The following is a 57,671-nucleotide window of genomic DNA, read 5'->3' as shown; positions in this document are numbered from 1 at the left end:
CAACGGCGTACACATAGCGGTGCTGTCGGACAAGTCCTTCCTGACGAAATCCTTCCGCTATGATGCCGGTACGGAGACGGTGATCCCCGCTGACGAGAGCATCGTCATCTCTGACGAACAGCTGGAGGCCTACCGGCTGTATGTGGACAATAAGTTCCAGATGTCCAGCAACATCGTCAACAGTGACTACTACGCCCATGTTTTTGGCAAGGCGTCCAGCGGCGGCACGCTGGAGGATACGGTGGTGTTTACGGACATCACGGGCATTTTCAACCAGGCCAGCGTCCTCTATATGTACCGCAACGGGTATATCGACCCGGCGACGCCGGATACCTTCGGCGGGAAGGCCACGGCGAAGGTGGGCGAATTCGTGGATGTGCTGTACCGCATCTCCCAAAGGCCGGAGACGGACAACACCGCCCTGCCGCCTGATTATGAAACCGAGGAATTCAACGGTTCCGCCTGCCCCTACTACGACGCCGTGTGCTGGGCGTATCAAACGGGGCTGCTCCGTCAGGAAGACCTGCATACGGCCTATGACGACGATATGGATTATCAGACGGCCTGTCTGCTGATCTATCGCTACGCCGCCATGTCCGGCATTGACACCCGTGTAGATCAGGAGCTGGCGCAGCAGACCATGCGGGAAAATCCCCGGCTCAGCGGTGAGGTCGTCAAGGCTATGCTGTGGTGCGACCAGACGGACATCACCACCCGCGACAGCGAGATGGGTGAGCTGCTGGCAGCCTATGACACCCGCATCAACCGGTATCAGATGACCTCGTTCCTGTTCTATCTGTGTACCTATGAGCTGAATTCGCGAAGCGAAGCATAATATAATGCAAGAGGTGCATGAAGGGCATTTCCCTTCACGCACCTCTTTTCGTATATTCGGTGCGCCTGAAAGGTGCATCAGAATTGCGCACTTTTACCTCACCCCACGCGGCGTCGAAGCTGATGGCGCACACCTTCTGGTTCCGCTCCACCGAGTAGATAGGCAGCTGGCGGGAGCTGGCCGCCGTGCTGACGGAGGCAGGGTAATTCACCACGTAGAAGATGACCGCCGCCATAGCCAGCGCGGCGCCGCCTACCATGTACCACCGCCGCAGCAGGAAGATCCGCACCCGTTTCTCTTTCATACGATCCCCATCCTTTCTGGTGTCCAGCCTATGCGTATCCAAAGGGAAAAATGCCCGACAGCGAACCGCTGCTTCTCCGATCCTGTAAATAGAAAGAGGGACGCCGGATCATCCGGTGTCCCTCTTTCTATGATTAAGCAAAAGAAAACATAAAGTTACAGCAGGAAGTCAGCGCTTTTTCGGCATGGAATTTGCAAGCGAAGGTATTGAATACATGGAGGAAAGGGCTTTATGCACACTCATGTGCGCGGCATACAGCCCGTTATACTCCGCCGCACATGCCCAATCCACCGGGAATGTGCCGGATATATCTGCACTGCTCTCCGTTTTTTCAGGAACGATGCCGCATGCCCGCTGCGCCAGCCATAGAAACGGTGCGGTTCATGATATGGTGCAGCCACCACTCCAGAGCCCCGCCGTACATCCCCATGGGACCGCCAGCCAGATAGAGACCCGGGATCACATGAGGATTGACCACAAGGCTGCCAGTGGGATCGTCAATAATCTTATCAGATACCAGAAAGCAGGTATCGGTGGTTCCCATGACGCTGATCAACACGTTTGCTGTTGTACCGCCGGCTCCCAAAATACCGCAGGACCCATCCACACTGCCTACAGCTACAGGGCAGGGGGCGTCCAGACCGAGTGTACGGCAAAGCTCGGGTGTCAATTCGCCCAACCGCTCCCACGGATCCATCAGGCGAGGCAGACGTGCATCGTCCAGACACATACGCTGCAGGCAATCGCTGCTCCAGCAGCGCTTTTCCACATCATAGAGCAAAGAGTAACTGGCTGTGGTGTGGTCAATGGCGGAGATCCCGGTCAGCTTGCAATTGACAAAGTCCTTGAGAGACAGGAACGCCTTGATTTTTCCGTAAAGCTCCGGCTCTTCCCGCTGTAACCGGCAGATCTTGAAGGCCAACTGTTCCGGGGCCACCCTGCGCCGCCATTCTGAGCCTGCTGCTGCCGATCGTTTCTGCGACCCGTAAGAGCCGCAAGCCCGTTGCCGCGAATGTTGAGCCTGAGGACTCCTCTGTTGAATAATCTGACAGTTCCTTCTTCAATAAGCTCGGACATGTTCCCAAGGGGGTGTCTGTGCTGCAGATCAGAAAGTTCTACTACCCCTACTATCTGGAGGCCGCTGAAGCGAAGCTTCTGCGGGCGGCGGGCCTGCCCACCCGCAGGGTGGTCTATACGGTGGCCATGGAGGGCGGCTTCGGCACCGTGCAGCAGATGAAGGGGCGTCCGGCGACCTCTTATGAGGAGGTGGATCCCTCCGCAGTGGTCGTGTGCAAGATCGACAAGGCGGGCGCCGATGCCAACGTAGCGAAATTCATCAAACAAGGACGCCGCGAATGACCGGATCGATCCGGCCCTCTTTTTCCCCGAGAATTCTCCGGCGGCAGATGAGCTGTAAGGCTGCAAAACCGGCCGATGCCGATCGGCCGGAGCGTGCGCCCATTTTCCGTAATGGGATAAAAAGAGAACAGAAGACAAAGAAAGCTGCAAAATCACCGGCAAGGTGATTTTGCAGCTTTTTTCTGATGTGCGTTCCATGAAGATAAGCGTATCTCGCAGGCCTTTATCGCCCCGTCCCGTTCTCGGCCGCGGCACCCGTGCTGCGCTCTTTTTCGTAATTCAGAGCTGTACGGCCTCACACGCGGATGTCTCCATCGGCGCCCTGCGCCTGACGCAGCAGCGGCGCACAGGCATCCAGAAACTGCCGCACCTGCTGGGGGCAGCGTCCGATGTAGCGCTGCGGCTCCATCAGCTGCTCCAGCTCCCCACGGCTCAGGCCGAAGGCAGGGTCCCCCGCCAGACGGTCCAGCAGATCGCAGGGCAGGCCCTCCTTCATGCGGGCCGTGGCAGCCATGGAGTGCCGCCGGATGATCTCGTGCAGCTGCTGGCGGTCGCCGCCGCGCTTTACAGCCTCCATCATCAGGTCCTCCGTGGCCAGAAACGGCAGGTACTCCCGCAGGGTGCGGTCCACGATGGCCTCGTTGACGTGCAGACCCGCCGTTACGTTCTGGCACAGGCGCAGTACCGCGTCGGCGCACAGGAAGCCCTCCGGCAGCGCGATACGGCGGTTGGCGGAATCGTCCAGCGTCCGCTCCATCCACTGCACGCTGGCGGTCATGGGCGCGTTCATGGCATCGGCCATCAGATAGCGGCTCAGGGAACATATGCGCTCACAGCGCATGGGATTGCGCTTATACGCCATGGCCGACGAGCCGATCTGGTCCGCTTCAAAGGGCTCCTCCAGCTGGCGGTCGTGCTGCAGCAGGCGGATGTCATTGGCCATGCGGTAGGCGCTCTGGGCGATACCGCTGAGACAGGAGAGGATGCGGCTGTCTACCTTGCGGGGATAGGTCTGGCCGCACACCGGAAAGCACTCTTTGAAGCCGAAGCTGGCGGCCAGACGGCGGTTCATCTCATCGATCTTGGCCTCGCCGCCGTCAAACAGGTCCATAAAGCTGGCCTCGGTGCCCGTGGTGCCGCGGCAGCCCAGGAATTTCAGCGTAGACAGCACGTGGTCCAGCTCCTCCACGTCCGCCAGCAGGTCCTGCATCCACAGCGTGGCCCGCTTGCCCACGGTGACGGGCTGCGCCGGCTGATAGTGGGTGTAGCCCAATGTCGGCGTGGCGGCGTATTTTTCCGCGAAGGCCGCCAGATTCGCCAGCACCGCCAGCAGATGTCTCCGCAGATAGACCAGTCCGTCCCGGTACAGGATCAGATCGGCGTTATCCGTGACGTAGCAGCTGGTGGCGCCCAGATGGATGATGCCCGCCGCCGATGGGGCCGCCTTGCCGTAGGCGTACACGTGGGCCATCACGTCGTGGCGCACCTCCCGCTCCCGCTGGGCGGCGATATCGTAGTCGATGTCGGTGATGTGGGCCTCCAGCTCCGCGGCCTGCGCCTCTGTGATGGGGAGCCCCAGCTCGTGCTGCACGCGGGCCAGCGCCGCCCACAGCCGCCGCCAGGTCTGGTAGCGGCTGTCGTCCGAGAACAGCCGCAGCATATAGTCCGAGGCGTAGCGGGACGCCAGAGGGGACTGGTAGGTGTCATGGGCCATGGTATCCCTCCTTATTTTATCTGACGATCAGGCTCTCCCGCTCGGCGCCCACGGAGACGTAGCCGATATGGCAGCCGATGGCCTGCTCCACATATTCCACATAGTCCCGGGCCGCCGCAGGCATGTCCTCCCAGGTCCGCACACCGGAGATGTCGCAGCACCAGCCGGGGCGGTACTCCATCACGGGCTTGGCCTTCGCCAGCACAGAGGGGAAGGGGAACTCGCGGGTGATCTCCCCGTCGATCTCATAGGCGGCGCAGACGGGGATCTCCTTCATATAGCTGAGGATGTCCAGCTTGGTCAGAGCGATGTTGGTGGCGCCCTGTACCTCCACGCCGTAGCGGGTGGCTACCAAATCGATGGGGCCCACGCGGCGGGGGCGTCCGGTCTTGGCACCGAACTCCGCGCCGGCCTGACGCAGCTCATCTGCCTCGGGGCCGAACCACTCGCAGGTGAACGGGCCCTCGCCCACGCAGGAGGAGTAGGCTTTCACCACGCCTACCACCTCATCGATTTTGGCGGTAGGCAGCCCCGCGCCAATGGGGCCGTAAGCGGCGATGGTGTTGGAGGACGTGGTATAGGGGTAGATGCCGTAGTCCAGGTCACGCAGCGCACCCAGCTGGCCCTCAAACAGGATGGACTTGCCCTCCGCCTGGGCCTGCCGCAGATAGCGGCCTGTGTCCGTTACATAGGGACGCACCTGCTGGGCGTAGGTGTCCAGCCAGGCGGTCATCTCCTCCATGGTATAGCCCTTGGCGCCGTAGACCTTCTGCAGGATCAGGTTCTTCCATTCCAGCAGATCCTGAAGGTGGGCCTTCAGGTGCTCCGGATACAGCAACTCACCGGCCTGAATGGTCTTTTTCTGGTATTTATCAGAGTAGAACGGGGCGATACCCTGCTTGGTGGAGCCGTATTGCTTGTCCTTCAGCCGCGCCTCCTCCAGCGCGTCCAGCTCCCGATGCCACGGCAGCAGCAGCGACGCACGGTGGCTGACCAGCAGGTTTTCCGGCGAGATGCCGACGCCCGCCGCGCGGATGGATTCCATCTCCGACACCAGATTCTCGCAGTCCAGCGCCACGCCGTTGCCCAGAATGTTCATCACACCGGCGCGGAAGATGCCGGAGGGCAGCAGGTGCAGGGCAAATTTGCCCATATCGTTGATGACGGTGTGTCCGGCGTTGCCGCCTCCCTGATACCGCACCACCACATCGTACTGTCCCGTCAGGTAGTCCACCATCCGGCCTTTTCCTTCGTCACCCCAGTTGATGCCTACGATCGCACAATTTGCCATGTCTGTATACCCTCCTGTTCTGCGTGTTTTCGTGTGTTTTTCGATACGTTTTTTCAAACGACAGTCCATTATACACGCCGCGGCAGGGTAAGGGAAGTATGGATTTTATATGTGATGCATAAGCGCAGGTGATGAAAGCCGCTGCCTGCCCCTGCTCCTGAAAAGCGGCGGGGCGGGGAATGTGCAGGCATGCCAGATATTTTCCACGGATATATATGCAATTTGTGCACAGTTACAAAAGCATTAAAATAGCGGATTTGCTCTTTACAAATTTGAAGAAGGGTGTATAATCATCCACATAAATTTGAATATAAAGAATATTTATTCTCCAAGTATACAAAGGCGGTGAGCGGGTATGGGAGAGAATATCATCGAGATCGCGGGCCTGCGCAAGAGCTTTGACCACGTGGAGGTGGTCAAGGGCGTGGACATGCAGGTTCATCAGGGGGAGTTCCTGACGCTGCTGGGGCCCTCCGGCTGCGGTAAGACCACCACGCTGCGGATGATCGCGGGGTTTGAGGAGGCAGACAGCGGACATATCACCATCGACGGACAGGAGGTCACCGCGCTGCCGCCCTACAAGCGGGCAGTCAACACAGTGTTTCAGAGCTACGCGCTGTTCCCGCTGATGAATGTCTATGACAACGTGGCCTACGGACTGACAGTGAAGCGGCTGCCCAAGGCGGAGATACGGGAAAAGGTGACGCAGGCGCTGCGCACCGTGCAGCTGGAGGGCTTCGAAAAGCGGCGGGTCAGCCAGATGTCGGGCGGCCAGTGCCAGCGCGTGGCCATTGCCCGAGCGCTGGTGAACGGACCGAAGGTGCTGCTGCTGGACGAGCCGCTGGGGGCGCTGGATCTGAAGCTGCGCAAGCAGATGCAGCTGGAGCTGAAGCGGCTGCAGAAGCAGCTGGGCATCACCTTTATTTATGTGACCCACGATCAGGAGGAGGCCATGACCATGTCCGACCGCATCGCCGTCATGTGCGCCGGCGAGATCCAGCAGATCGGCACGCCCTCCGAGATCTACAACGCACCGGCCACCCGCTTCGTGGCGGATTTCATCGGCGAATCCAACATCCTGCCGGCCACCGCCGCGGCGGTCCGGGGCGATACCTGCGTCTACACCACGCCTATGGGGCAGGTGCTGGGCGCGGCGGCTCACGTGTCGGAGGGGGAGACGGTGTACCTCTGCGTCCGGCCGGAGGCTGTCTGTGTGTCTGCGGAGCCGGTATCCGACTTCGGCATACAGATCACGGTGACGGACAACATCTGCACCGGCAATCTCATCAAGTCCATCGGCGTGGATGCGGACGGCCATGAGCTGCGCTTCTCCCGCCTGGCGGGCGCGGACGGCTTCTCCTGCGGAGAGACGCTGTACCCCTACTGGGACAGCGCCGCCTGCACGGTCATGCGGAAGTAGGCGGCGTCATGAAGAAAAAAGAAAAGAGACTGGCCGTGCTGGCCAGCGTAGGGCCCTACGCCGCAGAGACGCTGCTTCTGGTGGTGCTTCCGCTGCTGTATGTGTGCCTGATGAGCATCATGACGCGGCCGTCCTATGGCGGCGTGGAGTTCACGGTATCCTTCAACGGATACAGGGCCCTGTTTGAAAAGGCGTATCTGGTGGCTATCTGGAACAGTGTGCGGATGTCGCTGGTGTCCACGGTCATTATCCTGCTGGTGTCCTACCCCATGGCCTACATGCTGTCGCGGTGCAGCCGCCGCGTGGCGTCCAACCTCATCATCCTGATGATGATCCCGTACTTTACCAACAGCCTGATCCGGCTGTACAGCTACATCACTCTGTTCAACACGAAGGGCATCCTCACCGGTATTCTGGCCAGACTGGGGATGACGTGGAGCGCCGATTTTCTATACAGCGAAAGCGCCGTGGTGCTGGGGCTGGTGTACGTCTGCATCCCCTATGCGGTGCTGCCCATGTACTCGTCCATCGAGCGGCTGGACAAGGCGCTGCTGGAGGCGTCCTATGATCTGGGGGCGGGGCGTGTCAAAACGTTTTTCAGGATCACGCTGCCCATGACCATGCCCGGTGTGTACGCCGCGGCCATCATCTCCTTTGTGCCGTCCATCGGCAACTACTTCGTGGCGGACGTGCTGGGCGGCAGCAAGACGCTGCTGATCGGAAACCTCATCAAGGATCAGTTCATGTCCTCCCGCAACTGGCCGCTGGGCAGCGCACTGTCGGTGTTCCTGATCGCGGGCACCATGATCCTGGTATATCTGTACGCCCGCGTCAGCAGGGCCGACGTGATGGAGGGGGGCCTATGAACCGCGTGAAAAAGAAAAGCATCGGCGATAAGCTGGGCGTGATATACGCGGTGCTGCTGTTCGCCTTTATCTACATCCCCACCGTGATCATGGTGGTGTATTCCTTCAACCAGCAGCCCAGCAACAAGTGGTGGACGGGCTTTACCACCGAGTGGTACGGCAAGCTGTTCCGGGACGCGCAGCTGTGGCAGTCCTTCAGCCTTTCGCTGAAGATCTCGCTGCTGTCCACGCTGATCGTGGTGATCATCGGCACGCTGGGCGCCATGGGCCTGACGCGCTACCGGTTCTTCGGACGGAACGCCCTGACCTATTCGGTGTACCTGCCCATGATCGTCCCGGGTGTGGTGTTCGCGGTGCCTCTGATGGCGCTGCTGGTGCTCATGGGCCTGAAAAAGGGCTTCTGGGCCGTGGTGCTGGGAAACGTGATTTTGATGCTGCCCTATATGATCCTGACGGTGCGGACCCGCTTTCTGGGACTGGACCGCTCGGTGGAGGAGGCCAGCATGGATCTGGGCGCCAGCGGAGTAGAGACGTTCTTCCGCATCACGCTGCCGTCTATCGCCCCGGGCATCTTCACCGGCGCACTGCTGAGCTTTGCGCTGACGCTGGATGACGTGGTCATGGCGGACTTCCTGGCCGGACCCAACTGCCTCACGTTCCCCATGAAGATCTACAACTCCATCCGCAAGGGCGTTTCACCGGAGATCAACGCTCTGGAGACGATCATATCCGGCCTGATTTTTCTGGGAGTTGCCGTCTATCTGCTGCTGAAGGGCAGGCAGGACCGCGCTGCCGCAAAAATAGAACCATTCCATCAAACACAAACAGAGAATTAGGAGAAAGGAGCTCACAAACATGAAGAAGAAGCTTTTGGCCGCGCTGCTGGCCCTGGGAGTGCTGGCATCCCTCACCGCCTGCGGCGGGAAGCAGAAGACCCAGCAGGATGCCGCCGCCGACGGCGACACCGGCTACGCCGATTCCATCAACATTCTGGTCTACCCCGACTATGTGTCCGAGGATGTGCTGGCCGCCTTTGAACAGGAGTACGGCATTCAGGTGAACATCACCTACCTGTCCTATGAGGAGGACAACATCACCCGCGTGGAGACCGGCGACGACTTCGACATCATCAATCCCTGCCAGGAAACGGTACACCAGATGCTGCAGGAAAACCTGCTGCAGAAGATCGACAAGAGCAAGATCCCCAATCTGGCCAACCTGTACGATGAATTCAACACCTATGACTACCCCGGCGAGGAGGATTACAGCGTTCCCTACATGTGCGGCTCCATGTCCATCATCGTGAACAAGGATACCTGCCCCATCGAGATCACCAAGTGGTCTGATCTGGCGGACCCCGCCCTGAAGGGGCAGATCGTCTCCACAGACATCGACCGCCGGTTCGTGGCCACCACTCTGGCGGAGAATGGCTTTGACCCCAACAGCGAGAACCAGGCGGATCTGGACGCCGTGTTCGATTGGCTGTGCCAGTTCAACAGCAACGTGAAGGTCTATGACAACGGCGCGCCCCGTACCTCTCTGGAAAACGGCGACTGCAGCGTGGCCTTCACCTATACCACCGACTATGTGCTGGTCAAGCAGGAGGACCCCGATGGCAATTATGAGCTGATCACCCTGCCCGATGGCTGGTATTCCAGAGGCGAGTGGATGCTGGCCATTCCGGCCTCCAGCACCAAGGCCGAGGAGGCTGAGCTGCTCATCAACTATATCCACGACGCCAAGAACTACGCCGACAATGTCATGAAGTACCCCGGCGTGCCGGTGAACGAGGCCTGCATCGACTACCTGACCGACGAGTACAAGGAGCTGTTCAAGGCGTTTGACATCCCCGAGAGCGCGAATTTCTTCACACTGTCCTCTCTGTCCTCCGAGAGCCTGGAGATGTACGACCTGTTCATCTCCAACGTGATGGCCAGCTCCAACGGCTGATAGGAGTGCTGCATCATGAAAAAGATCAGGATCACCGTCATGCGCATGGCGTCCTATCCGGACCTGTCCGCCGCGTATGAAAACCCGCTGGAGCATGCCTGCGATATGCAGCTGGGGCAGGTGTTCATCGCGGACGGCTGGCGCCAGCCGGAGGGGATGTGCGACAGCGCCTGGTCCAGCATCTCACCCTTCGTGATGACGCTGGCCTACGGCGGGAGCGATATCTATAAGGGGTGGATGAAGAACAAGAAAAGCGCCATGGTGTCCTGCAACGACGGGTTCCGTCCCGTGAGCTTCTACATCGAGGCGCTGGAGGAAGAAGCCTCCGACTGGTTCTGACGCGGGACGTCTCCACCTGCAAAACAAAAAAGATCCCCCTGCTTTCCCTGTCAGCGAAAGCAGGGGGACCATTGCGCTGTCATCACCCCATACGGCCCGCCTGCATCGCACAGAGCCGGCGGCGGGAGGGGAGAAATTTTTGTGTAGATGGGAAAAGTGCGGATGTCCTCTTGACGGGGAGAAAAAAATAGCATACAATTCACCTATATTTCAGCAGGAGGTGTGCTGCCATGGCTCGCTGCGCGATGCGTTCCGGTAATGCCGTGGTGAAGTGCGCCCATTCTGCCCCTGCACAGACTGATTTCGGCTTTACGTGCAGCGTGCCCTTTGGCGCGCTGCACTTTTTTGGCTTTTTCGCCTTTACCGGCAAGGAAACGCCTCTGGGAGCCTGTGTCTGAACGTGCGGTAGAAAACCGGCATATTCGCGTCTTGAACGGCCTTCCAGACAGGAGGACCGATTTTTTTGTGCTAGGAAAGGTTGTACAACAATGAGTGAGCTGGATCAGATCAGAGAGAATATCAACAGCATTGACGAGCAAATGGCGCAGCTGTTCCAGAAGCGCATGGAGATGAGCGCCCGGGTGGCGGATTTCAAGAAGGAGCGGGGACTGTCCATTCGGGACGCCGAACGGGAGCGGGAGCTGATCGACCGCAGCCGCAGGAGCATCCGGGATCCGGCGGTGGCCGCGTACTACGTGCAGTTCCTGCGGGGCATTTTGGACCTGTCCTGCGCCTACCAGAGCAAGCTGCTCAACGGTATGAAGGTGGCGTACAGCGGCGTGAAGGGGGCCTACGGCTATCTGGCGGCGCGGCGTATGTTTCCGGAGGCGCAGCTCATCGCCTACCCCGACTTTGCCGCGGCCCACAGGGCGGTGGAGCTGGGAGAGGCGGACAGCGTGGTGCTGCCGCTGGAGAACAGCTGCGCCGGCGAGGTAGGCGCCGTGATGGACCTGCTGTTCTCCGGCGAGCTGTATATCAACCAGGTGCTGGACATGGAGATCGACCACAGCCTGCTGGGCGTGGAGGGGGCTGCGGCGGACACGGTCAGGACCGTGGTCAGCCATCCCCAGGCGCTGCGGCAGTGCGATGACTACATTCGGAGCCACGGCTATGCGGCGGAGCCCTACTCCAACACAGCGGCGGCCGCGGAATATGTGCGCCGGGCCAATGACCCCGCACTGGCGGCCATCGCCTCCGAGGACGCGGCGGAGGTGTTCGGCCTGCGGGTGCTGGAGCGGGGCATCAACACCATGCGGACCAATACCACCCGCTTTGCCGCGCTGTCCCGTACCCAGAACCAGCCGGAGACCACCAAAAAGCGGGAGGACGAGAACTTTGTGCTGGTGTTCACCGTGCAGAACGACGCCGGCTCGCTGGCGCAGACGCTGAACATCATCGGCGCCCACGGCTACAATATGCGTACCCTGCGGAGCCGCCCCATGAAGGGGCTTTCGTGGAAGTACTTCTTCTACGTGGAGGCCGAGGGCTGCATCAACAACACCAATGGCCGCGAGATGCTGCAGGAGCTGTCCGCCACCTGCGCCAAGCTCCGGCTGGTGGGCGCGTACTACGCCAACAACATCTGAGGAGAGAAGCCATGGTCATTTCCGTTTCACTGGGAGCGCAGAGCTATCCCATCCTGCTGGAGGCAGGCGCACTGGCCCGGGCGGGGCAGCACTTGTCTCTGGCGCGGCGGGTGCTGGTGGTGACTGACAGCGGCGTGCCGCAGGAGTACGCCCGGACGGTGGCGGGCGCGTGCCGTCAGGCCCGCATCTGCACGCTCCCCGCCGGAGAGAACAGCAAAAATATGGACAATTACCAGCGCCTCCTGCGGGAGATGCTGGCCCTGGGCATGGATCGCGGTGACTGCGTGGCCGCCGTGGGCGGCGGCATGGCGGGGGATCTGGCGGGCTTCGCCGCCGCCACCTACATGCGGGGCGTGGATTTCTACAACCTGCCCACCACACTGCTGGCCCAGGTGGACTCCTCCGTCGGCGGTAAGACCGCCATCGACATGGACGGCGTGAAGAACATCGTGGGCGCGTTCCACCAGCCCCGTGCCGTGCTGATCGACACGGACACCCTCCGTTCGCTGCCGCCGCGGCAGATGGCCGCGGGACTGGCCGAGAGTGTGAAGATGGCCGTGACCTGCGATGCGGCGCTGCTGGCGCTGATCGAGAACAGCGCCGACCTGACGGCGGACCTGCCGGAGATCATCGCACGCTCTCTGGCCATCAAGGCGCGGGTGGTGGAGCAGGACCCCACGGAGCAGGGGCTGCGCCGCGTGCTGAATTTCGGGCACACCATCGGCCACGCCATTGAAAGCTGTGCGGGAGGGGAGCTCCTCCATGGCGAGTGCGTGGCGCTGGGTATGCTGCCCATGTGCGCGCCGGCGCTGCGGCATCGGCTGGCGGGCATCCTGCGGAAGTGCGGCCTGCCCACGACCTGCGGCTTTACGGCCCGGCAGCTGCTGCCATACCTGCGACACGACAAAAAGGCCGCCTCCGGCGAGATCCGCATCGTGCTGGCGGACGAGGCGGGCGCATTCCGCATGGAAAAAGAGACGCCGGAGGAGATACTCCGGCGCTGGGAGGGAGCAGAGACATGAAAAATACCTTTGGACAGGCGGTGACGCTGACCATTTTCGGGGAGAGTCACGGCCCTGCCGTGGGCGTGGTGCTGGACGGTCTGGCCCCGGGACTGCCGGTAGACGAGGAGTGCATCCGCCGCCAGCTGGCCCGCCGCCGTCCCGCCACGGCGCTGGACACCCCGCGGCAGGAGCCGGATCGCTATCAGATCCTCAGCGGCGTGTTTCAGGGGCGCACCACCGGAACGCCGGTGGCCATCATCATCCCCAACGAGAACGTGCGCAGCGGGGACTATGCCTATGGGCTGGCGCGGCCCTCCCACGCGGACTATGCCGCCTACTGCAAATACCACGGCTATGAGGACTGGCGGGGCGGCGGCCATTTTTCCGGCCGCGTCACCGCGCCGCTGGCGGCGGCAGGTGCCATCCTGCTGTCCGCGCTGGCAGGCGTGGGCGTCACCGTGGGTACTCACATCCTGCGCTGCGGCGACGTGTGGGACCGGCCCTTCGCGGCGGAGGCTGCATCGGACGTGGCGGCTCTGCAGGAGGCGCCGTTTCCCACCCTGACCCATGAGGCGGCGCAGGCCGTGGGGGAGAGGATATTACAGGCCAGAGAACGGCAGGACAGCGTGGGCGGCATCACCCAGACCGCCGTGTGCGGCCTGCCCGCCGGCGTGGGCGAGCCGTGGTTCGACAGCGTGGAGAGCCTTCTGAGCCACGCGGTGTTCTCCATCGGCGGCGTTAAGGGCATTGAGTTCGGCGGCGGCTTTTCCATGGCCTGCGGCAGCGGTTCGGAGGTCAACGACCCGTTCCGCATGCGGGACGGGCGGGTGGTGACGGCCACCAACCACAACGGCGGCATCAACGGCGGCATCACCAACGGTATGGATGTGGTGTTCCAGTGTGCCGTGAAGCCCACGCCGTCCATCGGACAGCCCCAGCAGACCGTGGACTTTCTCCGCATGCGGGACGCGGAGCTGACCATCCATGGCCGCCACGATCCGGCCATCATCCGCCGTATCTGCCCCGTGCTGGACAGCGTGACGGCGCTGGTGCTGTGCGACCTGCTGGCCCAGCGCTTCGGCACGGACTATTTTATAAAGGAGGCAGGGCGATGAGATGCGGACTGATCGGCCGGCGGCTGGGGCACAGCTACTCCTGCCAGATCCACCATGCGCTGGCGGATTACAGCTATGAACTCTGGGAACTGGAGCCGGAGGAACTGGCCGGCTTTCTGGAAAAACGGGATTTCGCGGGCATCAATGTGACCATCCCCTATAAGGAGCAGGTCATTCCTTATCTGGACGAGCTCAGCAAGACGGCGCGGGCCATCGGCGCGGTGAACACCGTGGTGAACCGGAACGGCAGGCTGGTGGGCGACAACACGGACCTGCCGGGAATGCTGGCGCTCATCCGCCGCATGAGACTGACGCTTGTCGGCAAGAAGGTGCTCATCCTGGGCACCGGCGGCACCTCCAAGACCGCACAGGCCGCCGCGGCGCAGCTGCATGCCGCGGAGATATACCGCGTGTCCCGCTGCGGCAAGGGCGACGCCATCACCTATCAGCAGGCGGCGGCGGAACACGGCGACGCGGCCTTTATCATCAACACGACGCCCTGCGGCATGTACCCCGATGTGGACGCCTGCCCCGTGGATCTGGAGGATTTCCCCCGGCTGGAGGGCGTGGTGGACGCGGTGTATAACCCCCTGCGCACCGATCTGGTGCTGAACGCCCGGCGGCGGGGCATCGCCGCAGAGGGCGGCCTCTACATGCTGGCGGCGCAGGCCGCCTATGCCGGCGCCCTGTTTCGGGGCTGCACGGCATCGCAGGCGGAGATCGACCTGGCCTATCAGACGGTGCGGCGGCAGATGGAGAACATCGTGCTCATCGGCATGCCCACCTCCGGCAAGACCACGGTGGGGCAGCTGCTGTCGCAGCGCACCGGCAAGACCTTCATGGACACGGACGCCATGGTGGAGCAGGCGGTGGGCATGACCATCCCTGCCTATTTCGCGGCGGAGGGCGAGAGCGCTTTCCGGCAGCGGGAGCAGGAGGCGGTGGCGGCTGCGGCCGGCGCAGGCGGCAGGGTCATTGCCACCGGCGGCGGCGTCATCCTGCGGGAGGAGAACCTCCGCGCGCTGCGCCGCAGCGGGCGGCTCGTCTTTCTGGACCGCTCGCTGGACAAGCTGACTGCGGCGGCGGACCGGCCCCTTTCCGCCGATACCGACGCGCTGCGCTGCCGGTACGCCGAGCGGTACGACCTCTACTGCGCGGCGGCGGACCTCTGTGTGGATGGGGACGGCACACCGGAGGAGACCGCAGCGCAGATCGAAAAGGAGTGGACGACATGAAGATACTGGTTATCAACGGACCGAACCTGAACCTGCTGGGCGTGCGGGAGCCGGCCATCTACGGCAGCGGCACCTATCAGGAGCTGCTGGCGCTGATCCGTGCCCACGCGGAGAAAAACGGCGCAGAGGTGTCCTTTTTCCAGTCCAATCACGAGGGGGCGCTGGTGGATGCCATCCAGCAGGCGTATTTCGATGGCGTGGAGGGCATCATCCTCAACCCCGCGGCGTACACCCACACCAGCGTGGCGCTGCTGGATGCGCTGAAGGCCGTGGCCATCCCCACGGTGGAGGTACACATTTCCGATGTTTCCCGGCGGGAGGACTTCCGCCGGCGCAGCTATGTCCGTCCGGCCTGCGTGGCCACGGTGATGGGCAGGGGCTTCGCGGGGTATCTGGACGCCATGGACATCCTGCTGAAGGGGGCGCGACGCCCGTGACCGTGACCATATACCCGGGCAGGGCGGCGGGCACAGCAGCCGCGCCGCCGTCCAAAAGCTGCGGGCACCGGATGCTCCTGTGCGCCGCTCTGGCCGCAGGAGAGAGCCGGATCGACGGCATCGCCCGGAGCCAGGACATGCTGGCCACCATGGACTGCATCCGCGCCATGGGCGGGGCCTGCCGCCTGGAGGGGGAGACGGCCGGTGTCACCGGCACCGGCGGCGCTGTTCGGCCCAATGGGACGTATCCCTGCCGTGAGAGCGGCAGCACCCTGCGCTTCTGCATCCCCGCAGCGCTGCTGTCCGGCGGACGCGCCGTGTTCACCGGCGCGCCGCGGCTGATGGAGCGGGGCGTGGGCATCTACGAGGAGCTGCTGGGCCAGAGGGGCATCACGGTGGAGAAAACGCCGGAGTCCGTCACGTTTTCGGGGCGGCTGACGGCGGGGAGCTACACGCTGCGGGGCGATGTCAGCAGCCAGTTCGTCACCGGCTCGCTGCTGGCGCTGCCGCTGCTGCCGGAGGACAGTACGCTCCGCGTTCTGCCGCCGGTGGAGAGCCGGCCCTACATCGACATCACGCTGGACATCATGGCGTCCTTCGGTGTCACCGTGATGGAGCGGGAACGAAATTTCTTTTATATCCCCGGCGGGCAGCGGTACGGGAGCCGCTGCGCGGCGGTGGAGGGCGACTGGTCCAATGCCGCCTTCCTGCTGGCGTTGGGCGGCGGCGTCCGCGTCAGCGGTCTGCGTCCGGACAGCCTGCAGGGCGACCGCGTGTGCCGGGAGATGCTGCGCCGTCTGGAACACCCGGGCGCGGTGCTGGATCTGTCCGCCTGCCCCGATCTGGGGCCGGTGCTGTTTGCCGCTGCGGCCCAGCGCTGCGGGGCCGTGTTCACCGGCACACGCCGCCTGCGCATCAAGGAGAGCGACCGCGCGGCGGACATGGCGCAGGAGCTTGCCAAATTCGGCGCGCAGGTGACAGTGGAGGAGGACCGCGTGACGGTGCTGCCGCGCCCGCTCCACGCGCCCAATGAGGAGCTGGAGGGCCACAACGACCACCGCATCGTGATGGCGATGGCGGTGCTGTGCGCGTCGCTGGGCGGCACGATCCGCGGCGCGGAGGCCGTGAATAAGAGCTATCCGGATTTTTTCCGCACACTGCGGGCACTGGGGCTGCGCATGGACGTGCGGCCCTGAGACCCTTGAAAGGAAGGGTACATGCCCATGAACATGGAATTCAAGCGTAAGCTGCCTGCGCCCCGGACCGTGAAGGATATGTATCCGGGACGGAGGAGATGGCGCAGAACAAGCGGGAAAACGACCGGCAGATACAGGCTGTCATCACCGGCGGGGACCCGCGGCTGATGCTGCTCATCGGCCCCTGCTCCGCTGACAGGGAGGACGCCGTGCTGGAATATGCCGCCCGCCTGCGGTGGACGGGCGGACCGCTTTTGTCCGCGCTCTCCGCAGAACGCCTAAATTCTACTGACAGGAAACCTCTGCTTTTTGCACATTTTCCGTCTGGCGCACGGCCCCAACGCCGTGTATAATAAGGGGTAAAATAAGTCCGCGCCCGATGCGCGGCAGGAAGGAGCAATTTGGCCATGCAGACCACGCAGCTGAAAAAGGTACTGGTTGCCAACCGCGGTGAGATCGCGGTCCGCATTTTCCGTGCCTGTTACGATCTGGGCCTCCACACGGTGGCCATTTATTCCAACGAGGACACCTATTCTCTGTTCCGCACCAAAGCGGACGAGGCGTATCTGGTGGGGGAGAAGAAGTCCCCGCTGGGTGCCTATCTGGACATCCCGGGCATTATCGGTCTGGCCCGCCGCCGCGGCGTCACTGCCATCCACCCGGGCTACGGCTTCCTGTCCGAGAACGCCGACTTTGCCCGCGCCTGCGAGGAAAACGGTATCCTGTTCGTGGGACCGTCCTCCGATGTGCTGGCAAAGATGGGCGATAAGCTCAGTGCCAAGGAGATCGCCATCCAGTGCGGCGTGCCCATCATACCGGGCTGCACCGAGCCCTTGAAGGACGGCGACGACGCGCTGGAGAAGGCCCTGAGCTTCGGCTTCCCCGTCATCCTGAAGGCAGCCGCCGGCGGCGGCGGCCGCGGCATGCGCCGCTGTGACAGACCCGAGGAGGTCAAGACCGCCTATGAGCTGGTACACAGTGAGGCGGAGAAGTCCTTCGGCTGCGGCGACATCTTCATGGAGAAGTATCTGGTGGAGCCAAAGCACATCGAGGTGCAGATCCTGGCCGACCGGTACGGCAACGTCTATCATCTGGGCGAGCGCGACTGCTCCCTCCAGCGCCGCTATCAGAAGGTGGTGGAGTTCGCCCCCGCCTGGTCCGTGCCCCAGGAGACGGTGGAGGCCCTGCGCCGCGACGCGGTGAAGATCGCCAAGTCCGTGGGCTATGTCAGCGCCGGTACCGTGGAGTTCCTGGTGGACAAGTCCGGCAACTACTATTTCATTGAGATGAACCCCCGCATTCAGGTGGAGCACACCGTTACTGAGATGGTCACCGGCGTGGACATCGTGCGGGCCCAGCTGCTGGTGGCCGCAGGCTATCCCCTGAGCTGCCCGGAGATCGGCCTGACCAGACAGGAGGACGTACACTTTGACGGCTACGCCGTCCAGTGCCGCGTTACCACGGAGGATCCCTCCAACAACTTCGCCCCCGACAACGGCAAGATCACGGCGTATCACTCCCCCGGCGGCTTCGGCGTCCGTCTGGACGGCGGCAACGTGGGCGTGGGTACCGTCATCTCTCCGTACTACGACTCGCTGCTGGTGAAGGTCACCAGCTGGGATCGCACGTTCCCTGCCGTGTGCCGCAAGGCCGCCCGCGCCATCAACGAGGTCCGTGTCCGCGGCGTCAAGACCAACATCCCCTTTGTCACCAATATCCTGGCCCATCCCACGTTCATCAGCGGTCAGTGCCACACCAAGTTCATCGACGAGACGCCGGAGCTGTTTGAGATCGTGGACTCCCGCGACCGCGCCACCCGCGTCCTGCGCTATATCTCCGAGATCCAGGTGGCCAATCCCAACGCCGAGCGCAAGCAGTACGACATCCCCCGCTTCCCGCAGGCAAAGGAGCCGCTGGGCCCGGGCCTGAAGCAGCTGCTGGACGCCGAGGGCCCCGAGGCCGTGAAGCGGTGGGTGCTGGACCAGAAGAAGCTGCTGCTCACCGACACCACCATGCGGGACGCCCACCAGAGCCTGCTGTCCACCCGTATGCGCACCCGCGACATGGTCAAGGGCGCCGATGGCGTGGCCGACATCCTGCGGGACTGCTTCTCGCTGGAGATGTGGGGCGGCGCCACCTTCGACGTGGCCTACCGCTTCCTCCACGAGTCCCCGTGGGAGCGCCTGCGTCTGCTGCGGGAGAAGATCCCCAACATCCCGTTCCAGATGCTGCTGCGCGGCTCCAATCTGGTGGGCTACGCCAACTATCCCGACAATCTGGTGCGGGCCTTCGTGGAGGAGGCCGCCCAGCGGGGCATCGATGTGTTCCGCGTCTTTGACTCCCTGAACTGGATCCCGGGCATGGAGGTGGCCATGGAGGAGGTCCTCCGCCAGAACAAGCTGCTGGAGGCCACCATGTGCTACACCGGCGATATTCTGGACGAGACCAAGGACAAGTACACCCTGAAATATTATGTCAACCTCGCCAAGGAGCTGGAGAAGCGGGGCGCCCATATGCTGGCCATCAAAGACATGTCCGGTCTGCTGAAGCCCTACGCCGCCAAGAAGCTGGTGTCCACCCTGAAGCAGGAGGTGGGCCTGCCCATCCACCTGCACACCCACGACACCACCGGCAACCAGGTGGCAGCCCTGCTGATGGCCGCCGAGGCCGGGGTGGACGTGGTGGACGTGGCCTGCGCCCCGCTGGCGGGCCTCACCAGTCAGCCCTCGTTGGACGCGGTAGTGGCCGCGCTCCACGGTACGGAGCGCGACACCGGCCTGGACCTGCGCCGTGTGCAGGAGCTCAGCAACTACTGGGCCGACGTGCGCCTGCGCTACGAGAATTTCGACCACGGCCTGAAGACCAATACCACCGATATTTACCGCTATGAGATCCCCGGCGGTCAGTACACCAATCTCCGCCCCCAGGTGGAGTCTCTGGGCCTTGGCGACCGGTTCGAGGAAGTCAAGGAGATGTACAAGACCGTCAACGACATGCTGGGCGACCCCGTGAAGGTCACGCCGTCGTCCAAGGTGGTGGGCGATCTGGCCATCTTCATGGTGCAGAACGACCTGACGCCGGAGAACATTGTCCGCCGCGGCGAGGCACTGGCCTTCCCTGACTCCGTGGTGTCCTACTTCAAGGGCATGATGGGCCAGCCCGCCTGGGGCTTCCCCAAGGACCTGCAGAAGGTGGTCCTCAAGGGCGAGGAGCCGATCACCTGCCGCCCGGGTATGCTGCTGCCGCCGGTGAACTTCGACCAGCTGCGCCGGGAGGTGGAGCAGTTCCACGAGGGCCCGGAGAAGAAGGATCTGATCTCCTACGCCATGTATCCCAAGGTATACGAGGACTTCTGCCGCCACCGCAAGGAGTACGGCTACATCACCCGCATGGGCAGCCACGTGTTCTTCAACGGAATGGCCCTGGGCGAGACCAACAAGATCAACATCGAGGACGGCAAGACGCTGGTCATCAAGTACCTGGGTCTGGGCGACCACAACAGCGACGGCACCATCAACGTCCAGTTCGAGCTCAACGGTATGCGCCGCGAGGTGACGGTCCGTGACCCCAACGCCTCGGAGCAGACGCGGCAGGCCACGCTGGCCGACGAGTCCGACCCCATGCAGGTGGGCTCCTCCATCCCCGGCATGGTGTCCAAGGTCTGCGTCAAGCAGGGCGACCATGTGGAGAAGGATCAGGTGCTGGCCATTATCGAGGCCATGAAGATGGAGACCGCCATCACCGCCCGTACTGCCGGTACGGTGCAGGCCATCCGCATCAAGGAGGGTCAGCCCGTCAAGGCCAGAGAGCTGCTGATGACGCTGGCATAAATATGCGATAGTACGCAATACCCCGCAGCGGTTGCCGCTGCGGGGTATTTGTTTCTCGTTCCATTGTGCGCAAATTTCAGACAAAACCGCCGAAATGTGTAGTTTTTTCCGCAGGGTACTCTGTATAATGAATACTGCGGTTTTTCGCGCAAGAAACATACACCGGCGCAGCTTCATACCGCGCCGCTGTGGGAGGACATATGCGTAATATCTGGACGATCTTCAAAACGGACATCCGCACGCTGAGCAGGTGCTTTTTCGCCTGCGTGGTGGTGCTGGCCATCGCCCTGCTGCCCAGCCTGTACGCCTGGCTGAACATCTACTCCAACTGGGACCCCTACGGCAGCACCGGCGGCATCTCCATTGCGGTGGCTTCGCTGGATCGGGGCTATACGGACGGCGGTGAATACGTCAACAAGGGCCGCGACGTGCTGGAGGATCTCAAGACCGCCACCTCCATCAACTGGGTCATTGTGAACACGGAGAAGGAGGCCACCGACGGCGTCTGCGCCGGTGATTACTACGCCGCCGTGGTCATCGATGAGGACTTCTCCCGCAAGATGTACCGCATGTTCACGGACTGGAACGGCCGGCCCGCCATCACTTACTACGAAAACGCCAAGAAGAACGCTGTGGCCACCAAGATCACCGACACGGCGGTGGAGACGCTGAAGCGCTCCATCAGCGAGAACTATCTGGAGGTGCTGATCGGCGGCGTCATGGAGCAGAGCAACCTGCTGGCCGCCGACCTGACGGAGACGGACCCCGAGACCGCCGTAAAGGGCCTTCTGTATCAGGCGCAGGACATGCTCACCGGCTGCCGCGGTATGATGGACGCCTTCCGCGCCGCAGGGGGCAGCGGCATCTCCTCCGCCGATGCGGAGGCCCTGGCCGCCGCCATTGCCGACATCAATAAAAACCTGCCCTCCGGCTCGGAGCTGGAGGCCACCGCCGCGGAGCTGCAGCACGCGCTGTATACCGCGCTGGCCAAGGTGGAGCGGGCGCTGGACCGCCTGGACGGGATACAGGACAGCGCGGAGCTGCCCGACGTGCAGCAGCAGCTGACAGCCGCCGCAGCGGAGATGGGGCGGCTCAGCGGCCGCCTGACCTCGCTGGCCGACAGGCTGGAGGATTCCGCCCTGTCCGGCGGGCATCTTGTCTCCGCCCAGATCGCCCGGCTCCGGACGCTGGCGGGGAAGTGCAGCCAGCTGCAAAGCGACCTGAACGCTCTGGCCGCTGCCAGCGATGTCAGCGGTCTGCTGGATGACTGCGGTGCCCTGACGGACGCCATCCGCGGCCTCACCGGCGGTCTGCCCGTCACGGACAGCGACCTGCGCCGCCAGCTGGACACCGTGGTGTCCGATGTGTCCGACACCCTCTCCGGCGTCAGGACCCTGTCCGCCGATGCCAGGGCGCTGCAGGCCGCTCTGTCCGACACCACGGCGGCGCTGAACACCACCGTGGACCTGCTGCGTCCCGCAGCGGAGCGCATGGTGAGCGCCCTGTCCGACACCATCGACAAGCTGGAGGGCCTGTCCGCCGACGAGTATATGGATATGCTGCTGGAGATACTGGGCGGCGACCCCATCGCGTACAGCCAGTATTTCCCCCAGATGGTGCAGACCACCGTTCATAAGGTCTATCCCATCGAGAACTACGGCTCCGCCATGGCGCCGTTCTATACCACGCTGGCCATTTGGGTGGGCTGCGTCATCCTGTCCACCCTCATCAAGGTCCACGCCCGCACCGACGGGCTTATCGACCCCACACCGGCGGAGCTGTACTTTGGCCGCTATCTGTTCTTCTTCCTGCTCAGCCAGATACAGGCGGCCGTCATTGTCACCGGCGACCTGTACCTGCTGGGTATCCAGTGCGAGCAGCCAGGCCTGTTGTACCTGACGGCGTCCCTGACTGCCTTCACCTTCAGCCTGCTGATCTACTCGCTGGCCCTGTCCTTCGGCGACGTGGGCAAGGCGCTGGTGGTGGTCGTCATGGTCATGCAGATCGCCGGCTCCTCCGGCACGTTCCCCATCGAGCTGCTGCCGGAGATCTACCAGAAGATTTACCGTTTCTTCCCATTCCCCTATGCCATCGACGCCATGCGCGAGTGCATCTGCGGCCTGTACGGCGACTACTACATCCGGCAGCTTGCCTTTCTGCTGCTGTTTGTCGCGGCGGCACTGCTCATCGGCCTGCTGGTTCGCCGCCCCTTCATGGGCCTGAACCGGTTCATGGAGGAGAAGCTGGAGGAGACGGAGCTGCTGTAAAGGAGGCGCACGACCCATGTCAACAGAACGCGACTACCAGAAATTGTACGACCGCCTGCTGGAGGAGGTTGGCGCGCTGCACCGCGCCAACCAGCACCGTATTCGCAGCGGCCTGCGGGCCCTGCTGGCCGTTACCGTGGGGCTGATGCTCCTGATGTTCCTGGCCGACGGCAATAAAGTGTTTACCCTGATGCTGTGGATATTGTCCATGTTCGCCGTGGCGGCGTACCTCATCGCCGTGGAGTATATGGACTACGAGCTGCAAAAGAAGCTGCGGGACATCGCCCAGCTGCAGGAGGACGTTTTCGACGGGCTCATAGAGCTGCCGGAGCTGCCCGCCGCGCCGCGTCTGCCCCATACGCGGCTGCGCCGCCGGGGCAAGCGGGAGGCCCTGCCGGAGACCGCCGTTCCCGCGACGGCTCCCGCTGCGCCGGAGACTATTGACGGACCGGCGGAGCCTGTCCCTGTGACGGAGCCTGCCCCCGCGGCACAGCCTGTCCCCGCGGAGCAGGCCGCCGCACCGGCGGAGCCTGCCAGGCCCGCCGGCCCCTGCGTCACCCTGCCCTCCGGCTGGGAGCACGTGCTGGAGGACCCCAACAGGCTGGCGGACGATCTGGCGCTGCTGACCCGCGCGCTGCAGACTCTGTCCGACGACCTGCGCCGCCCGACGGCTGACCGTGAAAAGGAGGGGGAGCGGTGAAACAGATCTGGAACATTTTCCGCGCCGACTGGAAGCGCCTGACCGCCAGCGTAGTGGCCGTGGTGGTCATGCTGGGACTGTGCCTGGTGCCCTGCCTGTATGCGTGGTTCAACATCCTGTCCAACTGGGACCCCTACGGCACCGCCTCCACCAGCCGCATCAAGGTGGCCGTGGCCAGCGAGGACGACGGCTGCGATGTGCTGGGCCTTCATGTCAACATCGGCGAGCTGGTGCTCCGTGGGCTGGAGAGCAACGACCAGATGGGCTGGGTCTTTGTGGATGGTGCCCAGACGGCGCTGGACGGCGTGAACGCCGGCGACTACTACGCCGCGCTGATCCTGCCGCCGGAATTCACCGGCGACTTCGTCAGTATTCTGGAGGGAGACCTGCGCCACCCCCAGATACAGTATTACGAAAACGAGAAAAAGAACGCCATCGCGCCCAAGATCACCAGCAAGGCCAAGACCGCCGTGCAGGAGCAGATCAACACCACCATTCTGGAGAAGGTGGCCGATGCTCTGACCACCGCCGGTTCCGTATTCAAGGCCATGGGTCTGGACGGCCGCGACATTGCCGACGGCCTGCTGGAGAAGCTGTCCGCCGCCCAGCGGGACATGGATGAGCTGGCGCAGGTGCTCCGCTCGCTGCAGGATGTGATGGACGGGGCTGACAGCCTGCTGGCCGCCTCTGCCATCACCATCACCGACGCACGCAGTACCCTGGGGGACGCCTCCGAGACCGTGGGCAGCACCGTCCGCCTCATCGGCTCCGGCCTTGACGCGGCGGATGACGCCTCCGCCGACCTGCTGCGGGTGCTGGACGCCGCCGACGATACCCTGTCCGATCTGGAGGACATGCTGGGCGCAGTGGACATGGGCCCCGCGGATGACGCCGCGCACGAGAAGGTCAACGCCCGCATCGACAAGATGATCGCCGCGCTGGAGACGGCCAGAGACCTGACCTCCGACGAGGACGTGCAGGCCCAGCTGGACGCCGCCATCTCCGGTCTGGAGGAGCTGCGCACCGCCGTGGACGGCTCCGGTATCTCTCAGGTGCAGGATGAGCTGCTGGCCACGGTGGCAAAGGTCCGTCAGACCCTGCGTACCGCCGCCGTCAGCACCAACCGGCAGGTCAGCGACTACATCCACGATGCCGGTGAGCGGGCGCAGTCCTCTCTCCGCGCCGTGCAGGACCTGTTGACCGCCTCCTCCGGTACGCTGGGCAGCGTCTCCGACACGCTGCGCTCCTATTCCGGCGCTGTGGCCTCAGCGCAGCCCACGCTTGCCGCCGGCGCTGCGCTGGCGCAGAGTGTCTCCGGTTATCTGGCCGATATGGAGGCGGACGTCCGCCGCGTGACGGACAGCACCGCCTTTCAGCGGTTCGTGGAGCTGATGGAGAGCGACTCCGACAGCATGGCGGAGTATCTGGCCTCCCCCGTGCAGATGAACACGCAGATCATCTATGAGATCAGGGACTACGGCTCCGCCATGGCGCCGTATTACGTGATGCTGGCGCTGTTTGTAGGCAGCCTGCTGACCGCGGTGATGGTGAAGGTCCCTGTGACGCAGCCGGAGTTCCGGCAGTGCCGCGGCGTCCAACGCTACTTCGGACGCTTTCTGACCTATTTCTGCATGGCCATGGCTCAGGCACTGGTGACGGCCTTCGGCTGCCTGCACTTCGTGGGCATGGAGACGGCGGAGCCCGCTCTGTTCGTGCTGGGCTGCTGCGTGTGTGCCCTGAACTTCGCCGCCATGAACTATGCGCTGGTCTACTCTCTGGACAACGTGGGCCTGGCCGCCTCCGTCATCATCATGGTGCTGCAGGTGGCCGGTTCCGGCGGCTCCTATCCCATCGATGTGCTGCCTCAGCTGTTCCGGCGTCTGTATCCCTTCATGCCCTTCCACTACGGCATGGATATGCTCCGCGAGACCATCGGCGGCATGTACGGCCGCACATACCTCCGCTGCGTCCTGATCCTGCTGGGCATGTGTGTGCTGTTCACGCTATTCGGCCTGCTGGTGTACTACCCTGCCCGCAAGCTGAACGCGGCCATCGCCGCCAGCAAGGAAAGATCCGGCATTATGTGACGCTTGCAGCAAAAAAACCGCCGTCCCGTTCGGGACGGCGGTTCGTGCCTGTTTTGTGCGGCCTGTGCCGGCTTTATACAGGGGTTCCGTTTTTTTACTTTTCGCCGCTGCATCGGTCATACTCCACCTGCATCACGGAGGAGATGGTATGGCGGCCGTAGTCGTCCAGCTTGGCGTACTGGGTCAGCAGGCGCTCGGTATCGTCTGTCAGATACAGGGCGGCATCGTCCGACATGGCCTTGATGCCCAGGATCTTGCAGATGCGCATCACCGTGTCGAAGGAGGACCCGCCGACGCCGTTATGCAGGGCACTGTTGATGGTGGAGAGGGGAATGTCCACAGAGAAAGCGAACTGCCGCACGCTGCGGTACTGCCGCGAGATCTCATCGCGGACCAGCTTCGTAAGATTGTCCATATATCGGTCCTCACTTTTTGTAAAGAATTTCCACTTAAAGCTGTCGTAGTATACCACGGATTTTTATGTACGCCAATAGGAAAAACGAAAAGTTTATAAAAATGTCATAAAAAAGAAAGACTGTAAAACCCCTGCGGCAGAGGGGATAGCGGCCCCGCTGCCGAGATTTCCCTTTTATTTTGTGCCGCCCTGTGATACAATGAACCCACGGAGGGTCTCTGCTTATGAAAACATCGAAACTCTATGCGCCCAGGACCGGCTTCGGCCGTCTGGCGGGCGACATGATCCGCCGCTACTATGTCCACGATGTGGCCCGTGACAGCGCGGCCCTGACGTACTACCTGCTGTTCGCCATTTTCCCGCTGCTGATCTTCGTCAGCACCCTGCTGGGTGTGCTGGAGCTGGACATCGCCAGCATCACGGCGGTGCTGGCACCCATTCTCCCGTCGGATGTGGTGGACATCATCCGCACGTATCTGGAGTATGTGGCCGCCAACCAGAGCCGCCAGCTGCTGTGGTTCAGCCTGGTTTTCTCCATCTGGTTTCCCATGCGCTCCACCGGCTGCCTGATGCACTCGCTGCGCAAGGCATTCGGCCGCAGCGCGCCGGAGAATATCCTGCTGGGTCAGCTGCGCACACTGCTGTTCACGATCTGGATGATCTTCGTCATCGGACTGACGCTGGCGCTGGTGGTGGTAGGCCGCCGCGCACTGTACTTCCTGTCCGGCTTTCTCCCGCTGTCGGAGACGTTCATCAGCGTCTGGGGCTACCTGCGATTTATCATTCTGGGTCTTGTCATGGCCATCTCACTGGGCATCCTGTACCAGTTGGCGCTGGGGCAGCGCCGCCCCCTGCGGGAGGTACTGCCCGGCGTAGGCAGCTCTCTGGCGGCATGGCTGCTGCTGAGCATGGCCTTTTCCTATTATGTGGAAAATATGGCCCGGTATGCGCAGCTGTACGGCTCCATCGCCACCATCGTGGTGGTACTGCTGTGGCTGTATATGTCGGGGCAGGTCCTGATACTGGGCGCGGAGCTGTCCGCGTCCCTGATCCATCGAAAGAAACATGCCGCGCCCTCATCGGGCGGGGAGGAGGAAGCATGAAGATCATCATTGTGGGCTGCGGCAAGGTGGGCTACGCCATCGCCGGCCAGCTGACCCAGGAGAAGCACGACATCGTCATGGTGGACAACGAGATCGCCCACCTGTCCCGCGCCGACAGTACGATGGATGTTATGTGCGTCCACGGCAGCGGCGCGTCCATCAGCGTCCTGATGGACGCCGGCGTCCGCTCGGCGGATCTGGTCATCGCCGTCACCGGCGTGGATGACACCAACATGGTCTGCTGCCTCATCGCCAAGAGTCTGGGCGCACGTCATACCGTGGCCCGCGTCCGCAACACCGAGTACCGGCAGGATGCGGACATCCTGAAGCGGGAGATCGGACTGGACATGGTTATCAACCCCGATCTGGCTGCGGCGCAGGAGATAGCCCGCATCCTCAGCTTTCCCGCCGCCATCTCCGTGGAGCCCTTTGCCGGCGGCCGCATCGATATGATCGGCCTGCAGGCCCTGCCGGAGGACACGCTGGTGGGCCACAGCCTCAGCAGCTTCCACGGCGAGCGCAGGGCGGACGTGCTGATCTGCGCCGCCCAGCGGGGCGACGAGTGCATCATTCCCAACGGCTCCTTCGTGCCCCAAGCCGACGACCGGCTGTATCTGGTGGGAACCAAGGGTGAGCTCCAGAAGATGCTGAAGGTCATGGGACGGCCCCTCCATCGGGTGAAGAACGTGGCCCTGCTGGGCGGCAGCCGCATCAGCATGTACCTGACGTGGGAGCTGGCCCGCACCAATACCCATGTCCGCATCGTAGAGCAGGATCACGACAAGTGCCTGTTCCTGTCCCAGCACCTGCCGGGGACCATGATCATCGAGGGCGATGGCACGGACAACGACCTCATTCAGGCGGAGAATATCTTCGGCGCCGACGGCTTCGTGTCTCTGACCGGCCGCGACGAGGAAAACCTGCTGATGGCCATGTCGGCCCGCCGCGCCGGAGTCCGCAAGGTGCTGGCCAAGATGACCCGCCCCAACTACATCGAGCTGGTGCAGGACACTGGCCTTGGCAGCATCATCAGCCCCAAGGACATTATCGCCAACCAGATCACCCGCTACGTCCGCGCCCTGGCCAATTCCGAGGGCATGGCCGTGGAGTCGCTGTACAAGCTGCTGGGCGGCCAGGTGGAGGCTCTGGAGTTTCTGGCCAGAGGCACCTCCAACCGCCTGCTGCACGTGCCCCTGAAGGATCTGCAGCTGCGCAGCGGCGTGCTGCTGGCAGCCATTGTCCGCGGCGGCGTCACCATGATCCCCAGCGGCATGACCACCATTGAGGAGGGCGACCATGTGCTGGTCATCGCCCGGTCCATGGGGCTGAAGGACCTGACGGACATCCTGGCCTGAGTGACGGTGTACGGTTGGCAGGTGTACCTGCCTGTCATAAAAAAATCACCCTGCGTAATGATACGCAGGGTGATTTTTCTGGCGTTTTATACGGCTTGTTGTCAAAATTGGGGGGAGATTTCATTTGCGCAACCACAGACGCGAAACATCCCCACCCCCTATACAAAACCCCCACCATCGGGTATAATATCCTTAAAGTGCCAAAACACAGAAAGGAACTGCCTATGAACACAAACTGGAACGACCCCAACTTTCAGGGCTTTGCCCGCCAGCCCCGCCCCAAAAGGGAGCACAAGCCCGTGGGCACACCTCTGGGCCGCACGCTGCTGAATCTGGCGGTGACGCTGGTATTCGCCGCCATCTACTACTATGTGGTGCTGCCGCCCATCAACCTCAAAAGCGAGGAATTCTACATCTTCATGCTGCTGTGCTGCGCGGTGTACGGCGTCTGCGCCGTCCTGACCTCCGGCTTTCAGGGCGCCGGCGCCAAGGGCTACTTCGACTTCCTGAAGAAGCAGTGTACCGTCCCCCTCATCGTCGCCGCAGCGCTGGCGGCCACCGCGCTGGTAGGCGCGGTGCTGGGCTGGCAGCTGTTCCGCGCCAAGGACTACCGCGATCTGCTGACCGTTCAGGACGGCGACTTTGCCGCCGAGGTGGAGGAGATCAGCTATGACCAGATCCCCATGCTGGACGCCGAGTCCGCCATGAAGCTGGGCAACCGCAAGCTGGGCGAGCTGGCGGACATGGTGTCCCAGTTCGAGGTGGCCGACGACTACACGCAGATCAACTATCAGGGCCGCCCCGTCCGCGTGACGCCCCTGCGCTACGGCGACCTCATCAAGTGGCTGAACAACCGTTCCCAGGGCCTGCCCGCCTATCTCATCATCGACATGGTCACCCAGAACGTGGAGGTGGTGCGTCTGGACGAGGGGATCCGCTACACCACCGCCGAGCACTTCGGCCGCAACCTGAACCGCCACCTGCGGCTCCGCTATCCCACCTTCATGTTCGACGATCCCGCCTTTGAGATCGACGAAAACGGCGATCCCTGGTGGGTCTGCCCCCGTGTCAGCCACACCATCGGCCTGTTCGGCGGCCGCGACATTATCGGCGCGGTGCTGGTGAACGCCGTCACCGGCGAGAGCGCCTACTATGAGACGGGCAGCGTCCCCAACTGGGTGGACCACGTCTACACCGCCGACCTCATCATGCAGCAGTATGACTACCACGGCGCGTATATCAACGGCTTTATCAATTCCCTGTTCGGTCAGCGCGATGTCACCGTCACCACCGAGGGCTATAACTACATCGCCATCGGCGACGATGTGTATATGTATACCGGCGTCACCTCTGTGGTGTCCGACGAGTCCAACATCGGCTTCATCCTGTCCAACCAGCGCACCAAGGACACCCGCTTCTATCTGGTGGCCGGCGCCAAGGAGTATTCCGCCATGGACAGCGCCCAGGGCCAGGTCCAGCAGATGAAGTACACCGCTACGTTCCCGCTGCTGCTGAACATCTCCGACCAGCCCACGTACTTCATGGCCCTGAAGGACGCGGCCCAGCTGGTGAAGATGTACGCCATGGTCAACGTCAGCCAGTACCAGATCGTGGCCACCGGCGATACCGTGGCGGAGTGCGAGGCCAATTACCGCCGCATTCTGGCGGAGAAGGGCCTTGTCTCCGACGATGATGCCCAGCTGCCCGTCACGGGGCAGGGCGAGATCACCGGCGTTATTGAAGATATTCGCTCCGCCGTGGTGGACGGCAACACCCTGTATTACCTGCGCCTGAACACCGGCGATGCCTACTATGTCATCTCTGCCGCCGCGGCGCCGGAGACCGTCATCTACAACGTGGGCGACAGCGTCACCGTCCGCTACGCCGAGGGCGAGGGCGTCATCCTCACCGCCGACAGCGTCACCCGCACCGGTGCGGCCGCGCCGGCTGCGCCCGATGCCGCCCTGCCGCAGGCAGGGGAGGAGGACGCCGCGGAGCCTCAGGACCCCGCCGCCTGACAAGACAACAAAGCAGCAGCGTGACCGTCGGTCACGCTGCTGCTTTGCTGCTGCCCTTACACCACCTGAAACAGGAAGAATTTCAGGTAGTTCGTCTCGTCCACGCCCCACAGAATGGGGTGGTCGGCGCACTGCTGCCGCGCCTCGATCTGCCGCAGCTGCACTCCCGCGTCCCGGGCGGCGCTGTGCAGCATCCTGACGAACAGCTCCTCCGTGGCGAAGTGGCTGCACGAGCAGGTGGCCAGATATCCGCCCCGGGGCAGCAGCTTCATGGCGCGGTAGTTGATCTCCTTATAGCCGGACATGGCGCTGTGTACCGTCTTGCGGCTCTTGGTGAAGGCCGGCGGGTCCAGAATGATGAAGTCGTATTTCCGCGGCTCCTTCTCCAGCTGAGGCAGCAGGTCAAACACATTGGCCGCCGCGCAGTCCATCACGCCGTCCAGCCCGTTGCGCCGCGCATTCTCCGCCGCGCACTGCACCGCGAACTCCGATACGTCCACGGCGGTGACGTGGGCCGCCCCGCCCTTGGCGGCATTGAGGGCGAAGGAGCCGGTGTGGGTGAAGCAGTCCAGCACCGTCCGCCCCTTGGCCAGACGGGCCACTGCCAGCCGGTTGTACTTCTGGTCCAGAAAAAAGCCGGTTTTCTGCCCATTCTCAAAGTCCACGGTATACGTGATGCCGTTTTCCACGATGTCCACGTCGGTGCGCTCCGGCGGCGTCTCACCGGGCAGGGGATACCACCCCTTGTTCTGCTCCATGCCCTCCAGACCGCGGATGGCCACATCGTTGCGCTCGTAGATGCCCCGGATGTCCTGTCCGTCCTCCCGCAGCACCTTGACCAGCAGAGGGAACAGCCGGTCCTTGATGCGCTCCATGCCCAGACTCAGCGTCTGGGTCACCAGCACGCTTTCGAACCGGTCCACCGTCAGACCCGGGAACAGGTCGGCCTCACCGAAGATCACGCGGCAGCACCGGCTGTCCGTCTCGCCCATCACCACCTTGCGGTAGTCCCAGGCATAGCGGATGCGCCGCTCCCAGAAGGCGTCGGAGAAGTCATCGTTGGCATTGCGGCTCACCAGCCGCACCCGGATCTTGGAGCGGCTGTTGTAGAACCCGCAGCCCAGCCAGCTGCCGCGGCGGCTCACCACATCCACCAGCGCGCCGTCCTCCGGCCCGCCGTCTGCGGCGGTGACCTCTCCCTCATAGACCCAGGGGTGCCCGCCGGTCAGCGCGGCCTCGCCCTTGGGCGTGATGGTGATCTTAGCGTAGGGACGTGGAGCTTTCATGGTACATACCGCCTTTCATTTCGTGCCCCCATGATAACACATCTCCGCCGTCATTTCCATATATTTATAGTGCAGCAAAAAGGAAAGGGGAATGACCATGCCCAGCATCTATCTCAGTCCATCCACGCAGGAATATAACCCGTACATCACCGGCGCAGGCAGCGAGGAGCATTTCATGAACCTCATCGCCGATGCCATGGAGCCATACCTCACCGCCAACACCATCCGCTTCGGCCGCAACACGCCGGAGATGACGGCGGCCAGCTCTATCCGTCAGGGCAATGCAGGGAACTACGACTTCTACCTGGCCCTCCACTCCAACGGCAGCACGGACGGCAGCCGGGAGGGCACCGTCCGCGGCATTATCGCCTTCTACTACCCGGGCAGCACCAACGGCCGGCGGGCCGCCGACATCTTCGTGCGGAATCTCAAGAGCATTTACCCCCTGCCGGAAAAGGTCTATGCCCGCTCCACCACCACCCTGGGGGAGGTGCGCCAGCCCCGCATGCCTGCGGTGCTGCTGGAGCTGGGATATCACGACAACTATGCCGATGCCCGCTGGGTGCAGAACAACATCCAGTCCATCGCCGCCAATCTGGTGCTGTCCCTGACGGAGTATTTCGGCCTGCCCTTCATCACGCCCATTACCCCGTGGCGCGGAACGGTCCGCACCCAGTCGGGGAACCTGAATCTGCGGGAGTACCCGTCGCAGCAGGGCAGGGTGGCGGCTCAGCTGCCCTCCGGAGCCGTGGTGACGGTCTACGGACAGTACGGCGGCTGGTACAGCGTGGGCTATCAGGGTCAACTGGGCTACGCCGCCGCGTCCTATATCCAGTGACCTGCACAAAACCGTGCATTTGTCCAAAAAAGGAGGGGAATTTTTCCCAATTTCCCTTGACAGTTGCCCGCAATGTGTTTAGAATTATGAAGGATTATCATCGAGGGGACAGGGGTACCTTTCGATTATTTTCTATGGCACATTTTGTGCCGGCCCATACAACCCATCACAACATAGGAGGAATGCACAGTGACCGTAACAGGTTGGATCGTGGCAGCAGCCGCGTTCGCTGTGGCGGCGGTGGTCTTTTTCCTCCTCGGCATTCGCTACCGCAAGCGCGTAGCGGAAAAAGAAATCTCCAGCGCGGAGGAAGAAGCCACGCGCATCATCAACGAGGCAATTAAAAGCTCTGAGAGTAAAAAGCGGGAAGCGCTTCTCGAAGCAAAAGAAGAGATTTTGAAAAACCGCAGCGAATACGAGAGAGAGGTCAAAGAACGCCGCGCCGAGCAGCAGAAGCAGGAGCGCCGTTTGCAGCAGAAAGAGGAAAATCTCGATCACAAGACCGAGATGATCGAAAAGAAAGAGGAGGCGCTGGCCCAGAAGCACGCCGCCGCCGACAAGGAGCAGGAAGAGATCCAGCTCATCAAGCGCAGCCAGACCGAGATGCTGGAGCGCATCTCCGGCTTCACGGCGGATCAGGCCAAGGAGTACCTGATCGCCCAGGTGGAGTCCGAGGTCACCCATGAGACGGCGCTGAAGATCAAGGAGATCGAGGCCCGCGCCAAGGACGAAGCGGACCAGCGCGCCCGCGAGATCGTGGCCACCGCCATCCAGCGCTGCGCCGCCGATCATGTGGCCGAGATCACCGTCAGTGTGGTTCCCCTGCCCAATGACGAGATGAAGGGCCGCATCATCGGCCGCGAAGGCCGCAACATCCGGACACTGGAGACCCTGACCGGTGCCGATCTCATCATCGACGATACCCCCGAAGCCATCACCGTCTCCTGCTTCGAGCCGGTCCGCCGCGAGGTGGCCCGTCTGGCGCTGGAGAAGCTCATCGCCGATGGCCGCATCCACCCCACCCACATTGAGGAGATGGTGGAGAAGGCCCGCCGGGAGGTGGACGGCGTCATCCGCGCCGAAGGCGAACGCGCCGTGCTGGAGACCGGTGTCCGCGGCCTGCACCCCGAGCTGCAGAAGCTGCTGGGCCGCCTGCATTACCGCACCAGCTACGGCCAGAACGTGCTGCAGCACTCTATCGAGGTCAGCCACATCGCCGGCATGATGGCCGCCGAGCTGGGCGCCGACGTACAGGCTGCCAAGCGCGCCGGTCTGCTTCACGATATCGGCAAGGCCCTTGACCATGAGTTCGAGGGTACCCATGTGGCGCTGGGCGTGGAGTACGCCCGCAAGTACCGCGAGAAGGAAGACATCATCCACGCCATTCAGGCGCACCACGGCGACGTGGAGTGCAAGACGCTGGTGGCCTGCCTGGTGCAGGCAGCCGACGCCATCTCCGCCGCACGCCCCGGCGCCCGCCGCGAGAATCTGGAGAACTACATCAAGCGTCTGGAGAAGCTGGAGGAGATCACCGGCACCTACCCCGGCGTGGAGAAGAGCTACGCCATCCAGGCGGGCCGCGAGGTCCGCGTCATGGTCAAGCCCGAGCAGGTGTCCGAGGACCAGATGGTCATTCTGGCGCGGGAGCTGGCCAAGCGCATCGAGAACGAGCTGGAATACCCCGGCCAGATCAAGGTTCACGTCCTGCGGGAGACCAAGGTCGTGGAATACGCAAAATAAATACCCCACCGGCTCCGGAGCGCGTTGCGCTCCGGAGCTTTTTTTGGTATAATGCCATCATCCGACAGGGTTTTCCTGTCAACAAATGGCACTTTACAGAGAGGGGGACGCACTCTTGAAACGCCTGATCCTGTTGATGCTCCTGCTGGCCGTGGCTCTGTCCGCAGCCGCCTGCGGCCCTGTTTCCGGCACCGGCGACGCGTCCCCTCCGCCGGAGGACTCGCAGGCCGTCCCCGCCGTACCGGAAACGGAGGTCTGGACGCGGCAGCACAGATCCGTCTGGGGCAGTGAGCCTGTCACCGTCAGCGCCGATTTCGAACGCATCTCCGGCGCCGCGTCCCACGGCATGACCGCGGGGCAGGAGCTGCTGCTGCTGGACTTCATGGACTGCTATTATCAGTCCGTTACCCGGTTGCAGGTCATCGACTGCACCGACCTGTTCACGGACCGCGCCCAGTCCGACTACCATAGGACCGTCTGGCGCACGCTGGCGGAGATCCGCCTGCGGGCGCCCATCGACCTCCGCGCCGGCTCGTACAGCTATTCCCTGCGCTGCACGGACCTGACGCGGGACGGCGACACGGCGGAGCTGACGCTGCTGGAGAGCAGCGTGGTCTACTTCAACGGCCTGAACGGCCTGCCCTCGGAGCAGTGGAACGTGCAGCACACCTTCCGGCTCCAACGCATCACCGGCGACCGCTGGCGCATCGCGTCCCACGACTCCGACGATAACCCCTATTACAGCGCCGACTACGACCCTGTCACCGATACGGACCGCCACCTGCCCCAGCTCCTTGCCTGCATCGAGGCGCGGGAGAGCGGCCCGCGGGAGCTCTGGACGCCGCCGGTCACGTGGGATCACGACTACGACCGCGCCGCCGCGCTGGACTACATGCTGACGTACAGCGCCCAGCGGAACCCCGCCTACAAGGCGTATGACGATCTGGGCGGCAACTGCATGAACTTCGGCTCGCAGGTGCTGACCGCTGGCGGCATCCCCGCCCTCCCCGGCGGCTATCGGGACGGCTGGTTCTACAACAGCGAGCGCAGCGTCTCGCTGCCGTGGGTCAATGTGGGCGGTTTCCTCGATCTGGCGGCCGAGCATACCGGCTCCGGTCTTGTGGCCGTGGTAGGCGCACCCTACTTCACCGGTCAGGTGGGGGACATCATCACCATGGGCGTGGAGGAGCCGCGGCACCATACCACCGTCATCTGCGGCCTTGTGGCCGACGGCGAGGGCCGCACCGTGGACTACCTGCTGTGCTCCAATACCGCCAACCTGCGGAACTATCCGGCTTCCGCCTATTACTACACCAACCGCCAGCTCACGAAGATACTGGGCTGGAATGACTGACCTCAAAGGAGGAGATCACATGGACTATCGCATCTTAGCGCTGGGCGACGTGGCCAGCGAGACGGGCCTGCAGCTGCTGGAGAAGAAGCTGCGCACCTTCAAGCGGGAGCAGAACATCGCCTTCGCCGTGGTCAACGGGGAGAACATCTCCGGCACCGGCCTGACCCGGGCCCAGGCGGAGGATCTGCTGGCCGCCGGTGCGGACGTGGTGACATTGGGCAACCACACCTTCGGCAAGCCCCAGATCGCTGCGTTTCTGGACGAGAGCGGCTACATCCTGCGGCCTGCCAACTTCACCGGCCGCGCTGCGGGCCGCGGCTGCGCCGCTTACGACTGCGGAGCCTTCTCCGTGGCGGTACTGGTGCTTATCGGCCGCTGCGACTTGGACTTCAACGCCGACAACCCCTTCACCACGGCGGACCGCCTGCTGAAGACGCTGGACAAGCCCACCTTCACGCTGGTGGAGTTCCACGCCCAGGCCACCAGCGAGAAGCTGGCCATGGCCTACTATCTGGATGGCCGCGTCTCCGCGCTCTGGGGCACGCACACCCACGTGCCCACCGCCGATAACCGCGTGTTCCCCAAGGGCACCGGCTACGTCACGGATCTGGGCATGACCGGCCCTATCGAGTCGGTGCTGGGCGTTCGTCCCCAGCAATCCATGGAGTTCTTTCTGGGCGGCCTCCCCGGCCGCTATCAGGCGGCGGACGGCCCCTGCTCCGCGCAGGGCTGCATCTTCACATTGAACAGCGACACCGGCCTTTGCACCGGTGTGGAGCGTATTGAGATCAAATAAAAGGAGAAACTGTATCATGTCTGTGGAAAAGGTAAGAGCCTATCTGGAGCCCTACGGCGTGGCCGACCGCATCCGTGAATTCGACGTATCCAGCGCCACGGTGGAGCTGGCCGCTCTGGCTGTCGGCGTGGAGGGCGCCCGCATCGCCAAGACCCTGAGCTTCAAGATCGGGGAGGATCCCATTCTGGTGGTGGCCGCCGGCGATGCCAAGGTGGACAACAGCAAGTATAAGCACTTCTTCGGCGTCAAGGCCAAGATGCTCACCGCCGACGAGGCGGTGGCGCGCATCGGCCACGCCGTGGGCGGCGTGTGTCCCTTCGCCCTGCCGGAGGATGTGAAAACCTATCTGGATGTGTCCCTGAAGCGCTTTGACACGGTGTTCCCCGCCGTGGGCAGCGCCGCCAGCGCCATCGAGCTGACCTGTGACGAGCTGGAGCGCTGCTGCGGCAAAAACTTCACCCAGTGGGTGGACGTCTGCAAGGGCTGGCAGCCCGAGGAAGCGTGATGGTCCGCATCCTTCACGCCGGAGACTTCCATCTGGACAGCGCCTTCGGCGCCCTGACGCCGGAGCAGGCCCGCCAGCGCCGTGCCGAGAGCCGCCGCATGCCGGAGCGCATGGTGGACTGGGCCAATGACCACGGCGTGCAGCTCCTGCTGCTGGCAGGCGACCTGTTCGATGGCGACGACCTCAGCGGCGACACCGCCAAGCTGCTGGCCCGCGCTCTGGGCGGCTTTCAGGGGCAGGTGGTCATCGCCCCCGGCAACCACGACCCCTACACGGCCCGCAGTGCCTACGCCCGCACGCTGTGGCCCGACAACGTGCATATCTTCACGGAGGACCGGATGCAGACCATCCCGTTCCCCCAGTACGGCTGTGCCGTCCACGGCGCCGCCTTTACCGCGCCGGAGGAGACGGCTGACCGCGTGCTGTCCGGCTTCACCGCCCCCGACGACGGGCTGGTACATATCGGCCTGCTCCACGGAGAGCTGACCGGCTCTGACAGCCGCTACCGGCCCCTGACCACCGCCGCCGTGGCCGCCTCCGGCCTGCACTATCTGGCCCTTGGCCATGTCCACGGCTGCACCGGCGTCCTGCGGATGGGGAGCGTTCCCTACGCCTACTGCGGCTGCCCCGAGGGACGGGGCTTTGACGAGCTGGGGGACAAGGGCTTCCTCGCCGGTCAGGTGTCGCCGGAGGGCGCAGAGCTGCAATTCGTGCCCTTCGCCCGCCGCCGCTACCGCATCATGGAGGTGGACGTCACCGATGGCGACCCGGCGGCGCTGGTGTCCGCCGCCCTGCCCGCCGGTGCGGAGGAGGATATCTACCGCGTGGTCCTCACCGGCAGCCCCGCCGCACCGGTGTCACCGGAGCGGGTGCAGTCGGCCCTGTCCGGCCGGTGCTGCGCCCTGCAGGTGCGGGACAAGACCACCGCCCGGCAGGAGCTGTGGGACAAGTGCGGCGAGGATACCCTGCGGGGCCTGTTTCTCCAGCAGCTGCGCAGCACCTGCGGCGCGGATCCCCAGTCCCAGCGCCTGATGGAGCAGGCCGCGGCCTTCGGCCTGGCCGCCATCGATGATCGGGAGGTATGACCGTGAAACACATTCTGATGATCGGCACCGGCGGTACCATTGCCTCGGAAAAGACCCCCTCCGGCCTGACGCCGGAGCTGAACACGGAGCAGCTGCTGTCCTTTATCCCCGGCATCGCGGACCTCTGCCATGTGGACTGCCTGCAGCTCTACTCTCTGGACAGCACCAATATCTGTCCCCGCCACTGGCTGGGGCTGGCCGCCGCCATCCGCGACCGCTACGATGACTATGACGGCTTCGTCATCGCCCACGGCACCGACACCATGGCGTATACCGCCGCCGCCCTCAGCTATCTGGTGCAGGGCAGTCCCAAGCCCATCGTGCTCACCGGCGCCCAGAAGCCCATCTGGTTCGACGGCACCGACTCCAAGCGCAACCTCACCGATGCGTTCCTCTACGCCTGCCGCGGCTGCGGCGGCGTCCAGATCGTGTTCAACGGCAAGGTCATTCTGGGCACCCGCGCCCGCAAGACCTGCTCCAAGAGCTACCACGCCTTCTCCAGCGTCAACTACCCTGATCTGGCGGTGGTGCAGGACGGCCGCCTGCTGCAATACATGCGCTGCACCTGCTATCCCCGACCGGTGTTCTACAATACGCTGGACGACCGCGTCAGCCTGCTGAAGCTGATCCCCGGCACATCCAGCCAGCTGATCGACTTCATGCTGGACCGCAGCGACGGCCTCATCATCGAGTCCTTCGGCGTGGGCGGCCTGCCGGAGTATCATGGCAGCGAGTTCTACGATGCGGTGCGCCGCGGCGTGGAGCGGGGCAAGATCGTGGTCATGACCACCCAGGTGCCCAACGAGGGCAGTGACCTGACGGTGTACCATGTGGGCGGACGGCTGAAAAGCACCCTGCGCCTGCTGGAGGCCTACGACATGACCACGGAGTCGGCAGTGGCCAAGCTCATGTGGATCCTGGGCCAGACACGGGACTTCGATGAGGCGGAGCGCCTGTTCTACCGCCCCGTGGCGCGGGACATCCTCTGCGAAAACGAAAGCTGATACCAGAAACGGCGCGTCCGGGACGCGCCGTTTTCGCATATTTTTCCGACTTCTTTCCCATACTATCCAAAAATGTGCGGGGAGGAACCGCGGAATGAAACAGGAATTTTCCGCCAGAACGGCGGCGTTGGATGACCGGCTGGGCGTAGGCCGCTGCTTCGACATGACGGCCCGGGATCTCACCATCGGGGGCCGCCGCGCCCGCCTCTGGGTGGTGAACGGCTACGCCCAGGAGAACATTTTAGAGCGCATGATCGCCCAGTGGCTGTCCCTGCCGGAGCTGACGGCCATCCCCACGTTGGACGCGTTTCTCAGCCGCTGCGTTACCGCCTGCGACGCCGCCGTCTGCCGCAGCAGGGAGGAGGCGGTGCTGGGCGTGTTCTCCGGCAGGACCCTTCTGGTGGTGGACGGCTTCTGCGGCGGCATCCTCATGGATGTCAAGCAGTTCCCCACCCGCTCCATCGAGGAGCCGGACACCAGCCGCGTCCTCCGCGGCAGTCACGACGGCTTCGTGGAGAACCTGATGCAGAACGCGGCCCTGCTGCGCCGCCGCATCCGCGACCCCCGCCTGACGCTGGAGCGGGTGCAGCTGGACAACCGTTCCCGCACCGATGTGGCGCTGTGCTATATGGAGGGCGAGGCCGACCCCGACCTGCTGGCGGAGCTGCGGAAAAAACTGAAAAATATGCAGGTGGGCTCCATCGCCATGAGCCAGGAATCGGTGGCCGAGGCGCTGTCGCCCCGCCAGTTCTGGAATCCGTTTCCGAAAGTCCGCTATACGGAGCGCCCCGACGTGGCCACAGCCTGCATCATGGAAGGCGACGTGGTGCTGATGGTGGACAACTCCCCGTCGGCACTGCTGCTGCCCACCACGCTGCTGCGCTTCACCGAGGAGATCAACGACTACTACTTTCCGCCCCTCATCGGCTCCTATCTTCAAATCGTCCGCATGGTGGTGCTGCTCCTGACGGTGTTCGTCACGCCGGTGTGGTATCTGCTGGTAAAGAACCCCGATTCTCTCCATGAGAACCTGCGCTTCCTGCTGGTGCAGGACGCGTATTACGTCCCCCTTATCATCCAGCTCCTGCTGGTGGAGCTCATTATCGACGTGCTGAAGCTGGCGTCCCTGAACACGCCGGACGTGCTGAGCAACTCCTTCAGCATGATCGGCGCCCTGATATTGGGCGACTTTGCCGTGCAGGCCCGCTGGCTGGTGCCGGAGGTGCTGGTCTACATGGCCTTCGTGGCCATCGCCAACTACGCCCAGCACAGCTACGAGATGGGCTACGCCACCAAGCTCTGCCGCATGCTGCTGCTGATTTTGATCTGGCTTTTCGACCTCTGGGGCTTCCTCGCCGGTATCGTGGGCACACTGACGCTGATGGCCACCACCAAGCCTCTGGTGGGCAAGGGCTACCTCTACCCCCTCATCCCTTTCGACGGAAAAAAGCTCAAGCGCCTTCTGCACCGCGTACCCATCAGCAGGGACAACAGCTGACGGAAAAAATTTCCGGCGCCGCCCTGCCAATTCGCCCTGAATTTACACCGTATGCCTCGCCCCGTTCCGGCACAAAGTAACGCTGTCGCCGGCGACAATTCCACAAAGGGGTGAGACGCTTGTATGAACTGCGAGAAACGCATCCCGCAGGCAGTCTCCGCAAGAGCACTGCAAGGCTGCTTGCTCTGGTATTTACCCTATCCCTCTGTTTCCAGCAGGTCTGGGCCGCACCGGAGGCGCGGACGGTGATCCCGCTGGGCAAGGCGGTGGGCATCAAGCTCTTCGCCGACGGCGCGCTGGTGGTGGGCCTGTCGGAGGACGGCCCTTGTCCCGCCCGGGACTGCGGCCTGAAGGAAGGGGACCTGATCCTCACCATGGGTGACGCCAAGATCACCTCCACGGAGCAGGTTCGCCAAGTCCTGCAGGACAACGGCTGTGAACCTCTGGCACTTACCATCCGCCGCGGCAGCAGGGATCTCCGCGTCACCGCTGTTCCCACACAGGGTGCCGATGGCGCGTGGCAGCTGGGGGCGTGGATACGCGACAGCATGGCCGGTATCGGCACGCTGACGTATTACGATCCCGCCACCGGCAGTTACGGCGCACTGGGCCACGGCATCACCGACGTGGACACGGCGCAGCTGATGCCGCTGGCCTCCGGCTCCATCATGGAGACCACGGTGAAGGCGGTGAAAAAGGGCGCCAGGGGCGACCCCGGCGAGCTGAAGGGCGACTTCTCCGTCCAGCGTGACGTGGGCACCGTCTCTGTCAACAGCGATGGCGGCATTTTCGGCACGGTGGCGGACCCTGATTTTCTCCGGGCGGGCACGCCCGTCCCTGTGGCCACGGCCCGCCAGGTCAAGACCGGACCTGCCACGATTCTGACCACCATCTCCAATGATGACACGGCGGAATACACGGTGCAGATCGTCCGCGTCTTTTCCGGCAGCCAGTCCACCCGCAACCTGCTGCTGCAGGTGACGGACCAGCGCCTGCTGGACGCCACCGGCGGCATCGTGCAGGGCATGAGCGGCAGCCCCATCCTCCAGGACGGACGGATCGTGGGCGCCGTCACCCATGTCCTGCTGAACGACCCCACCCAGGGCTACGGCATTCTCATGGAGAATATGCTGGCCATGGCGGGGTAAAAGGGAGGTGGAGGCATGCAGTCCCTGCTCATTAAGGACACCACCCGGGCACAGCGTGAGGAGATCGTGCGTCGGGCATTGGCGGCCTGCGGCGGCAGCTGCGAGGGCTGCAACGGCTGCGGCAATTCCGGCGGCGGCCGCGTGGACGCCATCTATCAGCCGTATATCGACGGCGAGGTGGAGCTGGCGGACCTGAACGCGGCCTATTCCGAGAGCCGCAAGCTGGTGCGGTAGCAAAAAGGGAGCGGCGGGTCATCCCGCCGCTCCCTTTTTTGCGTTGTGACTTACGGCACCGGACGGTACGATACCGGCTTACCGTCCTCGAACGTCACCTGATAGCCGGTGCCCGGGGCCACCGGATAGTCGTACCGGATGCCGCCGAACCAGTGCATCAGCAGCCCGGCGGTGACGCCGCCGTGAATGACGCATACCGCGTCCTCTCCCGCGTCCAGCACCGGCTGAATGGCCGCCAGATTCCGCGCCAGCACCTGGGGCGCGCTTTCCCCGTTGGGGCAGGCATTGTGCTCCGCGTCCTCACACCACGCCTGAAACGCGGGATCGTCCTTCAGCTCGGCGTAGCTCTTCATCTCAAAATCGCCGAAGTCCATCTCCCGCAGACCGGGCAGCTGCGTGTGGGCCACATCGCCGTACAGTGCGCGGATGGTCTGCTCCGTCCGCAGAAGGCCGCTGGTGTAGTACCGCGCCGCCGTGGGGTACACGCCGGTCTTGGCGCGCTCCGCCAGCATCTCCAGAGAATCCGGCAGGACGGGGATATCCGCCGCCCCGTAGTACAGGTCGTTGCGGCTGCCCTCCGTGTCGCCATGCCGCAGTAATGTCAGCTTCATTTCAATCCCTCCGTCAGCCCGCAGAACACGCGGGTCACATGGTCAGCCCTGCGGGCCAGCTCCTGCATAAACGTACCGTGGCGCTCCCGCCATGCCCGCTCCTCACCGTCCATGGGCACGATGCCGCCGCCGACCTCACGGCAGACCACCACCGCGTTTTCAAACAGCGGCAGATACCGTTCCATGTCCGCCTCCCGGCGGCTCAGCGCCTCCAGATGGCAGTAGCACTTGGCCGCCCGCGGCTCCGACACCGCCAGATCGCACACATCGTCCATGGTCAGACCGTAGTGCGCCAGCGCCCAGGTCAGCTTTCCCTGAAACGCGCCGCCGATCACCAATTCCATATCGCATTACCCTCCTATCGCCAAAACCGCCGCGCCGCACAGCTCGCCCAGCACCAGACCGAAACCGGAGATGTCGCCGGACATGCCGTCGAACTGCCGGAACCCGTGCCACACGGCCAGCCCGTAGCCCACTGCCGCCGCCAGCGGGGCAAAGCTGCCCCACAGCACCGCCGGTACGGCGCACGCCGCCGCCAGCACCGCCGCCGCCACGTACAGCGGCGCGCCGCCGCGCGCCATGGCACTGTACTGACTGGTGCTCATGGGCCGCAGCGACAGCACCGCCACCGCCGCCGCGGCGCGGCTGGCCACAGGGATCAGTGCCAGCGGCAGCAGCGGAACGTCCTCCATAGACAGAAACGCGCTCCACTGAGCCATGGCCAGCAGCACCATGCAGATCACCGCGAAGGCTCCGCAGTGGGAGTCCTTCAGGATGCGCCTCCGCGTCTCCAGATCCCGGCGGGACAGGATGCCGTCGCACACATCCATAAACCCGTCCAGATGCAGAAAGCCCGTCACCAGCCACGGCGCCGCCGCGCCCAGTGCCGCGCCCAGCGGGTGGGGCAGATACCCTGCCAGCCACGCACACAGCGCCCACACAGCACCCACGACGATGCCCACGAAGGGCAGACAGGCCAGCATTTTCCGCCGCGCCGTCTCGCTCCATATTTTTTTCGGGCAGGGGATGGCCAGAAACATCCCCCACGCCATGAAGAACCCGTAAACCCAGTCACGCACGGGGCATTTCCCCCTTCCACACATGGGGCAGCCCCATGGTCATCTCGCACACCACGTCGAACTCCGCCGCCAGCGTCCGGCAGATACCGGCCAGACCAGCGGTGTATGCCGCCGTCCAGGGGTCGTAGTCCTCGCCGCCCTGCCAGATGCCGTCGCACACGCATACGAAGTGGGCGGGCACGCGGCTGATGGCCGCGATCTGCTCCGCTGCCCGCCGTGGCGCACCCATGTCCATGCTGCCGCCCTCAAACATCTGCGCCGCCAGACACGCCGTCACGCTGTCGAACAGTACCGTGCCTTCGGGTCGGACGGTCTCCAGCCCTGCCGTCAGGTCACGCGCCCGCTCGATGGTGGTAAAGCCCCAGCCGTCGCGGTCGGCGATGTGCCGCCGGATGCGGGCCAGATCCTCGCCGTCGTGGGGCTCCATGGTGGCCCAGTAGTACATGGGCCCGCCGCAGGCCAGAGCCCGCGCCATGCGTTGGGCCGTGCTGCTCTTGCCGCTTTTGCAGCCGCCGATAAACAACAGTCTCATGCGCCCTCCACCGTAAAGGCGTCCATCGCCCGTATCTCGTCCAGATAGCCGTCCTCAATGGAAGCCTCGCCGAACGTGGCCATGCCCCGCATGACGCCGCAGGCGCCCTCCAGCACGCGGAACAGCAGGGGACACCCGCTGCCCTCGCCCAGCCGCATCCCCAGACGCAGGCAGGGCTGGAGCCCCAGCGTTTCCGCCGCGATGCGGTAGCCTACCTCGTAGGAGTCGTGGGACAGAAACAGCACATCCCGCACTGCGGGACACAGCCGCACGGCGCACAGCGCCGCCGCGATGGAGATGAACCCGTCCACCGCCGCCGGCACCCGCTCATGGGAGCAGCCTAAAAATGCGCCGGTCATGGCGGCCAGATCCAGCCCGCCCACACCGGCCAGCACGCCGATGACATCGCTTCCGTCGGGCCGGTGCAGCGCCAGCGCCTGCCGCAGCACCTCCTTCTTCCGCAGGAAGCCCTCATCCGTCAGCCCGCCGCCGCGGCCCGTCACGGCCTCGATGTCCGCGCCGGTCAGCGCCGCCAGCACCGCCGCCGATGTGGTGGTGTTGCCGATGCCCATCTCGCCGATGCCCAGCGCCGTCACACCGTCGGCTCTGGCCCGCGCCGCCTGCTCCATGCCTGCGGCCATGGCGTCCAGCACCTGCTGCCGCGTCATGGCGTCCTCACGGGCGATGTCGCCGGTGCCCCGCCGCACCTTGCGGTCCAGCACGCCTACCGGCGGCACGTCGCCGTCGATGCCCACGTCCACCACGCTTACATCGTCGCCGAAGGCCGCTGCCATGGCGGACATACCGGTCTTGCGGAAGGTCATGTTCACCGCCTGCTGCAGCGTCACCGCCGGCGGCGTACAGGATACGCCCTCGGCCACCACACCGTTGTCGGCGGCGAACACCGCCACGCGGCACTTGCCCATGGCGGGGCACACCTGCCCCGTCACGCCTGCCAGCCGGATGGATATCTCCTCCAGCTGCCCCAGACTGCCCGGGGGCTTGGCCAGCTGTGCCTGCCGCCGCCGCGCCGCCTCCATGGCCGCCTCATCTGCGGGCCGTATGGCCTGTATGTACGCCGAAAGCTCTTGCTCTGTCATGCTCGCTCCTCCAGATAGCCCTGCTCCGCCAGCCACGTCAGCGACGGCGCGCAGTCCTGATTCTCAATGGTATATGTCGCCGCCGGACAGACGTCCAGCAGCGTGTCCAGCACCTGTGCCATGGGGATGTCCCCCTGTCCCAGCGGGTCGTGGAGATCCCAGTCCCCCCTGTTGTTGTGCAGGTGTACGTGCTTCAGCCACGGGGCCATGGGACCGATCCACTCCATGGGCGGCGTCCTGCTGACGGAGGTGTTGGCGTGGCCCACGTCCAGACACAGCCCCAGCCGGGGATCGTTCACCTGCTCGGCGATCTGCACCAGCATGTCCGGCCCCGGCTCCATCACGTTCTCCACCGCCAGCACCATGTCCGGCGGTACATCCGCCAGCAGCTCCTTCCAGAATACCGCCGACTGCTCTACGTACCACTCGGGGAAGTACACCAGCGGGATGTAGCCGCCGTGGACCACTATCCGCTTCACGCCCAGCATCCGCGCCGTCCGGATGGTCTGTCGGAACCGCCGCAGCGCCGCCTCCCGCACCAGCGGGTCGATGGCGCAGGGGGCCAGCTCCGCAAAGGGCGCGTGGAGCCACAGACGCTCCACCCCCGCGATCTGCTGCCGTACCAGCTCCATGGCGTCCGGCTGCTCCAGCCGCGGGGCCCAGCAGAACTCCGCGATCTCGAAGCCCAGCCCCCATTTTCCGGCCAGCGCCGCCGCCTGCCCGTCGATGCCGGACAGATGCAGCCTGCCCCGCAGCTCCTTCCGTTCCAAAGCAGCTCCTCCTTACAGATATTTCAAAACGATTATAGCATACTTGCCTGTAAATACAAACCCCCAAAACATCCCTGCCCCGACAGGGATTGACGGATCTCGCCGGAGCCGGTATAATCAAACTGTCTGTGCGCAAAACAGGGGAGGGAGGTGCCACCCGTGCGCGATACGTTTTCCGACTGCCATCCGGCGGTCAATTTTGCCTATTTCGCTCTGGTACTGGCCTTCTCCATGACATTGATGCACCCCGTCTGTCTGCTGATCTCCCTGACCGGCGCCTGCTGCTATCTGGCGCGGCTCCATGGCCTGCGAGAGCTGGGACACAGCGCCCGCTGGCTGGTGCCCATGGCGCTGCTGGCGGCACTGGTGAACCCCGCCTTCGTTCATCAGGGCGTCACCATCCTGACATACCTGCCCTCCGGCAACCCCCTGACGCTGGAGAGCATCCTCTACGGACTGGCCGCGGCGCTGCTGCTGGCCTCGGTGGTGCTGTGGTTCCGCTGCTTCAGCGCCGTCATGACCTCCGATAAATTCATCTATCTCTTTGGCCGCGCCATTCCCGCCCTGTCGCTGGTGCTGAGCATGACGCTGCGCTTCGTGCCCCGCTTCCGCCGCCAGTTCCGCACGGTGACGCAGGCCCAGCGCTTTATGGGACGCGACACGGAAAACGGCAGCCCCCTCCAACGTGCCAGAAACGCCATGAAGGTCTTTTCCATCATGGTCACCTGGAGCCTGGAGAGCGCCATCGACACGGCGGACAGCATGCGCAGCCGCGGCTACGGCCAGCCCGGCCGCACCGCCTTCTCCATCTACCGTCTGGACAGCCGCGACCGGAGCCTTCTCCTGTGGCTGGCCTTCTGCGGCACATACCTGCTGGCGGCCGCCCTGAGCCGCGGCCTGTTCTTCCAGTATTACCCCATGCTGGGGGGCGCGCCCCTGCGCCCCATCACCGTCAGCTTTTACGCGGTATACCTGCTGCTGTGCCTGACGCCCGCACTGCTGTCGTGGGCCTCACAGCGCCGTTTCCGCCGTCTTGAGAAGGGAGGTGCCTGACAAATGAACGAGCTGTTCCGCCTTTCCGGCTTCGGCTTTACCTACCCCCAGCAGCGCCGCCCCGCCCTGACCGGCGTGGACCTCACCATCCGCTCCGGCGAATTCTGGGTGCTGTGCGGCCCCTCCGGCTGCGGCAAATCCACGCTGCTGCGCCAGCTCAAGACCGTCCTGACGCCCCACGGCGTCACCGAGGGCGAGGTGTACTTTCAGGGTACGCCTCTGCGGGATGTCCCCCTGCGGCAGCAGGCGGCGGACATCGGCTTCGTCCTCCAGTCGCCGGAGCATCAGGTGGTGACGGACAAGGTCTGGCACGAGCTGGCCTTCGGACTGGAGAGCCTGGGCTGCGATACCCCGTCCATCCGCCGCCGTGTGGCGGAGATGGCGTCCTTCTTTGGCATTCAGGACTGGTTCCACAAGTCGGTGGATGAGCTGTCCGGCGGCCAGAAGCAGCTGCTGAGTCTGGCCTCCGTCATGGTCATGCAGCCCAAGGTGCTGATTTTGGACGAGCCCACCAGCCAACTGGACCCCATCGCCGCCGCCGATTTTTTGCAGACGCTGGGCCGCATCAACCGCGAGCTGGGCACCACCGTCCTCCTGACGGAGCACCGGCTGGAGGAGGCGCTGCCTCTGGCCACCCACGCCGCCGTGCTGGACGGCGGCCGCCTGCTGTGTACCGGCTCTCCCGCCGAGGTAGGCCGCCGGCTGCGGGGCAGGGGACACGGCATGTTCCTGGCCATGCCCGCCGCCATGCGGATCTGGGCCTCCGTCCACAGCGCCGATCCCGCCCCCGTCACCGTGCGGGAGGGCAGGGACTTCCTGCACCGCTGGGCGTCGCAGCACCCGCTGCTGCCCCTGCCCGAAGCGGAGGCACACCCCCACGGCGGCCCCGTCCTGACGGCGGAGGGCCTCTGGTTCCGCTACCAGCCGGATCTGCCGGACGTGGTGAAGGGCCTGGACCTCACCGTGTATCAGGGAGAACTGCTTGCCTTGCTGGGCGGCAACGGCGCCGGCAAGAGCACCACGCTCCACCTGCTCAGCGGAGCGCTGACGCCCTACCGCGGCACGGTGCAGCGCACCGGCCGTATCGGCGTCCTGCCTCAGGACCCTCAGGCCCTGTTCGTGAAAAAGACCGTCCGCGAGGACCTGTACGAGGCATTTGACGGCCAGAAGCTGGAGACCGCCCTGCGGGAAAAGCGGCTGGAGCAGGCGGTGGCCCTCTGCCGCCTGTCGCCCCTGCTGGACCGCCACCCCTACGACCTCTCCGGCGGAGAGCAGCAGCGCGCCGCACTGTGTAAGGTCCTGCTCCTTGACCCCGGGATATTGCTGCTGGACGAGCCTACCAAGGGCCTTGACGCCCAGTTCAAGCAAGAGCTGGCCGCCATCCTCCGCTCCCTGACAGCGGGCGGCGTCACGGTGGTCATGGTCAGCCACGACGTGGAGTTCTGCGCCCGCTGCGCCCATCGCTGCGCCCTGTTCTTCGACGGCAGCGTGGTGACGGAGGGCGCGCCCCGCCCCTTCTTCTCCGGCAACAGCTTCTATACCACCTCCGCTGACCGCATGGCCCGCGGCCTGTGCGCCGGCGCGGTGACGGCGGAGGATGTCATGGCCGTCATCGGCGGCGACGTGCCGCCGGAGCCGGAGCCCCAGCGGATCTACGCCCCGCTGCCGCCGGTGGCGGAGGAGTCCGCCGCGTGGCAGCCGCCCAGACTGCCTTGGTGGCGAAAGGCGCTGGCCGCCGTGTCGGGCCTTGCGGCGCTGGCCATCTTCTGGCACGCCGCCAAATACACGGACCTGACGGCGCTGGTGGGCGGCGGCGCGGTGTCCGCCGCCGGCTGGTCTGCGGTGGGGGAGTACGCCCTGTTCATCGCGGCTCTGTTCGTCACCGCCGCGGCCATCGGCCGCCGCTCGCCTCCGCCGGTGCAGCTCCAGACGCCGGCACAGAAGCGGAAGCTGTCCCGCCGCACCAGAGCATCCGCCGCCCTGATATTGGTGGGCGTCCCCGCCGTCCTGTTCGTGGGCAGCTGCTACTTTGACCTGAAAAACTATTACCTCATGGCCCTGCTGGTGCTGCTGGCCTGCATGCTGCCCTTCTTCATGGTGTTTGAGGGCCGCAAGCCTCAGGCCCGCGAGCTGGTGATCATCGCCGTCCTCTGCGCTCTGGGTGTGGCGGGCCGCGCCGCCTTCTTCATGCTGCCCCAGTTCAAGCCGGTGCTGGCCCTGACCATCATCTCCGGCGTGGCCTTCGGCGGCGAGACCGGCTTTCTGGTGGGTGCCATGACCATGCTGGCCAGCAACTTCCTGTTCTCTCAGGGGCCCTGGACTCCGTTCCAGATGTTTGCCGCCGGCATCATCGGCTTTCTGGCCGGCGTCCTGTTCCGCAAGGGCTGGCTCCGCCGCAGCCGCGCCGCCCTGTGCGTCTACGGCGCACTGGCCGCCATCCTCATCTACGGCGGCCTGATGAACCCCACCTCCGCCCTGATCTACGGCAGGGAGCTGAACTGGCAGGTGCTGGTGAGCTATTACCTCACCGGCTTCCCCATGGACTGCGTCCACGCCGCCGCCACCGTGCTTTTCCTCTGGGTACTGGCGGAGCCCATGCTGGAAAAGCTGGACCGCATCAAAACGAAATACGGCCTGGTAGAATAAAAAAGAGGTGTGGCAAAAGGCCACACCTCTTTTTTATGAATGCCCTTATGCCACCAGAGCCAGATACCAGTCCAGCCCCGTGGTCACGACCACCAGATAAGCGACGTACACCGCCAGCATCAGCACGCCCTGCCACCGCTGGAACCTCCGGCAGACGATGGTGGGAATGATGGCGATCAGCGTTACCACGATGGCCACGGGGAAGTCCAGATAGATGTTCTGGGCGGATACCGGCAGCTTGCCGCCGTACACGAAGGAACAGACCGCCAGAATGAGGGTGGTGTCGATGACGTTGGCGCCGATGACGTTGCCCACTGACATGGACGACTGCTTCTTGATGAGGGATGTGACAGCCGTCACCAGCTCCGGCAGGGAGGTGCCGATGGCCACGATGGTGACGCCGATGATGGCCTCGGACACGCCCCAGGACGCGGCAATGAGACTGCCGTTGCTCACCAGCAGCTGAGAGCCCACTACGATGCAGGCCGCGCCGCCCACGATGCGCAGAATGTTCAGCACAATGGATTTCCTGTCGCTGGCAGGGGCCTCCTCGGTCTCCTCCGCACCGGCGTCCCGCTTGGCGGAGCGGATGTTCTCCGTGATATACAGCAGGAAGATGAACAGCAGCACCGCCGCCCCCGCAATGGAGAAGCTGCCGCTGCGGGAGAGCAGGAACAGCGCGCACACCGCCGCGATGAGCAGGATGCCCTTGGGCGCGAAGCTCCTTTTGTCCACGGCGATGGGCATGAAGATGATGCTGATGGCCAGGATCATGGCGGTGTTGCAGATGACGGAGCCGATGCCGTTGCCGATGGCCATGCCCACCTTGTCCTGTGACGCCGCGATGTAGTCGCTCACCTGAGACACCAGAATGCCGTGTCCCTCCACGGCGGCGATGGTGGACACGAAGATCTCCGGCAGGGTGGTGGCCACACTGATGATGGTAGCGCCGATGATAAATTTGGGGATGCGGGTGATCTCCGCGGCCCACACGGCGCCGTCCACGAACCAGTCGCCGCCCTTCACGATGAGCACGATGCCCACCGCGAACAGTACATATATCAGAATACTTCCCATACTTTTCCTCCTGAATTCACTTGCCACGGGCACAAAAAAAGCGCATGGCGCGCTGTCCATGCACAAAAAACTGCATGCACAATGCCAAGATCGTACATGAGTCTCATCAATTAAGATATGCCAGGTGCGCAGCACCAGCATGTTGACATACCGCGCCCAACGGCGCCGACTACTCCCTCAATTTAGCTTACTATACCATATTTTCCGAAAAAGTCAACAGGGCATCCGAAAAAGGCAGGAGGGGAGAGGCTTTGCCTCTCCCCTCCTGCCGCGCCAGCCGCTGGCCGAAGAACGTATCGTCGAAGGATCGCTCCGCCGGCGTTCCGAACGGCACATAGTCCATCCGGGACCCGCCCGCGCAGCTGCGGATGCCGCAGCGCCCACGGGTCCGGCAACAGGCGGTGAACCGCCTGCCCGCATACGTCTCCCTGTCCAACGGCCTGACGTCCATCGTCCTACCTTCGTAAATTCGTATCCGTGCGGCCCGTCAGAACGTCAGCCGCATCTGGTGCCACACCACGTTCCCGTGGGTGGACTTCTCGGACACGCCCTCGTCCACGAAGCCGAACCTGGCGTAGTAGTGGATGAGCCGTTCCTTGCACGTCAGCACCAGCCCCTTGCGCCCCTGCTTCCGCGCGTCGTCGATGGTGCGGCGGAGCAGCTCTCCGGCGTAGCCGTGCTGCCGGTACTCGGGCAGCGTGTTGACGCCGAAGATCATCTGCCACGCGCCGTTTTCGTTGTGCAGCGCCGCATTTTCGTACATGTCATCGGTCAGATCCGGCTCGTCCGTGACAAAGCCGTCCACAAAGGCAATGAGCGTGCCGCCGTCGAACATGAGCCAGAAGTGGCCGCTGTAGTACCGGAGCCTCTGGGCGAAGTCCTGTTGGGTGGCCGCCTCTGCCGGCGGGAAACACGCCGCCTCCACCGCGGTCACAGCGGCCAGGTCGGACATATCCGCATATCTGATGTTCATCTGAGAGCCCTCCTGTGTTGATTTTGTGGTTTGCGTCTCCATTCTATCACAGTCCGCCGGAAAACGCCACCCGCTCCCGCGTCCCGCGTTTGACCGCCCCCAATGGGCACACCCCGCCCACACGTATCTCGCCATGTCTCCGGTCGCGCACCCCGTAGGAGCCGGCGTCCCCGACGGCCCGTTTTCCGTTCTCCGATTGCGGGTTGCACCCGCGTCCTGCATTTATGCCTCCGGTGGCCATATTTCTTTCAACAGCGAAAGAAATATGGAAAAGAACGCCGCCAAAAACCATCGGTTTTTGGATTTCCCTTTCGTCCAATTGTAACTGCGGTGCAAAAAGGTTCCGCACCGGATCGCCTGCACTCCTATCCCCGCTGCCGCTCCTGTGTACCGCGCGAAAACTTTCTTCTCTCGCGCCGTACAGGGGAAGTGCTTTACATCCTACATACTTTTATATTCTGCGGCCCGAAGGGCCGCACCTATCTATCACAGCCTGCCGGAAAACGCCACCCGCTCCCGCGTCCCGCGTTTGAACGCCCCAATGGGCACACCTCGCCCACACGTATCTCGCCATGTCTCCGGTCGCGCACCCCGTAGGGGCCGGCGTCCCAGACGGCCCGTTTTCCGTTCTCCGATTGCGGGCTGCACCCGCGTCCTGCATTTGCCTCCGGCGGCCATATTTCTTTCAACAGCGAAAGAAATATGGAAAAGAACGCCGCCAAAAACCGACGGTTTTTGGATTTCCCTTTCGTCCAATTGTGACTGCGGTGCAAAAAGGTTCCGCACCGGATCGCCTGCACTCCTATCCCCGCTGCCGCTCCCGCGTCCGGCGTGTCCGCCAGCGGCGACTATACCGACGCCCACACGTATCTCGCCATGTCTCCGGTCGCGCACCCCGTAGGGGCCGGCGTCCCCGACGGCCCGTTTTCCGTTCTCCGATTGCGGGCTGCACCCGCGTCCTGCATGTATGCCTCCGGCGGCCATATTTCTTTCAACAGCGAAAGAAATATGGAAAAGAACGCCGCCAAAAACCGACGGTTTTTGGATTTCCCTTTCGTCCAATTGTAACTGCGGTGCAAAAAGGTTCCGCACCGGATCGCCTGCACTCCTATCTCCGCTGCCGCTCCTGCGTACGGCGCGAAAACTTTCTTCTCTCGCGCCGTACAGGGGAAGTGCTTTACATCCTACATGCTTTTATATTCTGCGGCCCGAAGGGCCGCACCTATGCCGCTGTTGGCAAAAGCGGGTCGCTCCGGAGAGCGAAATGTCCCCGCCCCGCGCCTCCGCACAAAACGATACCCCTCCGGCTCTGCCGGAGGGGTATCGCAGTTCACATGATCTCAAAACTTGTCTTTGTTGAAGATGCGCAGGATCTCGTCGAAGGACTTATCCATCTCGTCCTGGGCCTGCTCGCCCTTCACCTCATCCAGCGGCTGCAGCACGGGCTTCTTCTCCGCCTGTGCCTGCGCAGTCCCGCCATTGGAGGTGATGCGCGCCTCCTGCTGCTCCTCGTCGAAGCCGGTGGCGATGACGGTGACACGGATCTCGTCGTCCAGCGTCTCGTCAAACGTGGCGCCGAAGATGGTGAGCGCGTCGGGATGCACGGCCTGCTGCACCAGCGTGGCCGCCTGCTCCACCTCCTCCAGACCGATGTCCATGGAACCGGTGACATTGATGAGCACGCCCTTGGCGCCGTTGATGGAGGTCTCCAGCAGGGGGGAGGAGATCGCCATACGCGCGGCCTCCTCGGCCTTGCCCTTGCCGGCCGCACGGCCCACGCCCATGTGGGCCAGACCCGCATCCTTCATGATGGCCGTCACATCGGCGAAGTCCAGGTTGATGAAGCCGGTGTCGCGGATCAGATCGGAGATGGACTGCACCGCCTGGCGCAGCACGTCGTCGGCGATCGCAAACGCGTTGGCGAACGTGATCTTCTGGTCGGTGGCGTACTTCAGCCGCTCGTTGGGGATGATGACCAGCGAGTCCACCTTGCTGCGCAGCTCCTCGATGCCCTGCTCGGCCTGGGCCATACGCTTCCGCCCCTCAAAGCCGAAGGGCTTGGTCACCACACCCACGGTGAGGACGCCCGCCTCCCGGGCGATCTCCGCCACCACGGGAGCCGCACCGGTGCCGGTGCCGCCGCCCATACCGGCGGTGATGAACACCATGTCGGTGCTCTCCAGCGCCTTGGCCATCTGGTTGCGGCTCTCCTCCGCGGCCTTGCGGCCCACCTCAGGGTTGGAGCCTGCGCCCTTGCCGCCGGTGAGCTTCTCACCGATCTGGATCTTATAGTTCGCGCTGGAAGCGTTCAGCGCCTGCTTGTCCGTATTCACTGCCACAAAGTCCACGCCCTGGGCGCCGGAGCGCACCATGCGGTTGACCACGTTATTGCCGCCGCCGCCGACGCCGACCACTTTGATGCTGACGACGTTTTCCGGACCGGTCTCCAATCCAAAAGCCATGTTGGTTCCTCCTGCCACAATTTGTATCGAAAAGACAGTTTCTCTGTGCGTAATTCTATATCTTGTGCTATAACTTATATTCTATTACGGAATGATAGACCCGTCAAGTGTTCCTGCGGAATTTGTCCATCTTTTTCCCATCAGGAGGGGATAAAGCTGGCCTTCCCGTCCTGCGTCATATCGATGGTGCCCTTTTCATTGGCCTCCAGCTTCTCCACCACTGCCGCCAGATAGTCCAGCTTGTAGTTGAAGTCGGCATCCCACAGGAATTCCACCTGGAACCGCCCCATGTACTGCATGGTGATGCGCGCCGCATCGGACAGATCGATGACCTGCACTTCGTGCAGCATCCCCTTATCGTCCAGCAGCACCAGCATGCTCAGCAGCTGATCCAGCACGGCCTGCTGCGTGGCGGAGGCCCGTGCTTCGCTGCCTACCTGGGGATTCAGCAGCGTCAGCCCCTCGATCTGGATGTACTGGCTCCATTTGGCGGCGCTGACAGTATCCACGATGTTGCCCCTGTCGCACAGGAGATACACCGTGCCGTCCTGCTTGATGGCCACAGGGTCGCGGCACTCCGTGACCTGCACCACCAGCTTGCTGGGCAGCACCCGCCGGAACTGCACCGTTTCCACGTAGGGCAGCTGCTGGCGGATGCGCGCCGCCGCATCGTACTTGTTCAGGAAAAACAGGTTGTCGCCCGCCTTGATCTGGGCCGCCGCGGCGATCTGCTCGTTGGAATAGCGGCTGTTGCCGCTGATCTCAATGTCATCGATCCTGAAGAACATGGCCAGCGCAAGGCCGATGGCGCCGCAGATCAGCACGAAGGCCAGCAGCTTGTAGAGGAAAGCAAAGCTCCCTTTCCGCCGTTTGCGATTGTACCGTCTGCGTCGCGCCATGCCTGAAACTCCTTACTCCGTATTCTGCCGGACCCGTGCGCCCAGCCCTGCCAGATCGCCGGCCAGGTCCGCGTAGCCTCGCTGTATATGCCTGCACTGATGGACGGCGGAGCACCCCTCCGCCTGTAAGGCCGCGATGACCAGCGCCGCCCCGCCCCGCAGGTCGGCGGCAAACACATCGGCGGCGTGGAGCCGCTCCACCCCGCATACCACGGCCACCCGCCCCTCCACGCGGATGTCAGCGCCCATGCGCTGCATCTCCGCCGCGTGGCGGTAGCGGCTCTCGAAAATGTTTTCCACAAATACTGTGGTGCCCCGGCTCCGCAGCAGCGCCGCCATCAGGACGGCCTGGCAGTCGGTGGGGAACCCCGGATAGGGCGCGGTCCGCACCGGCGTCACCGCCTGTAACCGCCCCTCGCTGCGCAGCCGGATGTCCGTCTCGCCGCAGTCGATCCGGCACCCCGCCTGCTGTAAGGCGGTGGTCACCGTGGCCAGATGCCGGTAGTCCGTCCCCCGCAGCAGGATGTCCCCGCCGCAGGCCGCCGCCGCGCATAGATAGGTGGCCGTCACGATCCGGTCGGGTATGACCCGATGGACGCACCCGTGCAGAGGCCTGCGCCCCTCCACCGTGATGACGGACCCACCCGCGCCCCGCACCTCCGCGCCGCAGGCGCACAGGAAGTCCTGCAGATCCGCGATCTCCGGCTCCCGCGCCGCGTTGGTGATGACCGTGACGCCCTCGGCGCCGCAGGCCGCCAGTATGGCGTTCTCCGTGGCGCCCACGCTGGGGATGGCCAGCACGATCTGTCCGCCCCTGAGATGCCTGCCCTGACAGTACAGCTTACCGCCGCTTTCCTCGATGGAAGCGCCCAGCGTCCTGAGCGCCGCCAGGTGCAGGTCGATGGGCCGCGGCCCCAGCTCGCAGCCTCCGGGATAGCTGAGCTCCGCCCAGCCGCATCGGGCCAGAATGGCCCCCAGAAAAATGACGGATGACCGCATCCGCCGCATCAGCGTCTGGGGGATGTCGCATCGGGTCAGCACACTGCTGTCCACCAGCAGATCCCCGTCCTCCCAGTCCGCTCTGCATCCTAAGTACCGCAGGATATCCGCCGCTGCGTCCACGTCGCTCAGACGCGGACACCGCCGGATGCGGCATGCCCCGCCGCACAGCAGCGTGGCCGCCAGAACAGGCAGTACGCTGTTCTTGGCTCCCTGCACCACCGTCTCGCCGCTGAGCCGGTGGCCGCCCTCAATGGTGATCGACCCCATAAAACCCCTCCCGCCCTTTGATACGCCATTGTATGAAAGGACGGGCTGCGGGTGTGCATGCCCTACCGGACCAGAGCCATCACCGTGTCATAAATACGCTCCGCGGCGTCAGGGATGCCCAGCTGGGCCATGCCCTGCTTCATCCGCGCCTGCGTCTCGGGGCTGCGGAGGATGTCCGCCGCCGCGTCGTACAGCGCCGCGCCATTGGCCTCGCTCTCCAGCAGGACCCTGGCTCCGCCGTGGGCCTCCAGCAGCCGTGCGTTCTTCTCCTGATGGTTGTTGGTGACGTAGGGGGAGGGTACCATGATGGCCGGCATCCCCAGCGCCGTCAGCTCACTGATGGTGGACGCGCCCGCGCGGCAGATGACCAGATCCGCCGCCCGCATCACCGTGGCCATGTTGTAGATGTACTGCCGCACATCCAGATCGGGGCACAGCGCCAGCTCCCGCTGCCGCAGGGCCGTTTCCATGGTCTCCCAGCCGCTCTTGCCCACCGCGTGGACGTGGTGGAAGGGGAAGCCGTTCTCCCGTTCCTTTTCGAACATATCCAGCATGGCTTCGTTCATGTGGCTGGCGCCCAGACTTCCCCAAAAGGATACCACAACCGGCCGCCCGTCGTCAAAGGCCAGATTCTGCCGCGCCTCCAGAGGCGTTTTCTCGAAGAAGTCGCCCCGCACCGGCGTACCCGTCACCATGATGCGCTCAGGGTGCCGGTAATGCTGGCGGCAGTCCTCAAATCCCACCATGATCACATCGGCATACTCCTCCAGCATGCGGGTGGTGAGCCCGGGCACCGAGTTGCTCTCGTGTACCGCCGTGGGGATGTGGGCCCGGGCCGCCGCCTTCACCATGGGAAAGCTGGCGTAGCCGCCGGTGCCCACCACCAGATCGGGCCTGAACTCCCGCAGGATGGCCTTGGCCGCAGGCCCCGAACGGGCCAGCGCCCCTGCGGCGTGAAGATTGTGGCGCATGGCCTCCGGCCGCATGGACCGGCGGAAGCTGTCCACCTCCACGGCGGCGTAGTCGTAGCCCGCCTTGGCCACCAGCTCCCGCTCCATGCCGTCGGGGGTGCCCACGAACAGCACGGCGGTCTGGGGGTCACGCTGCCGCATGAGCCCCGCCAGCGCCAGCGCCGGGTTTACATGTCCTGCGGTGCCCCCGCAGGTGAAAATGACTCTCATCCTGAAAACTCCGTTTCTGCTTCGATGTTTTGCTTTATTTTGCGCATTTTATAGCGGTTTTCTATCCGTAGGAGCCGGCGTTCCCGACGGCCCGTTGCTCGTTCC

At 63.9% G+C, this 57,671-nt stretch carries 53 protein-coding genes (1 of these 53 only partly in view); 34 read left to right on the top strand and 19 right to left on the bottom strand.

The genetic code is table 11. The features are described from left to right. Positions 1-835: the 3' end of an LTA synthase family protein gene (locus ACZM22_RS03965; RefSeq protein ID WP_489543198.1), read on the top strand. It extends 1,832 nt beyond the left edge of the window; only the last 835 of its 2,667 coding nucleotides appear in the window; its start codon lies off the left edge, out of view; its stop codon occupies positions 833-835. Positions 836-869: 34 nt separating this feature from the next. Here the strand turns inward: ACZM22_RS03965 and ACZM22_RS03960 are convergent, their stop codons facing one another. Both ACZM22_RS03960 and ACZM22_RS03955 read right to left on the bottom strand, forming a co-directional pair. After that, on the bottom strand, positions 870-1,139 hold the full coding sequence (locus ACZM22_RS03960) for a hypothetical protein (RefSeq protein ID WP_489543197.1): 270 nt from the start codon (positions 1,137-1,139) through the stop codon (positions 870-872). 331 nt (positions 1,140-1,470) lie between these two features. After that, positions 1,471-2,061, bottom strand: a complete 591-nt coding sequence (locus ACZM22_RS03955) for a xylulokinase (protein ID WP_489543196.1) — start codon at positions 2,059-2,061, stop codon at positions 1,471-1,473. Positions 2,062-2,234: 173 nt separating this feature from the next. Between ACZM22_RS03955 and ACZM22_RS03950 the strand changes: the two genes are divergently transcribed. After that, positions 2,235-2,498, top strand: a complete 264-nt coding sequence (locus ACZM22_RS03950; protein ID WP_489543195.1) for a hypothetical protein — start codon at positions 2,235-2,237, stop codon at positions 2,496-2,498. Between the two features lie 295 nt (positions 2,499-2,793). On the opposite strand, the gene purB is transcribed toward ACZM22_RS03950, so the two are convergent. Further along, positions 2,794-4,212: an adenylosuccinate lyase gene (purB, locus tag ACZM22_RS03945; RefSeq protein ID WP_489543194.1), complete on the bottom strand. Its 1,419-nt coding sequence runs from the start codon at positions 4,210-4,212 to the stop codon at positions 2,794-2,796. Between the two features lie 16 nt (positions 4,213-4,228). Continuing rightward, positions 4,229-5,503, bottom strand: coding sequence for an adenylosuccinate synthase (locus ACZM22_RS03940; protein WP_483268685.1), 1,275 nt, complete (start codon positions 5,501-5,503; stop codon positions 4,229-4,231). A gap of 355 nt (positions 5,504-5,858) precedes the next feature. Between ACZM22_RS03940 and ACZM22_RS03935 the strand changes: the two genes are divergently transcribed. From ACZM22_RS03935 to ACZM22_RS03855, 17 genes are all read left to right on the top strand, one after another. Beyond that, a complete protein-coding gene (locus tag ACZM22_RS03935) occupies positions 5,859-6,923 on the top strand; it encodes an ABC transporter ATP-binding protein (RefSeq protein ID WP_489543193.1) in 1,065 nt (354 codons plus the stop codon). 8 nt (positions 6,924-6,931) lie between these two features. Beyond that, the gene (locus ACZM22_RS03930; protein ID WP_489543192.1) at positions 6,932-7,789 is read left to right on the top strand and encodes an ABC transporter permease; all 858 of its coding nucleotides are present in this window, start codon (positions 6,932-6,934) and stop codon (positions 7,787-7,789) included. Next, positions 7,786-8,625, top strand: a complete 840-nt coding sequence (locus ACZM22_RS03925) for an ABC transporter permease (protein ID WP_484424021.1) — start codon at positions 7,786-7,788, stop codon at positions 8,623-8,625. The genes ACZM22_RS03930 and ACZM22_RS03925 overlap by 4 nt, the downstream gene beginning before the upstream one ends. A 19-nt stretch (positions 8,626-8,644) precedes the next feature. Beyond that, positions 8,645-9,739 (top strand): ABC transporter substrate-binding protein, encoded by a 1,095-nt coding sequence (locus tag ACZM22_RS03920; RefSeq protein WP_489543191.1) that lies wholly within the window; start codon positions 8,645-8,647, stop codon positions 9,737-9,739. Positions 9,740-9,754: 15 nt separating this feature from the next. Then, positions 9,755-10,078, top strand: a complete 324-nt coding sequence (locus ACZM22_RS03915; protein ID WP_483267510.1) for a TIGR04076 family protein — start codon at positions 9,755-9,757, stop codon at positions 10,076-10,078. A 230-nt stretch (positions 10,079-10,308) separates the two neighbouring features. After that, positions 10,309-10,476 (top strand): hypothetical protein, encoded by a 168-nt coding sequence (locus tag ACZM22_RS03910; protein WP_489543190.1) that lies wholly within the window; start codon positions 10,309-10,311, stop codon positions 10,474-10,476. 90 nt (positions 10,477-10,566) lie between these two features. Next, positions 10,567-11,664, top strand: a complete 1,098-nt coding sequence (locus ACZM22_RS03905) for a bifunctional chorismate mutase/prephenate dehydratase (RefSeq protein WP_489543189.1) — start codon at positions 10,567-10,569, stop codon at positions 11,662-11,664. Positions 11,665-11,675: 11 nt separating this feature from the next. Then, a complete protein-coding gene (gene aroB, locus ACZM22_RS03900; protein ID WP_489543188.1) occupies positions 11,676-12,686 on the top strand; it encodes a 3-dehydroquinate synthase in 1,011 nt (336 codons plus the stop codon). Beyond that, entirely contained in the window at positions 12,683-13,783 is a 1,101-nt protein-coding gene (aroC, locus tag ACZM22_RS03895; protein WP_489543187.1) for a chorismate synthase, read from the top strand. Before aroB ends, aroC begins: the two co-directional genes overlap by 4 nt. Continuing rightward, a complete protein-coding gene (locus ACZM22_RS03890; RefSeq protein ID WP_489543186.1) occupies positions 13,780-15,018 on the top strand; it encodes a shikimate kinase in 1,239 nt (412 codons plus the stop codon). The genes aroC and ACZM22_RS03890 overlap by 4 nt, the downstream gene beginning before the upstream one ends. Then, the gene (gene aroQ, locus ACZM22_RS03885) at positions 15,015-15,455 is read left to right on the top strand and encodes a type II 3-dehydroquinate dehydratase (protein ID WP_489543185.1); all 441 of its coding nucleotides are present in this window, start codon (positions 15,015-15,017) and stop codon (positions 15,453-15,455) included. Before ACZM22_RS03890 ends, aroQ begins: the two co-directional genes overlap by 4 nt. Then, positions 15,452-16,651 carry a 3-phosphoshikimate 1-carboxyvinyltransferase gene (locus ACZM22_RS03880; protein ID WP_489543184.1) on the top strand — a complete coding sequence of 400 codons (1,200 nt, stop codon included), beginning with the start codon at positions 15,452-15,454 and terminating at the stop codon, positions 16,649-16,651. The genes aroQ and ACZM22_RS03880 overlap by 4 nt, the downstream gene beginning before the upstream one ends. 98 nt (positions 16,652-16,749) lie before the next feature. Continuing rightward, the gene (locus tag ACZM22_RS03875) at positions 16,750-17,004 is read left to right on the top strand and encodes a hypothetical protein (RefSeq protein ID WP_489543183.1); all 255 of its coding nucleotides are present in this window, start codon (positions 16,750-16,752) and stop codon (positions 17,002-17,004) included. A gap of 54 nt (positions 17,005-17,058) precedes the next feature. Continuing rightward, complete coding sequence (locus ACZM22_RS03870; RefSeq protein ID WP_489543182.1) at positions 17,059-20,481, top strand: pyruvate carboxylase; 3,423 nt, start codon at positions 17,059-17,061, stop codon at positions 20,479-20,481. 200 nt (positions 20,482-20,681) lie between these two features. Then, a complete protein-coding gene (locus tag ACZM22_RS03865; protein WP_489543181.1) occupies positions 20,682-22,748 on the top strand; it encodes a YhgE/Pip family protein in 2,067 nt (688 codons plus the stop codon). 16 nt (positions 22,749-22,764) lie between these two features. Continuing rightward, a complete protein-coding gene (locus tag ACZM22_RS03860; protein WP_489543180.1) occupies positions 22,765-23,448 on the top strand; it encodes a hypothetical protein in 684 nt (227 codons plus the stop codon). Further along, a complete protein-coding gene (locus ACZM22_RS03855) occupies positions 23,445-25,535 on the top strand; it encodes a YhgE/Pip family protein (RefSeq protein ID WP_489543179.1) in 2,091 nt (696 codons plus the stop codon). The genes ACZM22_RS03860 and ACZM22_RS03855 overlap by 4 nt, the downstream gene beginning before the upstream one ends. 94 nt (positions 25,536-25,629) lie before the next feature. On the opposite strand, the gene ACZM22_RS03850 is transcribed toward ACZM22_RS03855, so the two are convergent. After that, positions 25,630-25,950, bottom strand: a complete 321-nt coding sequence (locus ACZM22_RS03850) for a hypothetical protein (protein WP_483267498.1) — start codon at positions 25,948-25,950, stop codon at positions 25,630-25,632. Between the two features lie 224 nt (positions 25,951-26,174). Between ACZM22_RS03850 and ACZM22_RS03845 the strand changes: the two genes are divergently transcribed. The 3 genes from ACZM22_RS03845 to ACZM22_RS03835 all read left to right on the top strand — a co-directional run bounded on the left by ACZM22_RS03845 (position 26,175) and on the right by ACZM22_RS03835 (position 30,426). Continuing rightward, complete coding sequence (locus ACZM22_RS03845; RefSeq protein WP_483267497.1) at positions 26,175-27,053, top strand: YihY/virulence factor BrkB family protein; 879 nt, start codon at positions 26,175-26,177, stop codon at positions 27,051-27,053. Then, entirely contained in the window at positions 27,050-28,408 is a 1,359-nt protein-coding gene (gene trkA, locus ACZM22_RS03840; protein ID WP_489543178.1) for a Trk system potassium transporter TrkA, read from the top strand. The genes ACZM22_RS03845 and trkA overlap by 4 nt, the downstream gene beginning before the upstream one ends. A gap of 224 nt (positions 28,409-28,632) precedes the next feature. Next, positions 28,633-30,426, top strand: coding sequence for a CvpA family protein (locus ACZM22_RS03835; RefSeq protein WP_489543177.1), 1,794 nt, complete (start codon positions 28,633-28,635; stop codon positions 30,424-30,426). A 56-nt stretch (positions 30,427-30,482) separates the two neighbouring features. Here the strand turns inward: ACZM22_RS03835 and ACZM22_RS03830 are convergent, their stop codons facing one another. After that, complete coding sequence (locus tag ACZM22_RS03830; RefSeq protein ID WP_489543176.1) at positions 30,483-31,712, bottom strand: class I SAM-dependent rRNA methyltransferase; 1,230 nt, start codon at positions 31,710-31,712, stop codon at positions 30,483-30,485. A gap of 97 nt (positions 31,713-31,809) precedes the next feature. On the opposite strand from ACZM22_RS03830, the gene ACZM22_RS03825 reads away from it, so the two are divergent. The 10 genes from ACZM22_RS03825 to ACZM22_RS03780 all read left to right on the top strand — a co-directional run bounded on the left by ACZM22_RS03825 (position 31,810) and on the right by ACZM22_RS03780 (position 41,914). Further along, on the top strand, positions 31,810-32,550 hold the full coding sequence (locus ACZM22_RS03825) for an N-acetylmuramoyl-L-alanine amidase (RefSeq protein WP_489543175.1): 741 nt from the start codon (positions 31,810-31,812) through the stop codon (positions 32,548-32,550). A gap of 189 nt (positions 32,551-32,739) precedes the next feature. Then, entirely contained in the window at positions 32,740-34,290 is a 1,551-nt protein-coding gene (rny, locus tag ACZM22_RS03820) for a ribonuclease Y (protein ID WP_484424037.1), read from the top strand. A 115-nt stretch (positions 34,291-34,405) separates the two neighbouring features. Continuing rightward, the gene (locus ACZM22_RS03815) at positions 34,406-35,644 is read left to right on the top strand and encodes an amidase domain-containing protein (protein WP_489543174.1); all 1,239 of its coding nucleotides are present in this window, start codon (positions 34,406-34,408) and stop codon (positions 35,642-35,644) included. 19 nt (positions 35,645-35,663) lie between these two features. After that, on the top strand, positions 35,664-36,440 hold the full coding sequence (locus tag ACZM22_RS03810) for a TIGR00282 family metallophosphoesterase (RefSeq protein WP_484437781.1): 777 nt from the start codon (positions 35,664-35,666) through the stop codon (positions 36,438-36,440). Between the two features lie 16 nt (positions 36,441-36,456). Then, positions 36,457-36,945, top strand: coding sequence for a YbaK/EbsC family protein (locus ACZM22_RS03805; RefSeq protein WP_483267489.1), 489 nt, complete (start codon positions 36,457-36,459; stop codon positions 36,943-36,945). Beyond that, positions 36,945-38,030 (top strand): metallophosphoesterase family protein, encoded by a 1,086-nt coding sequence (locus ACZM22_RS03800; protein WP_489543173.1) that lies wholly within the window; start codon positions 36,945-36,947, stop codon positions 38,028-38,030. Before ACZM22_RS03805 ends, ACZM22_RS03800 begins: the two co-directional genes overlap by 1 nt. Continuing rightward, the gene (locus ACZM22_RS03795) at positions 38,027-39,034 is read left to right on the top strand and encodes an asparaginase (RefSeq protein ID WP_483267487.1); all 1,008 of its coding nucleotides are present in this window, start codon (positions 38,027-38,029) and stop codon (positions 39,032-39,034) included. The genes ACZM22_RS03800 and ACZM22_RS03795 overlap by 4 nt, the downstream gene beginning before the upstream one ends. 94 nt (positions 39,035-39,128) lie before the next feature. After that, positions 39,129-40,532 carry a spore germination protein gene (locus ACZM22_RS03790; protein WP_484424041.1) on the top strand — a complete coding sequence of 468 codons (1,404 nt, stop codon included), beginning with the start codon at positions 39,129-39,131 and terminating at the stop codon, positions 40,530-40,532. A 119-nt stretch (positions 40,533-40,651) separates the two neighbouring features. Continuing rightward, the gene (gene spoIVB / locus ACZM22_RS03785) at positions 40,652-41,680 is read left to right on the top strand and encodes a SpoIVB peptidase (protein WP_484424042.1); all 1,029 of its coding nucleotides are present in this window, start codon (positions 40,652-40,654) and stop codon (positions 41,678-41,680) included. Positions 41,681-41,695: 15 nt separating this feature from the next. Continuing rightward, positions 41,696-41,914: a hypothetical protein gene (locus ACZM22_RS03780; protein WP_483267484.1), complete on the top strand. Its 219-nt coding sequence runs from the start codon at positions 41,696-41,698 to the stop codon at positions 41,912-41,914. 50 nt (positions 41,915-41,964) lie between these two features. On the opposite strand, the gene ACZM22_RS03775 is transcribed toward ACZM22_RS03780, so the two are convergent. The 6 genes from ACZM22_RS03775 to ACZM22_RS03750 are packed head-to-tail and all read right to left on the bottom strand — an operon-like array spanning position 41,965 to position 46,006. Next, complete coding sequence (locus tag ACZM22_RS03775) at positions 41,965-42,525, bottom strand: histidine phosphatase family protein (RefSeq protein ID WP_484424043.1); 561 nt, start codon at positions 42,523-42,525, stop codon at positions 41,965-41,967. Further along, positions 42,522-42,869: a bifunctional adenosylcobinamide kinase/adenosylcobinamide-phosphate guanylyltransferase gene (locus ACZM22_RS03770; protein WP_484424044.1), complete on the bottom strand. Its 348-nt coding sequence runs from the start codon at positions 42,867-42,869 to the stop codon at positions 42,522-42,524. The genes ACZM22_RS03775 and ACZM22_RS03770 overlap by 4 nt, the downstream gene beginning before the upstream one ends. Positions 42,870-42,875: 6 nt before the next feature. Beyond that, on the bottom strand, positions 42,876-43,604 hold the full coding sequence (locus tag ACZM22_RS03765) for an adenosylcobinamide-GDP ribazoletransferase (protein WP_484424045.1): 729 nt from the start codon (positions 43,602-43,604) through the stop codon (positions 42,876-42,878). Beyond that, positions 43,597-44,136: a bifunctional adenosylcobinamide kinase/adenosylcobinamide-phosphate guanylyltransferase gene (locus ACZM22_RS03760; protein ID WP_484424046.1), complete on the bottom strand. Its 540-nt coding sequence runs from the start codon at positions 44,134-44,136 to the stop codon at positions 43,597-43,599. The genes ACZM22_RS03765 and ACZM22_RS03760 overlap by 8 nt, the downstream gene beginning before the upstream one ends. Further along, on the bottom strand, positions 44,133-45,236 hold the full coding sequence (gene cobT / locus ACZM22_RS03755) for a nicotinate-nucleotide--dimethylbenzimidazole phosphoribosyltransferase (protein WP_489543172.1): 1,104 nt from the start codon (positions 45,234-45,236) through the stop codon (positions 44,133-44,135). The genes ACZM22_RS03760 and cobT overlap by 4 nt, the downstream gene beginning before the upstream one ends. Beyond that, complete coding sequence (locus tag ACZM22_RS03750) at positions 45,233-46,006, bottom strand: sugar phosphate isomerase/epimerase family protein (RefSeq protein WP_489543171.1); 774 nt, start codon at positions 46,004-46,006, stop codon at positions 45,233-45,235. The genes cobT and ACZM22_RS03750 overlap by 4 nt, the downstream gene beginning before the upstream one ends. Positions 46,007-46,165: 159 nt before the next feature. Here ACZM22_RS03750 and ACZM22_RS03745 point away from each other — a divergent pair, with 159 nt between their 5' ends. Together ACZM22_RS03745 and ACZM22_RS03740 are read left to right on the top strand one after the other, a co-directional pair. Further along, positions 46,166-47,059 (top strand): energy-coupling factor transporter transmembrane component T, encoded by an 894-nt coding sequence (locus tag ACZM22_RS03745; protein ID WP_489543170.1) that lies wholly within the window; start codon positions 46,166-46,168, stop codon positions 47,057-47,059. A gap of 3 nt (positions 47,060-47,062) precedes the next feature. Next, positions 47,063-49,705 (top strand): ATP-binding cassette domain-containing protein, encoded by a 2,643-nt coding sequence (locus ACZM22_RS03740; protein ID WP_489543169.1) that lies wholly within the window; start codon positions 47,063-47,065, stop codon positions 49,703-49,705. A gap of 45 nt (positions 49,706-49,750) precedes the next feature. On the opposite strand, the gene ACZM22_RS03735 is transcribed toward ACZM22_RS03740, so the two are convergent. The 7 genes from ACZM22_RS03735 to murG all read right to left on the bottom strand — a co-directional run bounded on the left by ACZM22_RS03735 (position 49,751) and on the right by murG (position 57,566). Further along, entirely contained in the window at positions 49,751-50,782 is a 1,032-nt protein-coding gene (locus tag ACZM22_RS03735) for a calcium/sodium antiporter (protein ID WP_489543168.1), read from the bottom strand. Positions 50,783-50,972: 190 nt separating this feature from the next. Beyond that, the gene (locus tag ACZM22_RS03730; RefSeq protein ID WP_489543167.1) at positions 50,973-51,125 is read right to left on the bottom strand and encodes a hypothetical protein; all 153 of its coding nucleotides are present in this window, start codon (positions 51,123-51,125) and stop codon (positions 50,973-50,975) included. A gap of 144 nt (positions 51,126-51,269) precedes the next feature. Further along, complete coding sequence (locus ACZM22_RS03725) at positions 51,270-51,755, bottom strand: GNAT family N-acetyltransferase (RefSeq protein ID WP_489543166.1); 486 nt, start codon at positions 51,753-51,755, stop codon at positions 51,270-51,272. Between the two features lie 1,340 nt (positions 51,756-53,095). After that, the gene (gene ftsZ / locus ACZM22_RS03720) at positions 53,096-54,217 is read right to left on the bottom strand and encodes a cell division protein FtsZ (protein ID WP_483268954.1); all 1,122 of its coding nucleotides are present in this window, start codon (positions 54,215-54,217) and stop codon (positions 53,096-53,098) included. 140 nt (positions 54,218-54,357) lie between these two features. Continuing rightward, positions 54,358-55,116 carry a cell division protein FtsQ/DivIB gene (locus tag ACZM22_RS03715; RefSeq protein WP_489543165.1) on the bottom strand — a complete coding sequence of 253 codons (759 nt, stop codon included), beginning with the start codon at positions 55,114-55,116 and terminating at the stop codon, positions 54,358-54,360. Positions 55,117-55,128: 12 nt separating this feature from the next. Beyond that, entirely contained in the window at positions 55,129-56,385 is a 1,257-nt protein-coding gene (gene murA, locus ACZM22_RS03710) for a UDP-N-acetylglucosamine 1-carboxyvinyltransferase (RefSeq protein WP_489543164.1), read from the bottom strand. Between the two features lie 62 nt (positions 56,386-56,447). Further along, positions 56,448-57,566 (bottom strand): undecaprenyldiphospho-muramoylpentapeptide beta-N-acetylglucosaminyltransferase, encoded by a 1,119-nt coding sequence (gene murG / locus ACZM22_RS03705; protein ID WP_483268951.1) that lies wholly within the window; start codon positions 57,564-57,566, stop codon positions 56,448-56,450. Between the last annotated feature and the right edge of the window lie 105 nt (positions 57,567-57,671).

The sequence above is a fragment of the Vescimonas sp. genome, from assembly GCF_057856985.1.
This window is presented reverse-complemented; position numbering and strand designations above follow the sequence as displayed.

Coding starts and splice junctions, on each gene's coding strand:
- ACZM22_RS03960 (WP_489543197.1), bottom strand. CDS start 1,139: ATGAAAGAGAAACGGGTGCGGATCTTCCTGCTGCGGCGGTGGTACATG.
- ACZM22_RS03875 (WP_489543183.1), top strand. CDS start 16,750: ATGGCGCAGAACAAGCGGGAAAACGACCGGCAGATACAGGCTGTCATC.
- ACZM22_RS03930 (WP_489543192.1), top strand. CDS start 6,932: ATGAAGAAAAAAGAAAAGAGACTGGCCGTGCTGGCCAGCGTAGGGCCC.
- ACZM22_RS03800 (WP_489543173.1), top strand. CDS start 36,945: ATGGTCCGCATCCTTCACGCCGGAGACTTCCATCTGGACAGCGCCTTC.
- ACZM22_RS03760 (WP_484424046.1), bottom strand. CDS start 44,136: ATGAGACTGTTGTTTATCGGCGGCTGCAAAAGCGGCAAGAGCAGCACG.
- ACZM22_RS03940 (WP_483268685.1), bottom strand. CDS start 5,503: ATGGCAAATTGTGCGATCGTAGGCATCAACTGGGGTGACGAAGGAAAA.
- murA (WP_489543164.1), bottom strand. CDS start 56,385: ATGGGGTCGATCACCATTGAGGGCGGCCACCGGCTCAGCGGCGAGACG.
- aroB (WP_489543188.1), top strand. CDS start 11,676: ATGGTCATTTCCGTTTCACTGGGAGCGCAGAGCTATCCCATCCTGCTG.
- ACZM22_RS03920 (WP_489543191.1), top strand. CDS start 8,645: ATGAAGAAGAAGCTTTTGGCCGCGCTGCTGGCCCTGGGAGTGCTGGCA.
- ACZM22_RS03805 (WP_483267489.1), top strand. CDS start 36,457: ATGTCTGTGGAAAAGGTAAGAGCCTATCTGGAGCCCTACGGCGTGGCC.
- ACZM22_RS03770 (WP_484424044.1), bottom strand. CDS start 42,869: ATGGAATTGGTGATCGGCGGCGCGTTTCAGGGAAAGCTGACCTGGGCG.
- ACZM22_RS03905 (WP_489543189.1), top strand. CDS start 10,567: ATGAGTGAGCTGGATCAGATCAGAGAGAATATCAACAGCATTGACGAG.
- aroC (WP_489543187.1), top strand. CDS start 12,683: ATGAAAAATACCTTTGGACAGGCGGTGACGCTGACCATTTTCGGGGAG.
- ACZM22_RS03825 (WP_489543175.1), top strand. CDS start 31,810: ATGCCCAGCATCTATCTCAGTCCATCCACGCAGGAATATAACCCGTAC.
- ACZM22_RS03870 (WP_489543182.1), top strand. CDS start 17,059: ATGCAGACCACGCAGCTGAAAAAGGTACTGGTTGCCAACCGCGGTGAG.
- ACZM22_RS03715 (WP_489543165.1), bottom strand. CDS start 55,116: ATGGCGCGACGCAGACGGTACAATCGCAAACGGCGGAAAGGGAGCTTT.
- ACZM22_RS03835 (WP_489543177.1), top strand. CDS start 28,633: ATGAACACAAACTGGAACGACCCCAACTTTCAGGGCTTTGCCCGCCAG.
- ACZM22_RS03845 (WP_483267497.1), top strand. CDS start 26,175: ATGAAAACATCGAAACTCTATGCGCCCAGGACCGGCTTCGGCCGTCTG.
- ACZM22_RS03790 (WP_484424041.1), top strand. CDS start 39,129: ATGAAACAGGAATTTTCCGCCAGAACGGCGGCGTTGGATGACCGGCTG.
- ACZM22_RS03925 (WP_484424021.1), top strand. CDS start 7,786: ATGAACCGCGTGAAAAAGAAAAGCATCGGCGATAAGCTGGGCGTGATA.
- purB (WP_489543194.1), bottom strand. CDS start 4,212: ATGGCCCATGACACCTACCAGTCCCCTCTGGCGTCCCGCTACGCCTCG.
- trkA (WP_489543178.1), top strand. CDS start 27,050: ATGAAGATCATCATTGTGGGCTGCGGCAAGGTGGGCTACGCCATCGCC.
- ACZM22_RS03890 (WP_489543186.1), top strand. CDS start 13,780: ATGAGATGCGGACTGATCGGCCGGCGGCTGGGGCACAGCTACTCCTGC.
- ACZM22_RS03780 (WP_483267484.1), top strand. CDS start 41,696: ATGCAGTCCCTGCTCATTAAGGACACCACCCGGGCACAGCGTGAGGAG.
- ACZM22_RS03865 (WP_489543181.1), top strand. CDS start 20,682: ATGCGTAATATCTGGACGATCTTCAAAACGGACATCCGCACGCTGAGC.
- ACZM22_RS03860 (WP_489543180.1), top strand. CDS start 22,765: ATGTCAACAGAACGCGACTACCAGAAATTGTACGACCGCCTGCTGGAG.
- murG (WP_483268951.1), bottom strand. CDS start 57,566: ATGAGAGTCATTTTCACCTGCGGGGGCACCGCAGGACATGTAAACCCG.
- ACZM22_RS03735 (WP_489543168.1), bottom strand. CDS start 50,782: ATGGGAAGTATTCTGATATATGTACTGTTCGCGGTGGGCATCGTGCTC.
- ACZM22_RS03910 (WP_489543190.1), top strand. CDS start 10,309: ATGGCTCGCTGCGCGATGCGTTCCGGTAATGCCGTGGTGAAGTGCGCC.
- ACZM22_RS03725 (WP_489543166.1), bottom strand. CDS start 51,755: ATGAACATCAGATATGCGGATATGTCCGACCTGGCCGCTGTGACCGCG.
- cobT (WP_489543172.1), bottom strand. CDS start 45,236: ATGACAGAGCAAGAGCTTTCGGCGTACATACAGGCCATACGGCCCGCA.
- ACZM22_RS03795 (WP_483267487.1), top strand. CDS start 38,027: ATGACCGTGAAACACATTCTGATGATCGGCACCGGCGGTACCATTGCC.
- ftsZ (WP_483268954.1), bottom strand. CDS start 54,217: ATGGCTTTTGGATTGGAGACCGGTCCGGAAAACGTCGTCAGCATCAAA.
- ACZM22_RS03830 (WP_489543176.1), bottom strand. CDS start 31,712: ATGAAAGCTCCACGTCCCTACGCTAAGATCACCATCACGCCCAAGGGC.
- aroQ (WP_489543185.1), top strand. CDS start 15,015: ATGAAGATACTGGTTATCAACGGACCGAACCTGAACCTGCTGGGCGTG.
- ACZM22_RS03775 (WP_484424043.1), bottom strand. CDS start 42,525: ATGAAGCTGACATTACTGCGGCATGGCGACACGGAGGGCAGCCGCAAC.
- ACZM22_RS03915 (WP_483267510.1), top strand. CDS start 9,755: ATGAAAAAGATCAGGATCACCGTCATGCGCATGGCGTCCTATCCGGAC.
- ACZM22_RS03935 (WP_489543193.1), top strand. CDS start 5,859: ATGGGAGAGAATATCATCGAGATCGCGGGCCTGCGCAAGAGCTTTGAC.
- ACZM22_RS03810 (WP_484437781.1), top strand. CDS start 35,664: ATGGACTATCGCATCTTAGCGCTGGGCGACGTGGCCAGCGAGACGGGC.
- ACZM22_RS03740 (WP_489543169.1), top strand. CDS start 47,063: ATGAACGAGCTGTTCCGCCTTTCCGGCTTCGGCTTTACCTACCCCCAG.
- ACZM22_RS03730 (WP_489543167.1), bottom strand. CDS start 51,125: ATGGACTATGTGCCGTTCGGAACGCCGGCGGAGCGATCCTTCGACGAT.
- ACZM22_RS03850 (WP_483267498.1), bottom strand. CDS start 25,950: ATGGACAATCTTACGAAGCTGGTCCGCGATGAGATCTCGCGGCAGTAC.